The sequence below is a fragment of the Candidatus Pelagibacter sp. RS40 genome, assembly GCF_002101295.1.
Classification (GTDB): Bacteria; Pseudomonadota; Alphaproteobacteria; order Pelagibacterales; family Pelagibacteraceae; genus Pelagibacter.
The window spans coordinates 1,188,700-1,246,370 of sequence record NZ_CP020778.1 but is presented as its reverse complement, the minus strand read 5'-3'; the positions used below and the strand labels follow the sequence as shown (position 1 = coordinate 1,246,370).

57 protein-coding genes and 5 tRNA genes (2 of these 62 only partly in view) are annotated in these 57,671 nt (G+C 29.8%); 24 read left to right on the top strand and 38 right to left on the bottom strand.

Going from position 1 to position 57,671, the window contains the following annotated elements; translation table 11 throughout:
• The 6 genes from nusG to B8063_RS06330 form a co-directional block, all read right to left on the bottom strand.
• A protein-coding gene (gene nusG, locus B8063_RS06355) for a transcription termination/antitermination protein NusG (RefSeq protein ID WP_085070563.1) crosses the window boundary here: on the bottom strand, window positions 1-88 show its start. It extends 443 nt beyond the left edge of the window; 88 of the gene's 531 nt are visible here — the first part of the coding sequence; it begins with the start codon at window positions 86-88; its stop codon lies beyond the left edge, outside the window.
• Window positions 88-279 (bottom strand): preprotein translocase subunit SecE, encoded by a 192-nt coding sequence (secE, locus tag B8063_RS06350; RefSeq protein ID WP_075521867.1) that lies wholly within the window; start codon window positions 277-279, stop codon window positions 88-90. Before secE ends, nusG begins: the two co-directional genes overlap by 1 nt.
• A 16-nt stretch (window positions 280-295) precedes the next feature.
• Window positions 296-371: transfer RNA gene (locus tag B8063_RS06345), tRNA-Trp, on the bottom strand.
• Window positions 372-378: 7 nt separating this feature from the next.
• Window positions 379-1,569: an elongation factor Tu gene (gene tuf, locus B8063_RS06340; protein WP_085070560.1), complete on the bottom strand. Its 1,191-nt coding sequence runs from the start codon at window positions 1,567-1,569 to the stop codon at window positions 379-381.
• Between the two features lie 44 nt (window positions 1,570-1,613).
• Window positions 1,614-1,687: transfer RNA gene (locus B8063_RS06335), tRNA-Gly, on the bottom strand.
• A gap of 41 nt (window positions 1,688-1,728) precedes the next feature.
• A tRNA-Tyr gene (locus tag B8063_RS06330) sits at window positions 1,729-1,814 on the bottom strand.
• A 135-nt stretch (window positions 1,815-1,949) separates the two neighbouring features.
• On the opposite strand from B8063_RS06330, the gene rlmB reads away from it, so the two are divergent.
• On the top strand, window positions 1,950-2,693 hold the full coding sequence (rlmB, locus tag B8063_RS06325; RefSeq protein WP_085070558.1) for a 23S rRNA (guanosine(2251)-2'-O)-methyltransferase RlmB: 744 nt from the start codon (window positions 1,950-1,952) through the stop codon (window positions 2,691-2,693).
• Window positions 2,694-2,726: 33 nt separating this feature from the next.
• Window positions 2,727-2,802, top strand: a tRNA-Thr gene (locus B8063_RS06320).
• 37 nt (window positions 2,803-2,839) lie between these two features.
• On the opposite strand, the gene B8063_RS06315 is transcribed toward B8063_RS06320, so the two are convergent.
• From B8063_RS06315 to B8063_RS06295, 5 genes are all read right to left on the bottom strand, one after another.
• Complete coding sequence (locus B8063_RS06315; protein ID WP_157101725.1) at window positions 2,840-3,343, bottom strand: hypothetical protein; 504 nt, start codon at window positions 3,341-3,343, stop codon at window positions 2,840-2,842.
• Window positions 3,344-3,494: 151 nt separating this feature from the next.
• Complete coding sequence (locus B8063_RS06310; RefSeq protein ID WP_085070554.1) at window positions 3,495-3,956, bottom strand: hypothetical protein; 462 nt, start codon at window positions 3,954-3,956, stop codon at window positions 3,495-3,497.
• Entirely contained in the window at window positions 3,957-4,730 is a 774-nt protein-coding gene (locus B8063_RS06305) for an NAD kinase (RefSeq protein WP_085070552.1), read from the bottom strand.
• A gap of 4 nt (window positions 4,731-4,734) precedes the next feature.
• Window positions 4,735-4,820 (bottom strand) — tRNA-Leu (locus B8063_RS06300).
• Window positions 4,821-4,924: 104 nt separating this feature from the next.
• Window positions 4,925-7,477, bottom strand: coding sequence for a triple tyrosine motif-containing protein (locus B8063_RS06295; protein ID WP_085070550.1), 2,553 nt, complete (start codon window positions 7,475-7,477; stop codon window positions 4,925-4,927).
• Here B8063_RS06295 and B8063_RS06290 point away from each other — a divergent pair.
• The 5 genes from B8063_RS06290 to B8063_RS06270 all read left to right on the top strand — a co-directional run bounded on the left by B8063_RS06290 (window position 7,476) and on the right by B8063_RS06270 (window position 13,348).
• Window positions 7,476-7,718, top strand: coding sequence for a superinfection immunity protein (locus B8063_RS06290; RefSeq protein WP_157101724.1), 243 nt, complete (start codon window positions 7,476-7,478; stop codon window positions 7,716-7,718). The genes B8063_RS06295 and B8063_RS06290 overlap by 2 nt on opposite strands.
• A gap of 135 nt (window positions 7,719-7,853) precedes the next feature.
• The gene (locus tag B8063_RS06285; RefSeq protein WP_085070546.1) at window positions 7,854-8,663 is read left to right on the top strand and encodes an HAD-IIB family hydrolase; all 810 of its coding nucleotides are present in this window, start codon (window positions 7,854-7,856) and stop codon (window positions 8,661-8,663) included.
• A gap of 8 nt (window positions 8,664-8,671) precedes the next feature.
• Window positions 8,672-9,892, top strand: coding sequence for a glycosyl transferase (locus B8063_RS06280; protein ID WP_085070544.1), 1,221 nt, complete (start codon window positions 8,672-8,674; stop codon window positions 9,890-9,892).
• Window positions 9,892-11,613 carry an alpha-amylase family glycosyl hydrolase gene (locus B8063_RS06275; RefSeq protein WP_085070542.1) on the top strand — a complete coding sequence of 574 codons (1,722 nt, stop codon included), beginning with the start codon at window positions 9,892-9,894 and terminating at the stop codon, window positions 11,611-11,613. Before B8063_RS06280 ends, B8063_RS06275 begins: the two co-directional genes overlap by 1 nt.
• 34 nt (window positions 11,614-11,647) lie before the next feature.
• Window positions 11,648-13,348, top strand: coding sequence for a glycosyltransferase family 9 protein (locus B8063_RS06270; RefSeq protein ID WP_085070540.1), 1,701 nt, complete (start codon window positions 11,648-11,650; stop codon window positions 13,346-13,348).
• Here B8063_RS06270 and B8063_RS06265 read toward each other — a convergent pair.
• The 5 genes from B8063_RS06265 to B8063_RS06245 are packed head-to-tail and all read right to left on the bottom strand — an operon-like array spanning window position 13,340 to window position 16,801.
• On the bottom strand, window positions 13,340-14,632 hold the full coding sequence (locus B8063_RS06265) for an NAD(P)H-dependent oxidoreductase (protein WP_085070909.1): 1,293 nt from the start codon (window positions 14,630-14,632) through the stop codon (window positions 13,340-13,342). The two genes, B8063_RS06270 and B8063_RS06265, sit on opposite strands and share 9 nt — an antisense overlap.
• Before the next feature lie 2 nt (window positions 14,633-14,634).
• Window positions 14,635-14,949 carry an AzlD domain-containing protein gene (locus B8063_RS06260; protein ID WP_085070538.1) on the bottom strand — a complete coding sequence of 105 codons (315 nt, stop codon included), beginning with the start codon at window positions 14,947-14,949 and terminating at the stop codon, window positions 14,635-14,637.
• Entirely contained in the window at window positions 14,946-15,638 is a 693-nt protein-coding gene (locus B8063_RS06255; RefSeq protein WP_085070536.1) for an AzlC family ABC transporter permease, read from the bottom strand. Before B8063_RS06255 ends, B8063_RS06260 begins: the two co-directional genes overlap by 4 nt.
• Before the next feature lie 3 nt (window positions 15,639-15,641).
• Window positions 15,642-16,049, bottom strand: coding sequence for a gamma-glutamylcyclotransferase family protein (locus B8063_RS06250; protein ID WP_085070534.1), 408 nt, complete (start codon window positions 16,047-16,049; stop codon window positions 15,642-15,644).
• A complete protein-coding gene (locus tag B8063_RS06245) occupies window positions 16,049-16,801 on the bottom strand; it encodes a competence/damage-inducible protein A (protein WP_085070532.1) in 753 nt (250 codons plus the stop codon). The genes B8063_RS06250 and B8063_RS06245 overlap by 1 nt, the downstream gene beginning before the upstream one ends.
• A gap of 21 nt (window positions 16,802-16,822) precedes the next feature.
• Between B8063_RS06245 and sfsA the strand changes: the two genes are divergently transcribed.
• Genes sfsA through grxD form a run of 9 tightly spaced genes read left to right on the top strand, consistent with a single transcriptional unit; the run spans window position 16,823 to window position 24,042 of the window.
• Window positions 16,823-17,512 carry a DNA/RNA nuclease SfsA gene (gene sfsA / locus B8063_RS06240; RefSeq protein ID WP_085070530.1) on the top strand — a complete coding sequence of 230 codons (690 nt, stop codon included), beginning with the start codon at window positions 16,823-16,825 and terminating at the stop codon, window positions 17,510-17,512.
• Window positions 17,502-18,278, top strand: a complete 777-nt coding sequence (gene map / locus B8063_RS06235) for a type I methionyl aminopeptidase (RefSeq protein WP_085070528.1) — start codon at window positions 17,502-17,504, stop codon at window positions 18,276-18,278. The genes sfsA and map overlap by 11 nt, the downstream gene beginning before the upstream one ends.
• Window positions 18,278-19,570, top strand: coding sequence for an adenylosuccinate lyase (gene purB / locus B8063_RS06230; protein ID WP_085070526.1), 1,293 nt, complete (start codon window positions 18,278-18,280; stop codon window positions 19,568-19,570). Before map ends, purB begins: the two co-directional genes overlap by 1 nt.
• Complete coding sequence (gene purC, locus B8063_RS06225) at window positions 19,570-20,355, top strand: phosphoribosylaminoimidazolesuccinocarboxamide synthase (RefSeq protein ID WP_075521878.1); 786 nt, start codon at window positions 19,570-19,572, stop codon at window positions 20,353-20,355. The genes purB and purC overlap by 1 nt, the downstream gene beginning before the upstream one ends.
• Window positions 20,355-20,588 carry a phosphoribosylformylglycinamidine synthase subunit PurS gene (purS, locus tag B8063_RS06220; protein WP_085070524.1) on the top strand — a complete coding sequence of 78 codons (234 nt, stop codon included), beginning with the start codon at window positions 20,355-20,357 and terminating at the stop codon, window positions 20,586-20,588. The genes purC and purS overlap by 1 nt, the downstream gene beginning before the upstream one ends.
• 6 nt (window positions 20,589-20,594) lie before the next feature.
• Window positions 20,595-21,278 (top strand): phosphoribosylformylglycinamidine synthase I, encoded by a 684-nt coding sequence (purQ, locus tag B8063_RS06215; protein WP_085070522.1) that lies wholly within the window; start codon window positions 20,595-20,597, stop codon window positions 21,276-21,278.
• Window positions 21,278-23,470 (top strand): phosphoribosylformylglycinamidine synthase subunit PurL, encoded by a 2,193-nt coding sequence (gene purL, locus B8063_RS06210; protein ID WP_085070520.1) that lies wholly within the window; start codon window positions 21,278-21,280, stop codon window positions 23,468-23,470. The genes purQ and purL overlap by 1 nt, the downstream gene beginning before the upstream one ends.
• Before the next feature lies 1 nt (window position 23,471).
• Complete coding sequence (locus tag B8063_RS06205) at window positions 23,472-23,702, top strand: BolA/IbaG family iron-sulfur metabolism protein (protein WP_085070518.1); 231 nt, start codon at window positions 23,472-23,474, stop codon at window positions 23,700-23,702.
• Between the two features lies 1 nt (window position 23,703).
• Window positions 23,704-24,042: a Grx4 family monothiol glutaredoxin gene (gene grxD, locus B8063_RS06200; protein ID WP_085070516.1), complete on the top strand. Its 339-nt coding sequence runs from the start codon at window positions 23,704-23,706 to the stop codon at window positions 24,040-24,042.
• Here grxD and rpsD read toward each other — a convergent pair whose 3' ends face one another.
• From rpsD to B8063_RS06160, 8 genes are read right to left on the bottom strand one after another with little or no spacing between them, the layout of a single operon-like run.
• Window positions 24,043-24,660, bottom strand: coding sequence for a 30S ribosomal protein S4 (gene rpsD / locus B8063_RS06195; RefSeq protein ID WP_085070514.1), 618 nt, complete (start codon window positions 24,658-24,660; stop codon window positions 24,043-24,045).
• Between the two features lie 41 nt (window positions 24,661-24,701).
• Window positions 24,702-25,415: an RNA methyltransferase gene (locus B8063_RS06190; protein ID WP_085070512.1), complete on the bottom strand. Its 714-nt coding sequence runs from the start codon at window positions 25,413-25,415 to the stop codon at window positions 24,702-24,704.
• A complete protein-coding gene (gene cimA / locus B8063_RS06185; protein WP_085070907.1) occupies window positions 25,415-27,016 on the bottom strand; it encodes a citramalate synthase in 1,602 nt (533 codons plus the stop codon). The genes B8063_RS06190 and cimA overlap by 1 nt, the downstream gene beginning before the upstream one ends.
• The gene (cysS, locus tag B8063_RS06180; RefSeq protein WP_085070510.1) at window positions 27,013-28,374 is read right to left on the bottom strand and encodes a cysteine--tRNA ligase; all 1,362 of its coding nucleotides are present in this window, start codon (window positions 28,372-28,374) and stop codon (window positions 27,013-27,015) included. The genes cimA and cysS overlap by 4 nt, the downstream gene beginning before the upstream one ends.
• Window positions 28,375-28,419: 45 nt before the next feature.
• The gene (nadE, locus tag B8063_RS06175; RefSeq protein ID WP_075521888.1) at window positions 28,420-29,157 is read right to left on the bottom strand and encodes an NAD(+) synthase; all 738 of its coding nucleotides are present in this window, start codon (window positions 29,155-29,157) and stop codon (window positions 28,420-28,422) included.
• Window positions 29,158-29,194: 37 nt separating this feature from the next.
• On the bottom strand, window positions 29,195-30,574 hold the full coding sequence (locus B8063_RS06170) for a class II 3-deoxy-7-phosphoheptulonate synthase (RefSeq protein ID WP_085070508.1): 1,380 nt from the start codon (window positions 30,572-30,574) through the stop codon (window positions 29,195-29,197).
• A 34-nt stretch (window positions 30,575-30,608) separates the two neighbouring features.
• Window positions 30,609-32,429, bottom strand: coding sequence for a glutamine--fructose-6-phosphate transaminase (isomerizing) (gene glmS, locus B8063_RS06165; RefSeq protein ID WP_085070506.1), 1,821 nt, complete (start codon window positions 32,427-32,429; stop codon window positions 30,609-30,611).
• Window positions 32,430-33,050 (bottom strand): DapH/DapD/GlmU-related protein, encoded by a 621-nt coding sequence (locus tag B8063_RS06160; RefSeq protein ID WP_085070504.1) that lies wholly within the window; start codon window positions 33,048-33,050, stop codon window positions 32,430-32,432.
• Between the two features lie 69 nt (window positions 33,051-33,119).
• Here B8063_RS06160 and B8063_RS06155 point away from each other — a divergent pair, with 69 nt between their 5' ends.
• The 4 genes from B8063_RS06155 to B8063_RS06140 are packed head-to-tail and all read left to right on the top strand — an operon-like array spanning window position 33,120 to window position 37,371.
• Window positions 33,120-33,806 carry an HAD-IA family hydrolase gene (locus B8063_RS06155; RefSeq protein ID WP_085070502.1) on the top strand — a complete coding sequence of 229 codons (687 nt, stop codon included), beginning with the start codon at window positions 33,120-33,122 and terminating at the stop codon, window positions 33,804-33,806.
• Between the two features lie 42 nt (window positions 33,807-33,848).
• Window positions 33,849-35,351, top strand: a complete 1,503-nt coding sequence (locus tag B8063_RS06150) for an MmgE/PrpD family protein (RefSeq protein WP_085070500.1) — start codon at window positions 33,849-33,851, stop codon at window positions 35,349-35,351.
• Window positions 35,351-36,247 (top strand): methylisocitrate lyase, encoded by an 897-nt coding sequence (gene prpB / locus B8063_RS06145; protein WP_085070498.1) that lies wholly within the window; start codon window positions 35,351-35,353, stop codon window positions 36,245-36,247. The genes B8063_RS06150 and prpB overlap by 1 nt, the downstream gene beginning before the upstream one ends.
• Window positions 36,247-37,371, top strand: coding sequence for a bifunctional 2-methylcitrate synthase/citrate synthase (locus B8063_RS06140; protein ID WP_085070496.1), 1,125 nt, complete (start codon window positions 36,247-36,249; stop codon window positions 37,369-37,371). The genes prpB and B8063_RS06140 overlap by 1 nt, the downstream gene beginning before the upstream one ends.
• A 1-nt stretch (window position 37,372) precedes the next feature.
• Here the strand turns inward: B8063_RS06140 and B8063_RS06135 are convergent, their stop codons facing one another.
• Together B8063_RS06135 and B8063_RS06130 are read right to left on the bottom strand one after the other, a co-directional pair.
• Window positions 37,373-38,386 (bottom strand): ribonucleotide-diphosphate reductase subunit beta, encoded by a 1,014-nt coding sequence (locus tag B8063_RS06135; RefSeq protein WP_085070494.1) that lies wholly within the window; start codon window positions 38,384-38,386, stop codon window positions 37,373-37,375.
• Window positions 38,377-40,314 carry a ribonucleoside-diphosphate reductase subunit alpha gene (locus tag B8063_RS06130; protein WP_085070492.1) on the bottom strand — a complete coding sequence of 646 codons (1,938 nt, stop codon included), beginning with the start codon at window positions 40,312-40,314 and terminating at the stop codon, window positions 38,377-38,379. Before B8063_RS06130 ends, B8063_RS06135 begins: the two co-directional genes overlap by 10 nt.
• Window positions 40,315-40,472: 158 nt before the next feature.
• Here B8063_RS06130 and B8063_RS06125 point away from each other — a divergent pair, with 158 nt between their 5' ends.
• Entirely contained in the window at window positions 40,473-41,927 is a 1,455-nt protein-coding gene (locus B8063_RS06125) for a phosphomannomutase/phosphoglucomutase (RefSeq protein ID WP_085070490.1), read from the top strand.
• A 106-nt stretch (window positions 41,928-42,033) separates the two neighbouring features.
• On the opposite strand, the gene B8063_RS06120 is transcribed toward B8063_RS06125, so the two are convergent.
• Entirely contained in the window at window positions 42,034-43,206 is a 1,173-nt protein-coding gene (locus B8063_RS06120) for a pyridoxal-phosphate-dependent aminotransferase family protein (protein ID WP_085070488.1), read from the bottom strand.
• 45 nt (window positions 43,207-43,251) lie between these two features.
• Here B8063_RS06120 and B8063_RS06115 point away from each other — a divergent pair, with 45 nt between their 5' ends.
• Together B8063_RS06115 and B8063_RS06110 are read left to right on the top strand one after the other, a co-directional pair.
• On the top strand, window positions 43,252-44,406 hold the full coding sequence (locus tag B8063_RS06115; protein WP_085070486.1) for a mandelate racemase/muconate lactonizing enzyme family protein: 1,155 nt from the start codon (window positions 43,252-43,254) through the stop codon (window positions 44,404-44,406).
• Window positions 44,407-44,423: 17 nt separating this feature from the next.
• A complete protein-coding gene (locus B8063_RS06110; protein ID WP_085070484.1) occupies window positions 44,424-47,327 on the top strand; it encodes an FAD-binding and (Fe-S)-binding domain-containing protein in 2,904 nt (967 codons plus the stop codon).
• Here B8063_RS06110 and B8063_RS06105 read toward each other — a convergent pair.
• Genes B8063_RS06105 through B8063_RS06085 form a run of 5 tightly spaced genes read right to left on the bottom strand, consistent with a single transcriptional unit; the run spans window position 47,324 to window position 52,122 of the window.
• Window positions 47,324-48,517: a CaiB/BaiF CoA transferase family protein gene (locus B8063_RS06105; protein ID WP_085070482.1), complete on the bottom strand. Its 1,194-nt coding sequence runs from the start codon at window positions 48,515-48,517 to the stop codon at window positions 47,324-47,326. The genes B8063_RS06110 and B8063_RS06105 overlap by 4 nt on opposite strands.
• A 3-nt stretch (window positions 48,518-48,520) precedes the next feature.
• Window positions 48,521-49,303 (bottom strand): enoyl-CoA hydratase/isomerase family protein, encoded by a 783-nt coding sequence (locus tag B8063_RS06100; RefSeq protein ID WP_085070480.1) that lies wholly within the window; start codon window positions 49,301-49,303, stop codon window positions 48,521-48,523.
• Entirely contained in the window at window positions 49,304-50,587 is a 1,284-nt protein-coding gene (locus B8063_RS06095) for a TRAP transporter large permease (protein WP_085070478.1), read from the bottom strand. It lies immediately after the preceding gene.
• Window positions 50,587-51,096 carry a TRAP transporter small permease gene (locus B8063_RS06090; protein ID WP_085070475.1) on the bottom strand — a complete coding sequence of 170 codons (510 nt, stop codon included), beginning with the start codon at window positions 51,094-51,096 and terminating at the stop codon, window positions 50,587-50,589. Before B8063_RS06090 ends, B8063_RS06095 begins: the two co-directional genes overlap by 1 nt.
• A gap of 51 nt (window positions 51,097-51,147) precedes the next feature.
• On the bottom strand, window positions 51,148-52,122 hold the full coding sequence (locus tag B8063_RS06085) for a TRAP transporter substrate-binding protein (RefSeq protein WP_085070473.1): 975 nt from the start codon (window positions 52,120-52,122) through the stop codon (window positions 51,148-51,150).
• A 94-nt stretch (window positions 52,123-52,216) separates the two neighbouring features.
• On the opposite strand from B8063_RS06085, the gene B8063_RS06080 reads away from it, so the two are divergent.
• Window positions 52,217-52,417, top strand: coding sequence for a DUF2061 domain-containing protein (locus B8063_RS06080; protein WP_085070471.1), 201 nt, complete (start codon window positions 52,217-52,219; stop codon window positions 52,415-52,417).
• 2 nt (window positions 52,418-52,419) lie between these two features.
• Here B8063_RS06080 and B8063_RS06075 read toward each other — a convergent pair whose 3' ends face one another.
• The 6 genes in view from B8063_RS06075 to dctP are tightly spaced (at most 50 nt apart) and all read right to left on the bottom strand, a layout consistent with a single transcriptional unit that may run on beyond the window.
• Window positions 52,420-53,727: a malonyl-CoA decarboxylase domain-containing protein gene (locus B8063_RS06075; RefSeq protein WP_085070469.1), complete on the bottom strand. Its 1,308-nt coding sequence runs from the start codon at window positions 53,725-53,727 to the stop codon at window positions 52,420-52,422.
• A 21-nt stretch (window positions 53,728-53,748) separates the two neighbouring features.
• Complete coding sequence (locus B8063_RS06070) at window positions 53,749-54,585, bottom strand: sulfite exporter TauE/SafE family protein (protein WP_085070467.1); 837 nt, start codon at window positions 54,583-54,585, stop codon at window positions 53,749-53,751.
• Window positions 54,585-55,541, bottom strand: a complete 957-nt coding sequence (gene dusA / locus B8063_RS06065) for a tRNA dihydrouridine(20/20a) synthase DusA (RefSeq protein ID WP_232311425.1) — start codon at window positions 55,539-55,541, stop codon at window positions 54,585-54,587. Before dusA ends, B8063_RS06070 begins: the two co-directional genes overlap by 1 nt.
• Before the next feature lie 37 nt (window positions 55,542-55,578).
• A complete protein-coding gene (locus B8063_RS06060) occupies window positions 55,579-56,910 on the bottom strand; it encodes a TRAP transporter large permease (RefSeq protein ID WP_075521188.1) in 1,332 nt (443 codons plus the stop codon).
• Complete coding sequence (locus B8063_RS06055; protein WP_085070465.1) at window positions 56,910-57,404, bottom strand: TRAP transporter small permease subunit; 495 nt, start codon at window positions 57,402-57,404, stop codon at window positions 56,910-56,912. Before B8063_RS06055 ends, B8063_RS06060 begins: the two co-directional genes overlap by 1 nt.
• Window positions 57,405-57,454: 50 nt before the next feature.
• A protein-coding gene (gene dctP, locus B8063_RS06050; RefSeq protein WP_075521190.1) for a TRAP transporter substrate-binding protein DctP crosses the window boundary here: on the bottom strand, window positions 57,455-57,671 show its 3' end. Its footprint extends 794 nt past the window's final position; only the last 217 of its 1,011 coding nucleotides appear in the window; the start codon falls outside the window, past its right edge — the gene reads right to left on this strand; the stop codon is at window positions 57,455-57,457.

Genomic DNA, 57,671 nt, shown 5'->3' with positions numbered 1-57,671 from the left:
CTTTTGCTTTTTCAGCCTCCTCTTTAATTAAACCAGCAACTTTGTTTTCAAAACTAGAATGAGATTGAACTATATACCAATTTTTCATTATAAACTTACCTTAAGAATTAATTCTAAAAAGAACTTCAAAACTTGATCCAATAATAAAAAGAATAAAGATGCAATTATAGCCATTGCAACAACCATAAGAGCTCCTTGCAATGTTTCTTTCCCTGTTGGCCAAGTGACTTTAAAAGCCTCTTGCTTTACATCTTGAATAAATTTTAAAGGGTTTTTCATAATACTGTAACCTTTTTGGCAGGAGCGGAGGGAATCGAACCCCCAACCTCCGGTTTTGGAGACCGGCGCTCTACCAATTGAGCTACACTCCTATGGAGTTTACTCTATAATTTTAGTTACTACTCCAGCTCCTACTGTTCTACCACCTTCTCTTATTGCAAAGTTTAATTTCTCGTTCATCGCAATTGGTGTAATAAGTTTAACTGTAAATTTAGCATCATCACCAGGCATAACCATTTCAGTTCCAGCAGGTAACTCAACTTCACCAGTAACATCTGTTGTTCTAAAATAAAACTGAGGTCTGTATTTTGTAAAGAAAGGAGTATGTCTTCCACCCTCTTCTTTTTTCAACACATAAGCCTGAGCCTCAAATTTTGTATGTGGAGTAATTGATCCTGGTTTACAAAGAACTTGTCCTCTTTCAACATCAGTTCTTTCAACACCTCTTAAAAGAGCTCCAATGTTATCTCCAGCTTCTCCTGAATCTAAAAGTTTTCTAAACATTTCAACTCCAGTACAAACTGTTTTCTTTGTTTCTCTAATACCTACTATTTCAATTTCATCACCAGTCTTAATAATACCAGACTCTACTCTACCTGTTACTACAGTTCCTCTTCCAGAAATTGAGAAAACGTCCTCAACAGGCATCAAGAAATCTTTATCTTTTGGTCTATCTGGTTGTGGGATAAATTCATCTACAGCTTTCATTAAATCCATAATAGAATTTTTTCCAATTTCATCATCTCTACCTTCAACGGCTGCAAGTGCAGAACCTTTAACGATTGGTGTCTTGTCACCTGGGAATTTATATGATGTTAACAAATCTTTAATTTCCTCTTCAACAAGATCGATCATTTCTTTGTCATCAACTTGATCAACTTTGTTTAAGTAAACAACTATAGCAGGTACACCTACTTGCCTTGCTAAAAGAATGTGCTCCCTAGTTTGAGGCATTGGACCATCTGCAGCATTAACAACTAAAATTGCTCCATCCATTTGAGCTGCACCTGTAATCATATTTTTTACATAGTCAGCGTGACCTGGACAATCTACGTGCGCATAGTGTCTGTTTGCAGTTTCATATTCAACGTGAGCTGTTGAAATTGTAATTCCTCTTTCTTTTTCTTCAGGAGCTTTATCAATTTGATCATAAGCAGTAAATTGCGCACCGCCTGATTCAGCTAAAACTTTTGTGATCGCAGCTGTTAACGTAGTTTTACCGTGATCGACATGACCGATTGTACCGATGTTACAGTGCGGTTTATTTCTTACGAACTTTTCTTTTGACATTACTTGTTTACCTCTTTTTCCTTTACATTTTATTTTTAAATTTTTGGAGCGGGTAAAGGGAATCGAACCCTTACATCCAGCTTGGAAGGCTAGCGTTCTACCATTGAACTACACCCGCATCACCCAAGTATACTCCTAGTTATTTAAAATTATATTGAATGGTGGAGGGGGAAGGATTCGAACCTTCGAAGACCGAAGTCAACGGGTTTACAGCCCGCCCCATTTGACCGCTTTGGTACCCCTCCTAAATCGTTGGGGAAGCGTCCCCTTGTTCAATAAAGCTTTAAACAACACGCGTTTTATATATTTTTATTGTACAAAAGCAATAGGTGAAATATTGGTAAAATAGTTAAAAAAGCTTATAAAAATCAATAATTATCATGAACAAATCATCTTTTTTTATTGTAGGTAAACACGCTGTTTTTGAGGCTTTAAAAAATAAAAAAAGGAAGATTTTAAAAGTATTTTTAACTGAAGAGAGTAAAAAAAATATTCACAGATTAAGTCCAAAAAAAAATTTATTAAAGGATGTCAAAATATATTTTAAAACCAAGAAAGAATTAGACAAATATTCTAAAAATGAAGGCATACTTCATCAAGGCTATGTTGCAGAAATAGAACATTTAGAAAAAATTGAGTTAAAAGAATTTATATCAGATAAAAATAATTTAACTTTTGTATGTTTAGATGAAGTTACTGATCCAAGAAATATAGGCTCATTAATTAGAAGTGCTGCATCTTTTAATATAGATGGATTAATTGTTAAGGAAAGACATTTTCCAAAAGAAAGTAAATTAATGTACAAATCTGCTAGTGGCTGTGTTGAGCATCTTAATATATTTGAAGTGTCAAATATAAATACAACTCTCAAATTTCTAAGAGATAAAAATTTTTGGGTTTATGGGTTTGACTCGAAAAGCAATAAAGATTTTATGGATGTTAAATGGGAAGGAAATAATATTTTACTATTTGGTTCGGAGGGATCTGGAATTAAGCATCATACAAATAAATATACAGATTTTTCAGTTAAAATTAATATTAATGAAAATGTAGAAAGTTTAAATATTTCTAACAGTGCAGCCATAGTTTTTCATCATATAAATCAACATAAAAAAATATCTTGATAATAAAAAAAATGATATTACAAAACTCCAAATGCCCTTGTAGCTCAGTTGGTAGAGCAATTGATTTGTAATCAATAGGTCCGCGGTTCGAATCCGTGCGGGGGCACCATTTCTTTAGTAAAATCAAGTGGTCATTTGATATGCTATTAAGGTTTTAGCCATTCTTTATATTTTTTTTTTGCTTCTTTGCCTTTTAATACTTTATCTCCATCAACAGGTCCAACACAAAATTTACTTTCAAAATCATAATCATAAATATCAGATTTATGTTTTATGTATTCGGAGCCAATGAAACTTAAACCAGTTCCATCTTGTTTATTAAATTTATTCCTAGATTTAAGTTGAATAGTTTTAACCCATTTTGAACCACTGATAGGTTTATCAAATATAATTTCAACATTATTTGTTCCAACGAAGTCAATTTTTTTGATTCCAATTTTATTTAATCCATTAATGTATTCATGGATTGTTATTTTTGATTTTTTTTTGTCTAATTTAAAATACATTAATCCTAAATCTTCACCTTTTTCAAAAGGCATAGTTTCAGCTCTGTCCAATCCCATTTTTAAAACACACTTATAATAAATTACTTCAGCAACTGCATTTGTCGAAAAACATACAAGCATTAGGATTATTGAAAATCTTTTCATAAACCAAATTCTACCATTGAGATCATAGCGCAGTCAATTTTAAAATAGATTTCTAAAAATGTTGAGAAATAATTTTAAATTAGAAATTGATTCTCGATTTGTAATCAATAGGTCCGCGGTTCGAATCCGTGCGGGGGCACCACTAAAATCTTCAAACGTTTTTATTAATTTCTTTACAATTATAAAAGGTAATATCTTTTTCAGATGCTTCGCTATTAATATCTCTGGTAATTTCGTGCACAAGCTCTCCTGATTTTCTATTAATTATTCCAGACTCTGAATAATTTTTGGTTTTATCAAAACCTTTGAACAAAACTACTTCAGTATTTACAATTTTAACTTCTAAATTTTCAGAATAACTTAAGAAAGATGATAACCCATTAATAGTTAAATCTTTTGGTATTTTTGAGACAATTTCAAAATTATCTAAATTCTCATTATCAATTTCGTCTGAAGTAAAAACCTTATAATTGTATTCAGCATTTTTAATTATAATTTTTTCAAATTTACATTGAAAAGAAGTATTTATTTCATGATCAATTTTTATATTTGAAGCAATTGCGTTTATGGAAATGAAATTACTAATAATTATGTATAAAAGAAATTTTCTCATTTAATTTGTTTCATTTCTAATTTGTTCAATTTTAATTTTCTTTTGAAGACTTCTATTTGAGTCATATAACAGGCTAAATTTAATTTTTTTATTAATTTTTATTGAAATATTAATTGCGTTTCTTACTTCAACATTATCAGCAACTGCGCTCACTGGTCTTTTTAAGGGATTAATATTTTTAATAATTATTTTTGATTTATCTCCAACTATCTTTCCTCTCCATCTTCTTGGTCTAAACGGACTTATGGGACTAATAGCAAGTTTTTTTGAATCAATTCCTAATATCGGTCCATGAACGGACAAGTTATATGCTGTACTACCTGCTGGAGTAGATACCAAAACTCCATCTGAAACTAGGTTTTTAATAATAGTTTTTGAATTACTAGAAATTGACAATGATGCTGCTTGTTTACTTTGTCTTAAAATTGAAACCTCATTAATTGCAATAGATCTCTTAGTTAAATTTGATTTAGTTTTAACAATCATTTCCAATGGAGAAATTGTTACAACTCTAAATGATTTAGATAAATTATTCAAAGTATGTTTGGTTGAAAATTTATTCATTAAGAAACCGTAATTTCCAGAATTAATACCGTAAAACTTTTTATTGTATTTGTAATATCTTTTAAGTGATCCCAACATAAAACCATCGCCACCAATGACTACTATTAAATCTGAATTTGCTATTGTGTAATGACCTAATTTTTTTTTAACAAAATTCTTAATCTTTATTGAAAGATTGTTGTTATCAAAAAGTATGTGAGGTTTAATCACTTAGTGGTGCCCTCGGCCAGACTCGAACTGGCACTCCCAAAAGGGCAAGGATTTTAAGTCCTTTGTGTCTACCAATTTCACCACGAGGGCTCCTAGAGTTTGCATTGTTATATCTATCTTTTGTTTTAACACAACGCATTTATCTTGTTCAAGAATTATCGGTGACTAACCTATTTCAAAAAAAAGGTGCTTTATTAATTAACTTTAATTTTTTTTGCCATTTTGTCTAATATTGAATTAATTAATCGTTCTAAAGGTAATAGAATTAATCCTAACAAAACTTTTGAAAAAATACTAAATACAGGAACACCATTTGACAAATCTAAAATTAGTGGGTCTAAAACAAAATTAATATATTCAAAAAATGCAAGAATCATCATAAATGATATTGATGTAGCTAATGCAGCAGCTTTTCCAGTCTGTTTTAAAAATAATGTTGTAATTAATAATATTGAGAAAATTATAAATTCTACTATGTAGAATATTTTTGATTGCCACCAAGGATAATCAATATAAAAGGAATAATTGTTTATTTCAGATAAAACACCGTTAGAATTTAAACCTTGTATTTTAAAGTCATATTTTCCAGGTTTAAGGTTTGTATATGTAATATTGTGTGAGTAAGTAAAATCAGAGAATTTTTCGTCAAATCCAACTAATTGATATCTATATTTATTCTTATTTTCATAGAAATAATCAGTTAATGAAATTGTAAATGATATTTTATTTTGATTAAATTTAAAATCTTGTTTTATCTTAAACGTGTTATTTACTAAATCTTTATTTGGAGCGCCAAAAAAAACTTTTTGATCGTTGTTTACAATTTTTGAAATAATTGCACTACCCGTTTGATTATTATTAAAATCCTTATCATTAATTATTACAATACCTTCATTGCTGCTCATTAGAGTTAGGTTATTAAAGAAAAAAAACTCAGTATCTAAATGATGAGATATATTTTCAAATGGTAGTTTTAATATTTTTCCATCTGAGTCAATTTCATAGAATTCTTGAACTCTTTTTCCTTCAATTCTTTCAGTAAAAGTTACCCAATAACTATTGATATTGGTTTTTTTTAAATCAAGAATTTCTTTATTTTTAATATTTATAATTTTTGAAAATAAATCACTTTGCTTAAATCTTTCTTTTAAAAAATCATATTCTAGATAGTTTTTATTTGCGTAAATAATTAAATTATTATTTATATAAAATAATTTTACTTTACCTTCCGTAAATATTTTTTCGTCAAACTTTGTTTTATTTATATTGTTGTTTTCTATCTTAAATCTAAAAATTCCTTTTTTACTGACCCTAAACCAAATTTCATCTCTTTCCTCTAATTCATTTAAGTAACCAACACCAGAACCTTTATAAATTTTTCTATAATCTTTTAAATTAAATTTATTAATTAAGAATATTCCTTTTTTTGACCTAACTAATAGGTAATCTTTAAATATTTTACTTTCAATTATTTCAAAAACTATCCCTATATCCTTTTTATTTATTGCTAATTCATAATTTTCTGAATTATCAATAACACCTAAACCAGCATTAGAGCCTATTAAAAGTTTGTCATTAGAAATAAAAGTTTCCCAAACTTGAGTGTTTAATTTTTCTTTTCCAATTTGAATAAAGCTTTCTTTCAATTTACCGTTATTATCTAAAACAAGTTTTTTTAAATCTACATTTGTTCCAACATATAAATGATCTTGGTAAACATTTAGAGATCTCACACGGCTATTAAGATTTGATGATTTTAGATCATAAAATTTAAATTTAGAGTTTTCGTTTATTTTGCTTATGCCATCATCTAAACCAGCCCAAATAATTCCATTTTGATCTTGATATATTGATCTGATGTTATCTACTCTCAATCCACTATTTGAATTATAATGAGCAATTGGTTTCAAAGAATTATCCAAAATAAACAATCCTTCATAAGTAGCTAGACCAATTTTGTTATTTACCAAACCAAAAGTTCTGTAAATTACACCAATATTATTTATTATTTCATTATTAATTTTTAGGAAACCATCGTCTGTTTGCTTATAGACACCATTTTTTCTTGTAAAAACGACTAGTTCATTTGTTTTGGATTTATGAAATCCAGTAACTGTCTTATCTTTAAAAATTTCAGAATTTTTTATTTTTATAATTTTGTGATCATTAATAGTTGCTATACTATCTCCAATTAAAGCAATAAATATTTCATCATTTAAAAGTCTAGATACACCAAATTTCCTCTTATTAACTTTTTTAATTACTTTAATCTTTTTGTCTTTATAAAAAAAAAGATTATTTAAAGATCTAAAAAATATTTGTCCATCAGCTAGAGAAAATGTTTCATAAATAATATCTCTATTTTTATAATTTTTATCATCCAAATATTTATTTAAAGACTTATAAATAGGATCTCCACTTCCATTATTAGATATGAAACCAAAATTTCCTCTGCTACCAACAATTATATTACCTAATTTGTCTGTTGCGATAGATCTTGCAGGATCGTTATTGTCTAAAATGATATTGCTCCATGTTTTTCCATCATAAACTAACACCCCATAATTATTTGCAAAATATAACTTCCCATCAAGTCCTTCGGTTATACCCCAATTACTTGTAAAGCCACCATTAACTTCAGGGGGATAATTAGTAATTTCTGGAATTGGATAATTGACAACTTGTTTAGCTTTTGAAATTGTAATTATTAAACTAAATAATAATATATTAATAAAAAATTTAAACATGGATGCTATACTAACATTACTTGTTTTTACTATTCTACTTTGTATTTATTATATTCCATTTTTGGTTGCTGAAGTAAGGAAAATTAAGAATAAAAATTCAGTTTTTTGGCTGAATACTTTTTTTGGATGGTCGGTTATAGGTTGGCTTGTATTACTTTTTTATTCAAGCCTTATAAATAAAGCTGATACTATTACAGTCGTTGAGTATGTAAAAAAAAAAGGTTCAAAAAAAAACAAATAAAGAGAATTTTTTTAAGTCCTTTGTGTCTACCAATTTCACCACGAGGGCATCTGTAATTTTCATGAGTATTAATGCTAATATATATAATTGAACAAGATAAATAAGTAAATTTTTTTGTATTTATAAAATGAATTTATGACAATAAAAAAAAATAAAATAGTTATATTTACTGATCTTGATGGATCTATCCTTCATAGAGATACATTTAAATTTGACCAAATTAAAGATTACATAAAAAAACTAATAAATTCAGGAGTACATATAATTCCAAATTCCAGCAAAACAGAAAGCGAGATAATTGAATTTAACCAAGATCTAGGGGAAAATTTAGCTTATATTTCAGAAAATGGTTCAGTTATTAATAATCTCAATTTATTAAATTCAAATTTTCCAAACAAAATAATTCTAAGTAGAGAAAAAGAAAAGCTTGTAGAAATTTTTAAAAATAATGTATCAGAAAATTTACAGAGTAAATGTAAATTTATCACAAATCTAAATAAAAAAGATCAAATTAATATTTTTGGTTTGAGTGAAACAAAACTAAAAAATGCTTTAAATCGTAAATACACTGAACCTTTTTTGTTTGAGGGCAGTAAAAATGAAAAAAAAGATTTAACAAAAATACTGAAAAAAAACTCTTTAACCATTCAGGAAGGAGGTCGTGTGATAAACCTTTGTGATAATGTTAATAAAGTCAAATCTATGAACAAAGTATTAAAAATTTACAAAAAAATAGAGAGTAATATTAAAGTGATAGCTGTTGGAGACAATTATAATGATTTAGACATGCTAAAAAATAGTGATCTGCCGTGCCTTGTGTTTAATGATCAATTTAAAGAAGATCAAATAAATATAGATAATTTAATAATTTCTAACAAGCCATCTCCTGAGGGCTGGGCTGATGTGATTAAAATGGCGCTAGTTAAATTGGATTTTAATGTCTAGAATTTTGTATGAGTGATTTTTCTCAAAATGGAATAATTTCAACCTTACATGATTTTGGTACTAAAACTACTTCAGAAATCGAAAAAGAACTACTTTCATTTTCAAAACAAAGAAAAATGGAATTAATTCTTCCATGTCTTTATTCTGAATTAGAAGGAAATGCATTACCTAAAATTGTTAAAGAAATTAGTAAAACAAATTACTTAGATCATATAATTGTAGGTTTAGATAAAGCAAATTCCAAACAAGCGAAGAAAGCATGGAAGTTTTTTAAAAAATTAAATATGCCCTTCTCTATTCTTTGGAATGATGGTCCAGCTTTAAAAAAACTTGATCAAGAATTAAAGAAAAAAGATTTAGCTCCAAATGAACTCGGTAAAGGTAGAAATGTTTGGTACTGTCTTGGGATGTGTATAGCAAGAGATAGTGCACGTTCTGTTGCATTGCATGATTGTGATATCAAAACATACGATAGAAGAATGCTTGCAAAACTTTTTTATCCTGTAGTAAATCCAACTTTTAATTTTGAATTTTGCAAAGGATATTATCCAAGAATTGCTGAAAACAAGATGAATGGACGAGTTGCAAGATTATTAGTTTTTCCACTTTTAACAGCTTTAGAAAAAACTATTGGTAAAAGCGATTATTTAGAATTTATGAAATCATTTAAATACCCTCTAGCAGGAGAATTTTCATTTAGAAGAAATGTTTTACCTGAACTAAGAATATCATCTGATTGGGGTATTGAAGTTGGGATACTATCAGAGATGCAAAGAAGTTTTTCTCCACAAAATATTTGTCAGGTTGATCTTGCGGATAAATATGATCATAAACATCAAATATTATCAATTGATGATGAAACAAAAGGTTTATCAAGAATGTCGATTGATATAATAAAAACTTTTATTAAAAAATTAGCAACACAAGGAAATACATTTAGTAGAGAAAAATTTAGATCATTAAAGGCAACATATTACAGATCTGCTTTAGATTTAATTGATATATACAGAAGTGATGCTGAAATGAATGGTTTAAAATTAGATACACATACTGAGGAAAAGACAGTTGAGTTATTTGCAAGAAATATTATGAAAGCAGGTGAAGCCTTTATATTAAATCCTATGGATACACCTTTCATACCAACATGGAGTAGAGTTAAAAGTGCTATTCCAGATTTTTTAAAAAGATTAAAAGAAGTAGTAAATGAAGATAATAAAAAATATAGTTAATGTTATCTCAGATAAACAAAAGAAAAATTAGTTTTAAATTAAATCAAATATACAATTTTTTACCCAAAAATGAGATTGATCTTATTGCGGAGGAAATCTCACAAATAATCAATCATTTTAATAGAAATAATAAAAAGAAAAATTGGTTTGTCTCAGAAAAAACAACGATGGTGATTTGTTATGGCGATAGTATTTATTCAAAAAATAAGAAACATTTAAAAACCTTTCAGGCATTTTTTAATAAAAAATTAAATAAGTTTATTGATACAATACATTTCCTTCCATTTTATCCATCTAGCAGTGACAGTGGTTTTGCAGTTAAAGATCATTATAAAATAGATAGTAAATTTGGTAATTGGTTAAATATAAAAAACTTTTCTTCAAAAGCACATATTATGGCGGACATGGTTATAAATCACGCATCAGCTAGAGGTTTATGGTTTAAAAATTTTTTAAAGGAAAAAAAACCTGGCAAAGATTACTTTTTATTAATTAATTCAAAATTCAATGCTTCAAAAGTTGTAAGACCAAGAGATCATAAGTTACTGAAGGAAATCAATATATTTAAAAAAAAGGAATATCTTTGGAGAACCTTTAGTGATGATCAAATAGATCTTAATTTTTATAATCCAAAGGTTTTATTAAGATTTATTAAAATAATGCTTAATTTAATAAAAAATGGAGTAACAATTTTCAGGTTAGATGCAATTGCATATCTTTGGAAAAAAAGTGGTACAAAATGTATAAATTTAAAACAAACACACGAAATTGTAAAAGTCTTAAGGATTGTCTCTGACTCTTTAAGTATAAAAAGTATTATTGTTACTGAAACAAACCTGCCTGAAAAAGAAAACTTAAGCTATTTTGGAAATAATGATGAGTCTAATTGGATTTATAATTTTACTCTGCCACCTCTCTTAATATATTCTTTATTATTCGAAAATGGTACGTACCTAAATGCTTGGTGTAAAAAATTACCACAAACAAAAAAAGGAAATTCTTATTTAAATTTTATTGCTTCTCACGATGGCATAGGAATGAGACCGCTTGAAGGTATAATTAATAATCAATCAATCAAAAAATTATTATTGAGATTAAAAAAAAATGGATCAAAATTTTCCTATAGAAAAGTAAATAACAATAAAAAGAAAGTTTATGAGTCAAATATTACAGTTTTTGATGCATTAAAAGTCTCAGATAAAGATAAAAAGGGTTTATACAATTTTCAAAGGTATATAGCTGCACATGCAATTATGTTTTCCTTTGAGGGTGTTCCAGCCATATATTTTAACTCATTATTTGGTAAGTCAAACGATGAAGCAAGATATGTAATTACTGGAAATAATAGAGATGTTAATAGATTTAAATGGAACGAATTAAATATTTTAAAAAAAATTAAAAGCAATTCTTCAAAAGAGTATTACATATTTGAAACTTTAAAATACCTTCTAAAAATAAGAAAAAACCAAAAAGCGTTTCACCCTAATGCCTACAGAGCTAATATTAATCTAGGTAACAATTTTTTTTGTATTAAAAGAGTTAGTTTAGATAAAAAACAAACTATTTTATGTATAACTAATCTAACTTCAAAATTACAAAATGCTAAAATAAATAAAAAATACAACAAATTTAAAAATTTAATTGATTCAAATGTCAAACCTGAAATTTTAAATTCTATTAATCTAAAACCTTTTGAAACAATTTGGCTTTCAAATAAATAAACATTATTGTTAAATAATATTAAATTCTATTTATATGAATCAATTAGAGCTCATAGCTGAAAATATTAAAAACAAAAATTTAGATAAAGCATTAGAGCTTTGCAAATTAAATGAAAATTCAAATGATAAGTCAATAATTTATAATTTTTTAGGTGTTATTCATTTTATGAAAAAAAATTTAGCGGAGGCTGAGAAATTTTTTTTAAAAGTAATCGAAATCGATGATAAATTTCAAGATCCAATAAGAAACCTTTGCGTTATTTATACTATTAGTAAAAAATTTAAAGAATTACTGAATTATTCTACTAAATTATATTATTTAGATAACAAAAACCCATTAAATATTTTTCAAATTGGATCTGCCAATGAATTGAATAAAAATTATGATGAAGCAATTAAATATTACGAAATATATATTAATACAGACGGTAGTGATAAAAAAAGAGGCTTTAATAATATTGGCAATATATATCTAAGAAAAGGTAAACCAAAAACTTCGGTAAAATATTTTTCTAAAGCTTTAGAACTAGATAGTAATAATAAAATTTTAATTAATAATATTTTACTTTGCTATTTATCTCTTAGAGATGAAAGTAAAGCTGAAGAATTCTTTAAAAAAGCAGAAACTATAGATAGTAATTATACCGAATTCTTACATAATAAAGCAGAATTTTTAATTCTTAAAAATCAATTACAAGAAGCTGAGAAAATATTAGAAAATAATAAAGGTATCACTAAATTTTTAATAACATTAATAAGACTTTATTTTAATTCTGGTCAGAGCGATAAAGGAAATGAATTATTAAACCAATCAAGAGAAATACTTAAAAATAATTCAGATTTTTACAACTATCTTGGTCTTAGATATTTATACGAAGGAAATTTTGACGAAGGATGGAAATATTATGAGTTTAGAAAATCTAAATTATCTAATTATTTTAAGGATATGAGTGAATGGGATGGAACAAATATTAAAGATAAATCAATAGTAGTTTATAATGAGCAGGGTTTAGGAGATTCAATTCAATTTTCAAAATATTTGATACCATTATCAAAAGTCTCAAATAAAATAACTTTTGTTGTTCAAGAAAATATTAAAAATCTATTTAAAGATCTTAAAAACATTAATATTAAAACATACGACGAGTGTAAAAATCAAACATTTGATTTTAAAATATCTTTAGGTTCTCTCATTAAATTCTTTTATAAAGAAGAAATTAACCTTGAGGAAAGTCTTATAGAGTTTAATCATAAAAAAAAAATAGAATTAGAAAATAAAATTGATTTTTCAAAGAAAAATATTGGTTTAGTATGGTCAGGTTCATTTTTAGGACCTAATGAGCCTTATAGATCAATACCACTCAATAATTTTAGAAAAATTCTTTGTTTAAACGCAAATTTTTATGCCTTACAAAACGAAGTATGGGAAAGAGATTTAGAATATTTTAAATCTTCAAACCTTATTGATTGTGGTAATTATAAGTTAGATGAACTTTCTTCTCTAATATCGAAGTTAGATCTTGTAATTACTTGTGATACATCCCTTCTTCATTTGGCATCATCATTAAATATAGAAACTTGGGGAATTTTATGTTTGTATCCAGATTGGAGATGGGGGGAGTTTAATAAGTTTAATCCTTATAATAAATTAAAACTTTTTAATCAAAAACAATTTTGTAATTGGGATTTTATAAACGATGAAGTTTATGAACTTTTAGAAAAAAAATTAAATTAAATTGTATTGATATTCCCTAGCCTCTAAAACTTCTTTTGGTAAATCAATATCAACATCAGTAAGTCTAATTAATTCATCTCTTTTAATATTTCTTTTAACAATTGCGTTATCTGTTAAGCCAAGTGGAAGGATGCCATCTTCTTTAGATTTTTGAGAACTAATTAATTTACCTCGTGAACAAAATCCACCTTCTCCATCGAGCTTTTCACCTGCTTTTAAATCTTTTTTTGCAACTGCTCCAACATCAGAATTATAATTTTTTGTAAATCCAGTCGGTTTTAAATCTAGAGATATAGAATAAATTGATTGAGCTAATTCAAGTCCTATATAATGATATGGTCTCCATATGGCTGAATAATTTCCTGATGAGTCTGTTACCATTCCATAATCTTTAAAACAATTTTTAACGTATTCATTTTGTGCCTTAATAACAATGTAGACACCCCAGCGTAAATCATTCTCAATTTCATTTTTATCAAGGTCAATACTAGAAATAACTTCTACTTGGCCACTATGATCAATTAAACCACCTTCATCTTTTGGAATAAGTTTTTTTGCAATATCATAAACACCTACTGGTGGGAATGTTAAACCGTCTTTTGGACATTTCAAGTCTGCAGCATTACTAACAGCACACATTTCAATAGCTGATTTGTCTCCACACAAAAAACTGTTGAACATTTTAGGGTTCATTCCAGATTCTTTTTCAGCTCTTTCTTTTGTTAGTCCATAATGATCCCAGACAGTTTCAGGTGTAGAATATTCAAATGTAGGATGATATTTAGTCCCTTTGCCAGCACAAATGACTTGAAATCCATTAAGTCTAGCCCATTCAATTTGTTCCATAATTAAAGATGGTTGATCACCATAAGCCATTGAACAAACAACATTATTTTTATTTGCTAAATCTGATAAAAATTTTCCACATGTAACATCCGCTTCAACATTTACTAAAATTATATGTTTTTTATTATTAATTATTTTTGTTGCATGCACAGTACCGATAATTGGATTACCTGTTGCCTCAATATAAATTTCAATATCTCTTTCAAGAGTATTATCTAATGAATTTGTAAAATTTATATTACTTATTGTTTTTTCATTTAGACCGCTATTAAGACAATTTTTTTTTGCTTTTTCAATATTTACATCAACAATTGTATCTATTTGAATTTTTTCTAATTGATTGTACTGAGCTAAAAACATTGAAACAAATTTACCACATCCTATAAATCCAATTCTAATAGGCTTAGATCTGTTTTGAAGTTTTGAGTATAAATACATATTTAAAATAAAAATATAACTATCCAATAAGATATTAGTCCAGCTATAATTGTTAAAATAATATTTTTACTTATATACCCAATTACAATAGCAACAAAAAAACCAATAATTTTTGGATCATTAATTTGCACAACTGTATTTGTTTCATTTAAAAAAACTGCTGGAAATATTATTGCAGGGAATACTGCAGATGGCACATATCCTAATATTTTTTTTGCACTTTCGCTTAATCTTTCAGGTTTAATTAATAAAACAGATCCTAATCTAGTTAAGTAATTTATAATTCCTGCTATCACTACAGATATCCAAATAGTCATATTTTTTTCTGAAATTTGTTTATTAAAAAAATGATAAATAATGAGACTACACAAGATAATATAATGTAAGATTTTAATGGAGCATCATAAAATAAAATAGAAGACAGTCCTGAAAGAAAAATTACAATTAGATGATCTATTTTTCTAAAATAATTTATAAGTAAAGCTAAAAAAGTTAATGGTATAGTAAATGATAAACCTAATTCTTCTGGCACAATAGAACCAAGTAAAATTCCAATAACTGTTGTCAATTGCCATACTATCCACAGAGTTAATCCAGCACCAAGTAAATGATAATGTTTATATTCATCATTTGAATTTTTTTTAAAAAACTCTTGCGAAACGGCAAAAGCTTGATCGGTTAATAGATATGATAAAAATATCTTCCATATTAAAGATAATTTTGACAAATATTGCGCAACTACTGCCCCGTATAATAGATGTCTAGTACTAACGACTGAGGATGATGTTATAGCAATTAACGAGGATGCGCCATTTGATAGAAGTTGAAAAAAAACTATCTGACTAGCCCCACTAAAAATTATTATAGATGTAGCGTAAGTTATGTACGGCCCAAAACCTAATTCTATACCAATTGCTCCAAAAATTATGCCAAAAGGAACCACAGGTAACAGTAAGGGAGAAACATCATAAAAACCCTTTAATAGATTCTCCTTTTTTTTTGACATAATTTATTTTTGTGGATTGAGAGCTTTAACTAAATAAGATTTATCTAATTTACAGTCTTTATATCCTCGCTTTATAACATTTAGATACCTTTCTGTTGGATATCTAAATTCTGACTTTATTGGCATAATGTAAGTCATCACTTTTTTATTGTAATATTTAAAATACATTTTTTTATATAGAATGGGGAAATCCTCATATAGATCTAATTTTTTTTCGTCACTTTTAGATATTTCATACAAAGCACCAGGTACTAAATAATTATTTTTTTTCTCTATATCAGCAGCTCTGTATTTGCTTCTAAAATTTAATCTAAAACCTTTGAGCTCATATTTTTTAAGAAAAATACTATCTTTGCATCTTCTTTTCATTTGAAAGTGGTTAAGGTTACTTCCGTATGCAAAGTAAAGCATCAATCTTTCTCGACAATTTCAATTTTTTTTTCTCTAACAAAGTTTATTATTTGATCATTACATTGATTAATTTTATTTTGATCTGTACATCTTAGTACAATTGAAACACCAAGTTTTCCTGCCTTAAAAAAAGGATAACTTCCAATATCAACATCTTTATTGTTATCTTGTACTTTACTTAATGACTTTGCGATTTCACTTTCGACTGTTCTTAAATTAATAGTAGAACTTAATATTGGATCTCCTCCAATTAAAACATTTTCTAATCCTCCCAACATGGATTGCATTATCGAGGGAACTCCTGGTAAACAAAATACATTCTCCATATAAAATCCAGGTGCACCACTTGATGGATTTAAAATTAATTTTGATGTTATTGGCATCTTAGCCATTTTCTGTCGTCCTTCTGTGAATTCGCCTGGTTTATAATAGCTCTCTAATATTTTAAAAGCTTCTGGGTGAAAATTATATTCAACATTAAAAAGCTTCGATATAGATTCTGATGTTATGTCATCATGTGTAGGACCTATACCTCCGGTTGTGAATACATAGGTATATTTTTTTCTTAATTCGTTTACGGTATTGATAATTGTTTCCTGATCATCAGGAATAACTCTTACCTCATTTACCTTAATGCCTAATGAATTTAACCATATTGCAAGGGTGCTAGTATTAACATCTTTAGTACGTCCAGATAAGACCTCATTTCCAATAATTAAAATCCCAGCATTTATTTCTTTTTTATTAGTCATTTACAAATATAAATAAAATTAATGAATTTTACCAATACACTTATTAAAGGCAAATTAGTAAAAAGATATAAAAGATTTTTTGCTGATATAGAAGTAAATAATAAAATTGTAACAGCTCATTGTCCAAATACAGGTTCTATGAAAGGTCTTTTAGATGAAGGAAATGAGGTATGGATTTCACCACAAAATGATCCTTCAAGAAAACTTAAATATACACTTGAATTAATAAAAGTTAAAAAAAAATTAGTTGGTGTAAATACGCACAGAGCAAACAGAATTGTCCAACATGGTTTAGAAAATAAATTAATATCTGAATTTAAAAATACTAAAAGCATTAGGCCAGAATTTAAATATTCATCAGACACAAGATTTGATTTTTTGTGCGATAAAAGTTTATTAGAGGTCAAAAATGTTACATTGATAACTGATGATGTGGTTGCTGAATTTCCTGATGCGATTACTGAAAGAGGTTTAAAACATTTAAAAATGTTAATTAATTCAATCAAAAAAGGTTATAAACCATATGTCTTATTTTTAACTCAAATTCAGGGTATAAATAATTTTAGAATAGCAAAAGAAATTGATCCTAAGTATTTTGAGGGTTATATCGAAGCGAAAAAAGCTGGTGTAAAATTTTTAGCATATAGGTGCACTTTAAATTCTAAACAAATTAAAATTGAGAAAAAAATTAAAATAATTGATGACAAATAATTATTCAGAAAAGTTTGAGAAAATGAGGATTGCAGGAAATCTTGCAGCAAAAACTTTAGACATGCTAACAAATGAAATAAAGGAAGGTGTATCAACTGATAAAATTGATACTTTAGGTTATGAATTCATTAAGGATAACGGTGGTTATTCTGCTCCACAATTTTATAGAGGTTTTAAAAAATCATTATGTACATCATTAAATCATGTCGTTTGTCATGGAATTCCTTCAGATAGAATTTTAAAAGAAGGCGATGCAATCAATGTTGATGTTACTGCAATAGTAAATGAATACTATGGTGACACCAGTAGAATGTTTGTAATTGGAGATGTATCTATAAAAGCAACTAATTTAATCAATACAACATACGAATCTATGATGCGAGGAATTGAAATATTAAAACCTGGTAAGAGATTGGGCGATATTGGTTATGAAATACAATCTTATGTTGAAGAAAAAGGATATTCAGTTGTTAGAGATTTTTGTGGTCACGGAATAAGTAATATTTTTCATGAACCTCCTAACATTCTGCATTATGGAAAAAAAAATACAGGGGTTGAACTCAGACCTGGAATGACATTTACAATTGAACCGATGATTAATGATGGGAAATATGATGTTAAAGTTTTAAATGATGGTTGGACAGCTGTAACAAAAGATAAGTCACTATCAGCACAGTTTGAACATACTATAGGAATTACAGAGGATTCTTATGAAATTTTTACAGAATCTGTTAAAGGTTATAAAGGACCCCCATATAAAATTTAATGATATCTAGATATTCAAGAAAAGAATTAGTCAATATTTGGTCAGAGGAGAATAAATACAAAATTTGGCTTAATGTTGAAATTGCAGCTGCTGAAGCAATGGAAAAATACAAAATAATTCCAAGAGGAGTAGCCTCAATTGTTAAGAAAAAAGGCAAAATTAAAGTAAAAAGAATTCATGATATTGAATCAAAAGTAAAACATGACGTTATTGCTTTTTTAACATCAATTACTGAGCAAGCTGGAATTAAAGCTAGATACCTTCATCAAGGAATGACCTCATCCGATGTTTTGGATACAAGTTTTAATATACAATTAGTTCAATCAGGAAATATCTTATTAAAAGATATAGATAAAATTTTATCTGTTTTAAAAAAACAGGCTAAGAAATATAAAATGACTCCTTGTATTGGAAGAAGTCACGGTATTCATGCGGAACCAATAACCTTTGGTCTTAAACTGGTATCTTTTTATGAGGAGTTTAAACGTAATAAAAAAAGACTTAAAGATGCAATTGAGGAAGTTTCAACTTGCGCTATTTCAGGTGCCGTTGGAACATTTGCAAATATAGATCCAAAAATAGAAGTTTATGTATCAAAAAGATTAAAACTCAAACCAGAGCCTGTATCAACACAAATTATTCCAAGAGATCGACATGCACATTATTTTGCAATTTTAGGTATCATTGCAGGTTCAGTTGAAAGAGTTGCAACAGAAATACGCCACCTTCAAAGATCAGAGGTTTATGAATTACAGGAATTTTTTTCTAAAGATCAAAAAGGATCTTCCGCAATGCCTCATAAAAAAAATCCAATATTAAGTGAAAATTTAACTGGTCTTGCAAGAATGGTTAGAAGTTATGTAGTGCCTGCTTTAGAAAATATAGCTCTGTGGCATGAAAGAGATATTTCGCACTCAAGCGTAGAAAGAAATATTGGACCTGATGCAAACATAACACTTGATTTTGCACTTGTCAGATTGGCAGGTATTTTGGATAAAATGATAGTTTATCCAAAAAAAATGTTAGAAAATTTAAACTTTACTAAGGGATTGGTATTTTCTCAAGAATTAATGTTAGAATTGACTAAATCGGGAATGCAAAGAGAGAAAGCATATAGATTAGTTCAAGATCACGCTAAATCTAGTTTTTCAAAAAATATAAATTTAATAGACCTTGTAAAAAATGACAAAAAAATTACTGAGAGAATTTCTGATAATAAAATTAAAAAAATATTTACGTATTCTAAACACTTTAAAAATATTAATTATATATTTAAGAGAGTGTTAAAATAATGAAAAAAGGAAAAAAAATATACGAAGGTAAAGCAAAAATAGTTTTTGCAACAAGTGATAAAAATTTAGTTATACAACATTTTAAAGATGATGCCACAGCCTTTAACAACCAGAAAAAAGATGTCATTGATGGTAAAGGAATTTTAAATAATAGAATTTCAGAGCATATTCTAACAAATTTAAATCAGGTTGGTATTAAAAATCATTTAATAAAACGTCTTAATATGAGAGAACAACTAGTTCAACATGTTGAGATTATACCTATTGAATTTATAGTAAGAAATATTGCAACAGGTTCTTTAACTAAAAGATTAGGCATAGAAGATGGAACAGTTCTTGAATATCCACTAGTTGAATATTGTTTAAAAAACGATGAACTCGGTGATCCACTTATCAGCAAAGAACATATCTTAGCTTTTAAGTGGATGGATGATTTTGAAATAGATTTTGTGAACAATGAATTAGCTAGAATAAATGATTTTCTTCAAGGGATGTTTAGGGGTGTTGGAATCAAATTAGTTGATTTCAAAGTTGAATTCGGAAGATTAGAAAAAAATGGAAAAAAAGATATTATTTTAGCAGATGAAATTAGCCCTGACACCTGTAGATTGTGGGATGCAACCACTGATAAGAAATTAGATAAAGATAGATTTAGAAAAGACTTGGGAAATTTAGTTGAAGGTTATCAAGAAGTTGCTAGAAGATTAGATATACTCCATGAACAATCTAACATAAGACCATTAAAATATAGCAAACCAAAAGCAGTAAAGTTTAAAAAAAAATAATGATTATTAAAGTTATAGTTACTCTTAAAAATGGAGTACTTGATCCTCAAGGTAAAGCTATACAGCAAACTTTAAATGGTATGAATTTTAGTAGTGTTAATGATGTGAGGCAAGGAAAATTTTTTGAAATTAATGTAAATGAAAATGATGAAACTAAGGCAAAGTTACAAGTGGAAGATATGTGTAAAAAACTTTTAGCTAATCTTGTTATTGAGGACTATAAAATACTTTAATTATAAATGAAGTCCTCAGTCATAATTTTCCCAGGATCAAATTGTGATAGAGACATGGATGTGGCTCTTAAAAAGTTTGGTTTTAAAAATCAAATGATTTGGCATAATGATAATTCAATACCAAAAAGTGATTTAATTGTTTTACCTGGGGGTTTTTCTTATGGTGACTATTTAAGGTGTGGAAGTATAGCTTCAAAATCAAAAATAATTAAATCTGTTATAGATTTTGCAAACTCAGGTGGTTTAGTTTTAGGTGTGTGCAATGGTTTTCAAATTTTAACCGAGACAGGTTTATTACCTGGAATTCTTCAACAAAATAAATATCTGAATTTTATTTGTAAAAATGTATTTGTAAAAGTTAGAGATAAACAAAATAAATACTTTAAAGATATTAAAAAGGATATACTCAAACTTCATATAGCTCATAATGAAGGTAATTATTTTTGCTCCAATGATGAAATGAAATCATTGGAAGATAATAATCAAATTGCTGTTACATATTGCAATGAAAATGGGGATGAAAGTGATGAAAATAACCCTAACGGGGCAATCAAAAATATAGCTGGAATATTTAATAATAAAAAGAATGTTTTAGGTATGATGCCTCACCCTGAAAGAATGATTGATAAATATCTATCTGGTGAAGATGGATCATTATTTTTTGAAAATTTATTGCGAAATTTAAATTAATGGAAGTCACTGAAAAAATTGCAGTTGAGCATGGATTAAAAAAAGATGAGTATAAAAAAATCTGTGATTTACTAAAAAGAGTTCCAAATATTACTGAGCTTGCAATATTTTCTGCAATGTGGAATGAGCATTGCTCATATAAATCATCAAGAAAACATCTAAAAAAACTTCATACAAAAGGAAAACAAGTCATACAAGGACCTGGTGAGAACGCTGGTGTTATAGATATAGGAGATGATGATGCAATTGTGTTTAAAATAGAAAGTCATAACCACCCATCATTTATTGAACCATATCAAGGTGCTGCAACAGGAGTTGGTGGAATAATGAGGGATGTTTTTACGATGGGAGCAAGACCTATTGCTAATTTAAATTCAATACATTTTGGATCGCCACAACACAGAAAAACCAAAAACTTATTAAGAGGAGTAGTTAAAGGAATTGGTGGGTATGGAAATTGCATTGGTGTTCCAACAGTTGCTGGGCAAACATCTTTTGATGAGAGTTATAATGGTAATATTTTAGTAAATGCAATGACTTTAGGATTGGTAAATAAAAATAAAATTTTTTATTCAAAAGCTGCAGGTGTTGATAAACCTGTAATTTATGTGGGATCAAAAACCGGTAGAGATGGAATACACGGAGCCAGTATGGCTTCAGCTACATTTGATGATGAAATAGAGGAAAAAAAACCAACTGTTCAAGTAGGAGATCCGTTTACTGAAAAACTATTATTGGAGGCTTGCCTTGAACTAATGGCTGGTAACTCAATAATAGCAATCCAAGATATGGGTGCTGCAGGGTTAACATCATCGAGTGTCGAAATGGCATCAAAAGGTAAATTAGGAATTGAACTAAATTTAAACAAAGTTCCTTGCAGAGAAGAAAAGATGACACCTTATGAAATCATGCTTTCTGAAAGTCAAGAAAGGATGTTGATAGTTTTAGAAAGTGGAAAAGAGGAACATGCAAAAAAAATTTTTGATAAATGGAATTTAGATTTTGCTGTTATAGGAAAAACAACAAATACAAAGAAAATAGATTTATTGTTCGATAATAAAAATGTTGCATCAATACCAATTGATTTTCTTGCAGAAGATGCACCTGTCTATGATAGAAAATGGAAAAAAACAAAATTACCTCAAAAATTAAAATTTGATAAACAACAATTTAAATCTTTAAATTTATCAGATTGTTTAAATAAAATATTATCAAGTCCAAATGTTTCAGATAAAAAATGGATTTGGGACCAATATGATCATACAGTAATGGGTGATACTATTCAAAAACCAGGAGGAGATGCTGGTGTAGTAAGAATTCATGGTACAACAAAAGCAGTTGCTGCATCTGTAGATGCGTCTGCAACATACTGCTTTTCACATCCTTTAACAGGTGGAAAACAAATTGTATGTGAAAGTTGGAGAAATCTAATTTCTGTTGGTGCAAAACCAATAGCAATTACAAATTGTTTGAACTTTGGAAACCCAGAAAAAGAGAAAAATATGGGTGAGTTTGTTGAATGCGTAGAGGGTATAACTGAAGCTAGTAAGTATTTAGACTTTCCTGTCGTATCTGGAAATGTCTCCTTTTATAATGAAACAAAAGATAAGGGTATAAAACCAACACCAGCAATAGGTGGTGTAGGTTTAATAAAAGATTATCAAAAGATGATTACTATGGATTTTAAAAAATCTGGGAATATTGTTTATGTTATAGGTAAAACAGAAGGACACTTAGATCAAAGTATATTTGCAAGATATATATTACTGGAAAAAAAAGGTCCACCTCCAAGCATAAACTTATTTAATGAAAAAAATATTGGAGAAACAATATTACATCTTATTGATAAAAATTTAATTCAAACCTGTCATGACGTTTCAACTGGTGGAATTTTAACTGCAGTTTCTAAAATGTGTATCAAGGGACAGAAAGGACTTAAAATTAATCCCTTTAAAGAGTTAGTAAATAAACATGAATATTTCTTTGGTGAGGATCAGGGCAGATATATAATAGAAATTGAAAAAACTAATATCAAAAAGGTTAATGATTTGTTAAAGAAAAATTCAGTTCATTTTGATGATTTAGGTGTAATTGAGGATAAAAATTTAAGTTTCAATGGAGAGATGAATTTACCTATTGAAGAATTAACAAAGACACATAAATATTGGCTAAGGAATTATATGGAAAATTAACATGGCGATGGATTTAAAAGAAATAGAGAGTTTAATTAAAGAAGCAATGCCAGATGCTAGTATTGAAATACAAGATCTAGCAGGTGATGGAAATCATTATTCAGCTACAGTTACATCCTCAGAATTTTCAGGAAAAAGTAAAATAGAACAACACAAAATGGTTTATAACTCACTTAAAGGTAAAATGGGTAATGAGCTTCACGCATTAGCAATTAAAACTAAGGAGAATTAAAATGGACCAACAAACAAATGATATGATCAAAAATGAGATAGAAAGTAATGAAGTATGTTTATTTATGAAAGGTACCCCAGATGCACCCCAGTGTGGTTTTTCAATGGCGGTAACTAATATTTTAAAAATTTTAGAGGTAAATTTTAAAAGTGTTGATGTTTTAGCAAATCAAAATGTTAGAGAAGGAATTAAGGTTTACAGTGATTGGCCAACCATACCACAACTTTACGTTAAAAACGAATTTGTTGGTGGTTGTGATATAATTAAAGAAATGTATGAGAACGGCGAATTAACTAAGCTGTTTGAATCAAAAGGTATAAACTTTAAAGCTAAGAATTAATTATCTAGAGTAATATTCAATAACAAGATTTGGTTCCATAACTACTGGATATGGAACTTCTTCAAAAGCTGGTACTCTTACAAATTTAACTTTTTTGTTTTTTTCATCCAGTTGAAGATATTCTGGTACTTCTCTTTCTTTGTTAGCAAGAGCAATATCAATTAAAGCTAATGATTTTGATTTATCTCTTATTTCAATAGTGTCTTCTTCTTTTACTTGATAGCTTGCGATGTTTACTTTTTTTCCATTAACTCTAACGTGACCATGGTTTATTAATTGCCTAGATGAAAATATCGTATTTGAAAGTTTTGATCTGTAAATAACTGCATCCAATCTTCTCTCAAGTAAACCAATTAAATTTTCAGCTGTATCACCTTTTTTCATGATTGCTTTTTTATACATATTTCTGAACTGTCTTTCGTTCATATTGCCATAATAAGATTTCAATTTTTGTTTTGCCTGAAGTTGAATTCCATAATCGGATGGTTTTGCTGACTTTGTTTGTCCATGTTGTCCTGGAGGGTAAGCTCTTGTATTAAATGGGCTCTTTGGTCTTCCCCAAAGGTTTACTTTTAACCTTCTATCGACTTTATGTTTGGAGTTTAATCTTTTTGTCATTGAATAAAGGGCTTTATAAGCAGATGTTAGGTTTTGTCAATCTACCTTTTTTTAGTCAAACCAGCAAATACACTCGATAAAATGCGAGTTTCTTTTTCTGATAGGTTCATTTTATAAAAAATACTTCTTAAATTTTCTAACATAATTGGTTTTTTTTCTGGAGGATTAAAAAAATTTCTTTGTTCTAAATTATTTATACATAAAGAAAGCATACTCTGAATATCTTTTTTTGATGCAGTTTTAATTTTTTTTGATTTTTCAAACTTGTATTTTTTATTAGAGATTAGACTATTTATAATTTGTGCAACTATTATTAAGCTATGTGATAAATTTAAAGATCTAAAATTTTTATTACTTGGAATTTGCAAAGTATAATCCGCATAACTTACCTCTTCATTTGATAAACCTGAAGCTTCAGAACCAAATAAAAAACCAACTTTTTTTGAGTAATCGATTTTATTTAAATCTGAAATAGATATATGTTTGATATTTTTATTCCTAAATCTTGCTGATGTAGCAACTAAAATATCAATTTTTTTAAGCGAATTTTCTAAATGATCAAATACTTTAGCGCCTTTTATTATATCTTTCGCACCAACAGAGGTTGCAATAATTTTATCATTTGGAAAAATTGGTTTTGGATCAACTAATAATAATTTTTGAAAATTAAAGTTTTTAAGAGCTCTAGCACATGCACCTATATTTTCAGATAATTGTGGTTTATGTAGAATAAAAGAAATATTTTTGAATGACATTAAGTGCTAGCTGGAGCATTATCTTTAAATAATTTGTAATCTAAGCTATCGACTAAAGCTTTGAAAGAAGCATCAATAATGTTTGGAGAAACTCCAATTGTAAACCAATTTCCATGTTTTGAGTCTGCACTTTCTATTGAAACTCTAGTAACTGCACCAGTACCAGTATTTAAAATTCTAACTTTATAATCAACTAATTTTAAATCCTTTAGATATTCTGAATATTTTTCTAGTTTATTTACATTTTTTCTAATGGCGTTATCCAGTGCATTAACAGGACCGTTTCCTTCACCTTCACAAAGTATTTCATGTCCATCAACTTCAAGTTTAGCTTTTGCAAATGAAATTACTTCTCCAGTTGAGTCTTTTTTGACTGACACATCGTATTCATTAATTGAAATATATCTTGGAATATCTCCCATCAATCTACGTGCTAGTAATTCAAATGATGCATCAGCACCGTCATAACTATATCCAATAAACTCTCTATCTTTTACCTCGTGTAAAAGTTTTTTAATTTTTGGATCATCCTTTTTAATATCAATACCAATTGCGTTTAATCTAGACATAATATTAGATTGTCCAGATTGATCAGAAACAACAATGTTTCTTACATTCCCTACATTTTCAGGGTTAATATGTTCATAAGTTTTTGGATCTTTTTGAACAGCAGATACATGCATTCCACCTTTGTGTGAAAATGCAGATGCACCTACATAAGGTAAATGTTTGTTTGGTTTTCTATTCAATATTTCATCTAATAATCTTGAACACTGAGTTAAATTTTTAATATTTTCTGGTTTAATACTTATTTCGTAGTTATTTGAAAAATCCTTCTTAAAGAAAAAAGTTGGGATTAAAGACATAAGGTTTGCATTCCCACATCTCTCCCCTAACCCATTTATTGTGCCTTGTACTTGTCTTACACCTGCTTGAACAGCTACTAAACTATTTGCAACTGCATTTTCAGTATCATTATGTGCATGAATACCTAAATTTTTTCCTGGTATATGTTTTGTAACATCTTCAACAATTTTAGATATTTCATGAGGTAAAGTTCCACCGTTTGTATCGCAAAGAACAATCCATCTTGCACCATTATCATATGCAGACTTTAAGCATGATAAAGCATATTCAGAATTTGATTTATAACCGTCGAAAAAGTGCTCTGCATCAAACATAAATTCTTTACCAGAGCTCACAATATGCTTTGCGCTTTCACTAATGTTTTCTAAATTCTGCTCATTTGAAATACCTAAAGCGACATCAACATGAAAATCCCATGCCTTGCCAAACAAACAAACTGATGAACTTTTAGAATTTATTAATGACGATAACATTGGGTCGTTATTTGCACTATGCTCTGATTTTTTAGTCATGCCAAATGCAGTAAGATTTGCATTTTTAAAATTTTGGTCTTTATTAAAAAATTCTGTATCAGTTGGGTTGGCTCCTGGCCATCCCCCTTCAATATAATCCACTCCTAAATGATCTAAAGATTTTGCAATCTTTTCCTTCTCATTTAATGAAAAGTCTACTCCTTGGGTTTGGGCTCCATCTCTTAATGTAGTATCAAATATATAGATTTTTTCCTTACTCATTTTAATTTCCACGAGGTTGTATCATCTTTATCTTCAATTAAAATACCCTTATCTAAAAGATCCTGTCTAATTTTATCAGCCAATTCATAATTTTTGTCAGATCTTGCTTTATTTCTTTCCTCAATTTTAGATCTAATTTCATCCTCAGATATATTTATCGAATTTTTTTTGTAACTCATCCATTCCTCTTTAGTATCTGTTAAAAGACCAATAAAATTACAAGCTTGTACAAAAATGTTTTTGTCCTCGTCTGTTCCAGAAGACGCTTTAGAGTATAAAGAGTGTAAATTTGCAATATAACCCGGTGTGTTTAAGTCGTCATATAAAGGAGATAAGATATCGTCAGGGACTATAATTTTTTCCTTAACTACAATATATGCAGAGTACCATTTTGTTAAAATCTTTTCACACTCTGATATTAACTTGTCATTCCAATCAAGCCCTTGTCTGTAATGACTAGTAATTAATGCTAATCTTAAAACTTGACCATTGTATTTTGTTTTAAAGTCTTTTATTTTCAAAATATTACCCTGAGATTTAGCCATTTTTTCATTTGATAAAGTAATAAATCCATTATGAACCCAATAATTTGCGAACGATTTAGTTCCATTTGCACATCTAGATTGTGCTATTTCATTTTCATGGTGTGGAAATATTAAATCTCTGCCACCCCCATGAATATCAAATTCATCACCTAAGTATCTTTTTGACATTGCTGAACACTCTAAATGCCAGCCAGGTCTACCTTTTCCCCAAGGGGATTCCCATGATGGTTCATCAGCTGTAGATGGTTTCCATAATACAAAATCTTCAGGATTTTTCTTGAATTCAGACACCTCAACTCTTGAACCTGCAATTAATTCATCTAATTTTTTGTTTGAAAGTTTTCCATAATCCTCAAATTTATTTACTTCAAAGTATACATGATTGTTATTTGAATAAGCATAACCTTGATTTTCTAAATCAGATATCATATCGACCATTTGATTTATATTATCAGTTGCTTTAGGTTCTTTAGTTGGCTCTTCACACTTTAAATATTTGCAGTCATCGTGAAAATTTTCTGTAATTTTTAAAGTTAAATCTTTAATAGAAATTTTTTGATCATTTGATGCTTTAATAATTTTATCATCTATATCTGTGATGTTTCTAATGTAGTTAACTGAACTAGATCCATATTTTTTTTTTAAAATTTTAAATAGAATATCAAAAACAACTAAAGGTCTTGCATTACCTATATGTGGATCATCATAAACTGTTGGTCCACAAACATACATACCTACCGATTTTTCATTTTTGGGTATAAATTTATTCTTCTTATTATCGAGACTATTAGTTAAAAATATATCTTTACCCATACAACTAGGAATATACTTAAATTTTAGATTTGTGAATCTATTTGATTAATTTGGAATTTTGCATACCGGAATTGGTTCCATTTTATGCAAATTTGATCTTCTAATTGAATTATATTTCTCTCTATTTTTAGAGTTTTCATTTTCCATTGCTTCTTCAAGCTCTTTGTAACTTAATCCAAGCTGACCCTCATCTGTACGTCCATCATCCCACAAACCATCTGTTGGAGGGGCATCGATAATTTCTTTTAATATCCCAAGTTCTTTTCCAAGTTCCCATACTTCTGTTTTGTTACAATCTGCTATTGGAGAAATATCAACTCCACCATCACCATATTTTGTATAAAAACCTACACCAAAATCCTCGACTTTATTTCCTGTTCCAACAACTATTCCACCATTCGCAGCAGCAACTTGATATAGTGTTGTCATTCTCAATCTTGCCCTAGAATTTGCCATTCCATGTTCACTGCCAAAATTATTTAAAGTTCCCTCAAATGTTTTAAACAAACTATCGAGCTCTAATGTATGACCTTCTACATTGCTAAAATTTTTTTTTAGCCACTCTTGATGAGCTAAACTTAAATCGTGTTGTGCTGATTTCTGTTTTATTGGCATTGATAAAACTATTGTTTTTAAACCTGTCATTGCACTTAATGTGCTTGATACTGAGGAGTCTATTCCACCGGAAATACCAATTACCAGAGATTTGGCTTTTTTTGGCATAGAATTTACATAATTTAAAATCCAATTCTTGATGTGACTTACTTTGTCTTTAGGTGTCATGATATAAATATAGAAATTAAATTTTATTTTTAAACGGTTAAGATGCCGCTTTAATTGCAGATTTGGAATACAAACTATTCTTTTTTATCTCATCTGAAATTAAAAAAGCTAATTCAATAGCTTGATCCGAGTTCAATCTTGGATCACAATGGGTATGATACCTACTTGATAAGTCAGCATCAGATATTTTTTTTGCTCCTCCTGTACACTCTGTCACATCTTGGCCAGTCATTTCAACATGCAACCCACCAGCGTATGAGCCCTCTGCTTGATGAACTGCAAAAACATTTTTAACTTCCTTAACTACGTCATTAAACGGTCTTGTTTTAAATCCAGTTGACGCTTTAATTGTATTTCCATGACAAGGATCACACGACCAAAGTACATTTAATCCCTCTTTCTTAATTCCTCTTATTAATTTTGGTAAAAATTTCTCTACATTTTGATGACCAAATCTAGAAATTAAAGTTATTTTTCCTTTTTCGTTTTTTGGATTAATTGCTTCACAAATTCTAGCGATTTCATCTGGTTTTGATGTTGGTCCACATTTAATACCAATTGGGTTTTCAATCCCTCTACAAAACTCAACGTGTCCACCATCTAATTGTCTTGTTCTATCCCCAATCCATACAAAGTGAGCAGAGGTATCATGATACTCACCAGTTGTAGAGTCTACTCTTGTCATGCTTTCTTCAAATGGTAAATGTAAAGCCTCATGAGAAGTCCAGAAGTTTACAGTATATAATCTATTATTAAAATCAGATGTAATTCCACATGCTTCCATAAAAGCTAATGCATCAGCAATTTTATCTTCTAGTTCTTTAAATTTTTTAGATTGTGGGCTCTTCTTAATATAATCTAAATTCCATAGGTGAACTTTGTTTAAATCTGCAAATCCACCTTTTGAAAAAGCACGCAAAAGATTTAATGTTGATGCTGATTGAGAATATGCTTTAAATAATCTCTTTGGATCAGGTCTTCTAGCTTTCTCATTAAAATCAATAGCATTGATGTTGTCACCTAAATAGCTCGGTAATTCTTTATCACCCTGTTTTTCAATAGGAGCACTTCTGGGTTTTGAAAACTGCCCAGCAATTCTACCAAGTTTCACTACCGGTAATGATGCAGAATAAGTTAAAACTAAAGACATCTGAAGAATGACTTTAAACGTATCTCTAATATTATCTGGATGAAATTCCGCAAAACTCTCTGCACAATCTCCTCCTTGTAAAAGAAAAGCTTTACCATCAACAACTTCCGATAATTGATTTTTTAAATGTCGAGTTTCACCTGCAAAAACTAAAGGTGGAAAAGTTTTTAACTTGTTTAGAACAACGTCTAATTCCTTTTCATCATCATATATAGGTTGATGTTTTACAGGATATTTTCTCCAGCTATTTATTTTCCAATTTTTCATTTCAACTTGAAATTGTTTTAACAGACTTTACTAATTATTCAACAGTGACTGATTTAGCAAGATTTCTAGGTTTATCAATATCAAAACCTTTATCTAAAGCAGAGTAATAGGCTAATTTTTGTAAAGGGATTGTAGTTAAAAAAGGAAGTAGTTCGTTAGATATATTTTCAACTTCAATTTGCTCCCAAATATTTTCAGAAAAAATTTCATCAGTGCTCTTATTGGTTATAAGTAATACCTTGGCACCTCTTGATATAACTTCTTGCATGTTTGAAATAGTTTTTTTGTAATGTTCATCTCTTGGTGCAATTACGACGACTGGCATACCTTCCTCTATAAGTGCTAGCGGGCCATGTTTCATTTCACCAGCTGGATACCCTTCGGCGTGTACGTAAGCAAGTTCTTTTAGTTTTAGAGCGCCTTCAAGAGCAATTGGATAAGAATAGCCTCTACCTAAAAACATTGATCCTTTTGAATTAGCAAAATCTTTTCCCAAATTGTGGATTTTGTTATCTGTATTTAATGTTTCTTTTGCGCATTTAGAAAGCAGTAACAGATCTTTTATTTTATTTTGATAAGTTTTGTTTGAAATTGTTTTTTGTTCGTAAGAAATCTTTGTACAAAGCAAGTATAGCACAAGCATTTGACCTAAAAAGGCTTTAGTGGAGGCAACACCAATTTCTGGTCCACAATGAATTGGCAAGACTAAATCTGCATCTCTTGCAATTGAACTTTCAACAACATTTACAATCGCGCAGGTTTTAACCTCGTTTTTCTTGCACAAATCAAGTGCTGCAAATGTATCTGCTGTCTCTCCGGATTGAGAGACAAATATATACAGAGCGTTTTGTTTAAACTTTATTTTTCTGTATCTAAATTCAGATGCGATATCCACAGAAACATCCATATTTGTATTCTGTTCAAACCAATATTTTGCAACTAAGCAAGAATGATAAGCGGTACCACATCCTATTAGTACAACTGAAGAGATATCAGTTATTTTCCACGGAAAATTATAAATATTTATTTCATTATTATGTTTATCTATATACTCATTTATACAATTTTTAATTGTTACAGGTTGTTCGTCTATTTCTTTTGCCATAAAATATTTGTATTGATCTTTTTCATAGTTTTGCTCATCTTTTGATAGGTTTAAAACTTCTTTATTTGTTTTAATTCCATCTGAATCAAAAAATTCAACCTGATCTTTTTTTAAAATACAAAACTCACCATCATTTAAATATGAAATTTTATTTGTCATTGATTTAAGAGCGTAAGAATCTGATCCTAAATAATGTTCATCAGGACCGTAGCCTACAGCTAAAGGGGACCCTCTTCTTGCACCAATAATTAAATCTGGTTGATCTTTAAAAATGATACCTAATGCAAAACTTCCATGTAATTTCTTAAGAACCTTAATAATTGTATCTTTGAGATTATTTTTTTTTAAATAATCAGTTACTAAGTGAACTATTACCTCAGTATCTGTTTGCGATTTAAATTTATAACCTTTTTTTTCTAATATTTTTTTAAGAATAGTGGAATTTTCAATAATACCATTATGTACGACTGAAACATTTTCAGAGGAATGAGGATGAGCATTAATTGTACTTGGTTTTCCATGAGTTGCCCATCTGACGTGACCAATGCCTATTGTGCCTGATAATTTTATTTGATTTACATTTTTTTCTAATTCATTTACCCTTCCTTCACACTTTACTTCATTAATATTATTTTCAGATATTGTTGCTATGCCTGCAGAATCATACCCTCTATATTCAAGTTTTTTCAATGATCCTATAATTCTAGAGGTGACCTCTTTAGAGCTTGTTATACCTACTATCCCACACATTTATTTTTTTCTTTTATAATTTTTAATTGTTATTTGATTTGATCTAGTTAAAGCAAGACTTTTTGGCAATACATCTTTTGTTATAACTGAACTTGCACCAACAATACTGCTTTTATTAATTGTGACTGGGGCAACTAATGAAGAATTAGAACCGATAAATACTCCATCTTTGATATTTGTTTTACTTTTCTTAACCCCATCATAATTACATGTAATCGTACCAGCTCCGATATTAACATTTTTACCAATAGTTGTGTCTCCTATATATGAAAGATGATTTACTTTGGAATTTTTACCTATATTGCTTTTTTTAATTTCAACAAAGTTTCCAATTTTTGAACCTTTTTGAATTCTTACTTCTGGTCTAATTCTTGCATATGGTCCAATTTCGACATTATTCTCAACAATAACACCTTCAAGATGGGAAAATGATTTTACTATAACATTGTTTCCAATTTTAACTTTTTTAGAAAATACAACATAAGGTTCAATTGTTACATTTTTACCAATAACAGTTTCTTTAGAAAAAAAAATTGTTTCAGGAGCTATCATTTTAATACCTTTGTTTAAAAACTTTTCTCTAAGTTTATTTTGATCAATTTGTAAATTTTTCTTAGGCATATAAACATTGTATATATTTGAGAATTGTTTTAATTAATTCACAATATATTTCTTAAAAAAACTTAATTTATGCAAAAACTTACAATTCTTTTTGATTTAGACGGAACTCTTGTTGACTCAGCTCCAGATTTAATGAACGCACACAATCATGTGATGAGAAAATTTGGATTTGAAACAAAAACTGCTGAAGATATTAGAAATCTTGCTGGCAAGGGAGCATCGGTAATGATTGGTAGGTCTATTTGGGGACAAGCAAAAAAAGAATTTAGTAAGGTTATTGATGAAAAAATAAAAAAACAAATGGTCAAAGAGTTTATTGATTATTATGGAAAAAATATTGCTATAGAAAGTAAATTAATAAAAGGTGCAAAAGAGTTTTTAGACTGGTCGAAAAAGAATAATATTCAAATGGGTATATGCACTAACAAACAAGAACATTTGGCTATTAATTTATTAAAGGAGATTAAAATATACGATTACTTTGAGTATGTTGCTGGAAGTAACACATTTGATTACTGTAAACCTGATCCAAGACACCTTACAAATGTAATAGAAATTATGCAGGGTGATATAAAAAAAAGTATTATGATTGGAGATAGTGAAACTGATGCTGAGTCTGCAAAAGCTGCTAAAATACCATTTATACTTCTAGAGGATGGCTACACTGATAAGAAAGTTTCTGATATTCATCATGATTATTTAATCAAGAATTTTGACGGAATCGAGGAAATCATTAAGAAATATCTTATAGATTAATATTGATTAAAAAATGTGTTAAGGGTATTTAGTTTTCCCTATATGATCAGACACTTAGTAAAAGTTTACCCGTCAAAAATTAAACTAAATAAAAAAAATCAACTTGCATGGAAAATTGCAGAAATAGCAAGTGATAATGCAAAATTAGATAATCATGCAATTGATATGGTCATTAATAGAATTATTGATAATGCATCAGTTGCAATAGCGTCTTTAAATAGGCCGCCTGTAATTTCTGCTCGAGAGATGGCGTTAGCACATAAAAGAAAAAATGGTGCAACTCTTTTTGGAGTGAACTCAAAAGTAAAATTTGATTGTGAATGGGCTGCATGGGCTAACGGAACAGCAGTCAGAGAATTAGATTTTCATGACACTTTCTTAGCTGCTGATTACAGTCATCCTGGTGACAATATCCCACCTTTGATTGCTGTAGCACAACAATTAAAAAAAAATGGTAGGGATTTATTAAAAGGAATAATTACTGCCTATGAAGTGCAAGTTAATTTAGTTAAAGCAATTTGCTTACACAAGCATAAAGTAGATCATATAGCTCATCTTGGACCAAGTGTGGCTGCAGGAATTGGTTCAATGCTTAATTTGAAGACTGAAACAATTTATCAAGCTGTACAGCAAGCACTTCATGTAACAATTTCAACAAGACAATCAAGGAAAGGAGAAATTTCAAGTTGGAAAGCTTATGCACCAGCACATGCAGGTAAACTTGGTATAGAAGCAGTAGATAGAACAATGAGAGGTGAAGGTGCTCCAAGTCCAATTTTCGAAGGAGAAGATAGTGTTATTGCTAGAATATTAGATGGCAAAAATGCAAAATATTTTGTGCCTCTTCCAAAAAAAAATGAGATAAAAAAAGCTATACTTGAAACATATACCAAAGAGTATTCAGCAGAATATCAAGCTCAAGCTTTGATAGATATTGCAAAAAAATTTAATAATAGGATTACAGATTTAAGAAATATAAATAAGATTGATATATATACAAGTCACCATACACATTATGTTATTGGAACAGGCGCAAACGACCCACAAAAAATGGATCCAAATGCAAGTAGAGAAACTTTAGATCACTCGATTATGTATATTTTTGCTGTCGCATTAGAAGATGGTAATTGGCATCACGTAAAGTCTTATGCGAAAGCAAGAGCTAAGAAAAAAAGCACAATAAAAATCTGGAAATCAATTAAAACTCACGAAGATAAAAAATGGACAAGAAAATATCACGATCCAGATCCCAAAAAAAAATCATTCGGAGCTAAAGTAATAATCACCATGAAAAATGGTAAAAAATATACAGAGGAATTAGATAGAGCTGATGCTCATCCATACGGTGCTAGACCATTTAAAAGAGAAAATTACATAAATAAGTTTCATATTTTAACAGACAAAGTAATTTCAAAGAAAGAGTCTGAAAGGTTTTTAAAAGATGTTCAAAACTGTAAAAATTTGAAAAATGGTCAACTCGATAAACTGAATATTGAGATAAGTAAAAAATTTCTTAAAAGGAATAATAAAGCAGGAATTTTTTAATGCATTTTATTGAAAAAAAAGCTGAGCAAAAAAGAATTGATTTTGACAATAAACTTAAATCAAAAAAAATATTAAGAATACCAGGAGCTTACAATCCTCTTACTGCAAAATTAATTGAAGAGATAGGATATGATGGAGTTTATGTCTCTGGAGGAGTAATGTCGAATGATTTAGGATATCCTGATATTGGTCTTACCACCTTAAATGATGTAAGCAAACGTTCAGAGCAAATAGCAAGAGTAACTAATTTACCCACAGTTGTTGATATAGATACTGGTTTTAATTCTTGTAAGGAAACAATTGAAACGTTCGAGAGCTCTGGAATTACAAGTGTTCATATAGAAGATCAGATTGAGAGAAAAAGATGTGGACATCTTGACAATAAAGAACTTATCTCAAGTGAGCAAATGATAAAAAAAATAAAAGAATGTGTTTCCTCAAAGAAAGATAAAAACTTTAAAATTATTGCAAGATCCGATGCAAAAAATGTTGAAGGATTAGATAAAATGATTGATAGATGTAAATCTTATATTGATGCTGGTGCCGAAATTATTTTCCCTGAGGCGCTTAGAGATGAAAGTGAATTTGAAAAAGTACGAAAATCTTTGGATTGTTATTTACTAGCAAATATGACTGAATTTGGTAAATCAAAACTACTTAGCTTCAAAGAATTAGAAAATATAGGATACAATATTGTGATCTATCCTGTTACTACTCAAAGATTGGCTATGAAAAATGTGGAGGATGGTTTACGTGCTATTTTTAACGATGGACACCAAAATAATATAATTGATAGAATGCAAACTAGAAAAAGATTATATGAGCTAGTTGAGTATGAAAAATATAACTCACTTGATGAAAAAATATATAATTTTAGTACAGAGGGACACGAATAATGAGTGATGAGATAAAAAAAGGTTTGCTAGGTATTGTAGTTGATGAAACTGAGGTATCAAAAGTAATGCCTGAAATAAATTCACTTACATACAGGGGTTATGCCGCTCAAGACTTATGTGCTAAATGCAAATTTGAGGAAGTTGCATATTTAATATTAAATGGTGAGTTGCCTAGCAAAAAACAGCTAACAGCTTTTGAAAAGATGGAGAGAAAAAACAGGAAATTGTCTAAAACTTTATTAGATGATTTAAAAAAGATACCAAAAAAAGCTCACCCTATGGATGTTGCTAGAACTGCTGTTAGCATAATGGGATTGGAAGATAAAGAAACTAGAGATAACTCATCAAAAGCAAATATGAGAAAAGCAATGAGAATTTTCTCAAAAACTCCAGTAGCTTTAGCTGCATTTTATAGGGCTAGAAAAGGTAAAAAAATTATTCCTCCTAAAAAAAACTTATCTTTTTCGGAAAATTTTTTTCACATGTGTTTTGGCAAGGTACCAAATAAAGATATTGTAAAAGCATTTGATGTATCTTTAATTTTATACGCTGAACATAGTTTTAATGTTTCAACTTTTACTGCAAGAACAATTACAAGCAGTTTATCAGATATTCATGGAGCAATAACAGGTGCAATAGCTAGCTTAAAGGGGCCTTTACATGGTGGCGCCAATGAAGAGGTAATGCACATGATGAATAAAATCAAAAAACCTGAAAAAGCACATAAATGGATAAATAAAGCATTAGATAATAAAGATGTAATCATGGGTTTTGGTCATAGAGTTTATAAAAGCGGCGATTCAAGAGTTCCAACCATGAGAGAATACTTTGGTAAAGTTGCAAAGATCAAGAAAGACAAAAAGTTTGAAAGAATTTATGACATTGTGGAAAAAGTAATGATAGAAAGGAAGAACATACATCCTAATGTTGATTACCCTACTGGACCCACATATCATTTAATGGGATTTGACACTGACTTTTTTACCCCTATTTTTGTAATCTCAAGAATTACTGGTTGGTCTGCACATATTATGGAGCAACATGCTGCAAATAAATTGATCAGACCACTTGCAAGCTACAAGGGTAGCAAGTATCGAAAAGTTGTTCAGTTAAACCAAAGATAAATTAAGCAAAAGCTTCGGTCCAAGATCCTTGGGTTGATGCTTTTGAGTATTCCGTAGCTCTTCCCTCAAAGAAGTTCATATGCTCTACTGCATTTAACATAGTATCAAGCCAGGTTAATGGATTTTTCTGAACATCATAAATAGGTTCGAGACCTAATTGAGCTAATCTTCTATTTCCAATGAAACGTATGTAGTCTTTTACCTCTTGAGCAGTTAATCCATTCATCGGTCCCATTTCAAAAGCAAGATCAATAAATGCATCTTCGTGATGTACAATAGTCCTGCAAGCTTCATATAATTCTTTCTTTAGTTGTGGTGTCCAAATGTGGGGATTTTCATTAATGAACTCCTTAAATAATCTTATCATTGAATTACAGTGCAAAGTTTCATCCCTTACAGACCAAGTTACAATTTGACCCATACCTTTCATTTTATTAAATCTTGGGAAATTTAACAAAATAGCAAAACTTGCAAATAACTGAAGCCCTTCAGTGAACGCACTGAAAACTGCAACTGTTTTTGCAATATCTTCTTTTGATTCTACGTTAAAATTTTGCATGTAATCATATTTATCTTTCATCTCTTTATATTTCATGAAAGCTGAATACTCAGACTCTGGCATACCAATTGTATCAAGTAAATGAGAGTAGGCTGCAATATGAACTGTTTCCATAGAGGCAAAAGCGGTCATCATCATTAAAACCTCTGTTGGTTTAAATACAGTTGTGTAATGTCTTAGGTAACAATTATTCACCTCTACATCAGCTTGAGTAAAAAATCTGAATATCTGAGTTAAAAGATTCTTCTCTGATTGAGTAAGATTTTTTTGCCAATCTCTTACATCGTCACCTAGTGGCACTTCTTCTGGTAACCAATGAATTCTTTGCTGTGTAAGCCAAGCATCATAGCACCATGGATATCTAAATGGTTTATAAACAGGATTTTCAACTAACAAACCCATATCTTTTGGTTTTATTATTGGTGATTTTAAATTTTTCATACTTTCTACTGACATGATAGACACTCCTCGTATTCTGGTTGATCTGATTGTTGTTTTTTTGATTTGTATACATTTGCTTTAACATCTGTTGAGCTGGCATCGTTAACATTCTCAGCTCTTTGAATTGATTTTGATCTACAATAATAAAGGCTTTTCAAACCTTTTTTCCATGCTTGGAAGTGAATTTGATGAAGATCCTTTTTATGGATATCTGCAGGAATAAAAATGTTAATTGACTGAGCTTGAGATATATGAGGTGTTCTATCTGCTCCCAAATCAACAATCCATCTTTGATCTAGCTCAAAAGCTGTTTTGAAAACATCTTTTTCATTTTGAGAAAGAAAGTCTAAGTGAGAAACTGAACCTTGATTGGTGGTAATACTCGACCAAGTTTCTTCATCATTTTTACCATATTTTTCCAAGACCTCAGTTAGATATTTATTTCTAACATTAAAAGATCCAGAAAGTGTTTTATGAGTGTAGCTATTCGCTGCAATTGGCTCTACTCCTGGAGATGTTCCTCCACAAATAATAGAAATTGATGCTGTTGGAGCAATTGCTGTTTTGTTTGAAAATCTCTCATTAATTCCATAATCAGCAGCATCAGGACATGGGCCTCTTTCATCGGCTAAATCTTTTGATGCTTGGTCAACTTGCTTTTGTATATTTGAAAATATTTTTTTATTCCAAACTTTACTCATTACAGACTCGAATGGTATTTTCTTTTGTTGAAAATAAGAGTGTAAACCCATTACACCTAAACCTACACTTCTTTCTTTTAAAGCAGAGTAAGTTGCATCACTAAATGACTCTGGTGCCTTTTCTATAAAGTCTGTTAATACATTATCTAACATTCTCATTAAATCTGGGATAAAGTTATTATCATCTTTCCATTCATCATATTTTTCTAAATTTAAAGATGATAAACAACATACTGCGGTTCTATCTCTCCCCTCTTTATCAATACCTGTTGGTAAAGTTATCTCGCTACATAAATTAGATGTTTTTACTGTCAATCCAGCTAGCTTATGGTGTTGAGGTATCATTCTATTAACAGTGTCAATGAAAACGATGTAAGGTTCACCAGTTTCAATTCTTGCAGTTAGCAATCTGATCCATAAATTTCTTGCAGAAACTGTTGCTTGAACTGACTGGTCTTTAGGACTTTTAAGCGCCCACTGTTCATCTAATTCAACTGCTCTCATAAATGCATCTGAAACCAAAACACCGTGATGAAGATTGAGCGATCTTCTATTTGGATCACCGCCTGTTGGTCTTCTCATTTCAATAAATTCCTCAATCTCTGGATGATCAATTGGTAAATAACAAGCAGCAGAACCTCTTCTTAAAGAGCCTTGGCTGATAGCCATAGTCAAAGAGTCCATGACTTTAATGAAAGGAATTATTCCAGATGTCTTGCCAACCCTTCCAATTTTTTCACCTATCGATCTTAAATTTCCCCAATAACTTCCGATACCTCCACCTTTAGCTGCAAGCCAAACATTCTCGCTCCATAAATCAAGTATTCCTGTTAAGCTATCTCCTGCTTCATTCAAGAAACAAGAAATTGGCAATCCCCTTTTTGTACCACCATTTGATAAAACTGGTGTTGCAGGCATAAACCATAAGTTACTAATATAATTATAAAGTCTTTGAGCGTGTAAGTTGTCATCTGCATAATGACTTGCTACTCTTGCAAAAAGATCTTGATATGACTCGTTAAAACCTAGGTATCTATCACTTAAAGTTGCTTTGCCAAATTCAGTTAAGTTACTATCTCTTGATCTGTCTATTTTGATAGTAATACCTTTTGAGTTTTGAAATAATTCTGTATCATTATTTAATGAGAATAAATCTGGTCTTTTTTCGTTGTTTTCAGGATTAATGTTAGGTTTAAAATCAGAGACAGCTTTTCTGATGGCTTGTGACAATATTTTGTTCATATAAACCTCTTATTAATGTTACTCTTTTGTGTAAAAACAACTAGATGTTGTGTGTTGAATGACTAAATATACTATATAAATAGTAATTCAAGAGAACATTTATAGAACTTAAAAAATAATTATCAATAATTAATTTAAGAAAATATAGATATATCCACATGAAAAATTCCAAAAAAATAGACCCTTATGGATTTAGAGAATATGACGCAAGATGGATTTACGAAAAAGATATCAGCATTGAGGGAATCGAAGAGCTTGGAAAAGGATTAGGAACTCAAATTAAAATACACACAAATAAGGAAAATCCAAGAGTAGTAGTTGGTCATGATTATAGATCTTATAGTGAAGAGATAAAATCATCATTAAAAAAAGGTTTAATTTTTACAGGATGTTATGTTGAAGACATAGGTCTATCATTATCTCCTATGGTTTATTTTGCACAATTTAATTTAAATACAGATGCAGTTGCAATGGTTACAGCTAGTCATAATGAAAATGGTTGGACAGGTGTTAAAATGGGTATCAAAAAAGGTTTAACTCATGCACCAGAAGAAATGAAAGAATTAAAAGAAATCACTCTTAATCAAAAATTTAAGAAAGGGAATGGTAATGAAAAATATATAGATGATTTTCAACAAATATATAAAAATGACTTAATTAATAAAAATAAAATTACAAAAAAAATAAAAGCAGTTGTAGCATGTGGAAATGGTACAGCTGGAATATTTGCTCCAGATATATTGAGAGGAATAGGATGTGAGGTCATTGAGCTTGATTGTAATTTAGACTGGACTTTTCCAAAATATAATCCAAATCCAGAAGATCTTGAAATGTTACATGAAATTGCAAAAGTTGTTAAAGAAAATGAGGCGGATATAGGATTTGGCTTTGATGGAGATGGAGATAGAGTTGGTGTTATAGATGAACAAGGAAATGAAATATTTTCTGATAAAATTGGATTATTGATTGCAAGAAATTTATCAGAAAAACATAATGGTGCAAAATTTATTGTAGATGTAAAATCAACAGGTCTTTATTCTACAGATAAAATTTTAGCAAAAAATAATTGCAATACATTATATTGGAAAACTGGACATTCTCATATCAAAAGGAAAGTAAATATCGAAAATGCATTAGCAGGTTTTGAAAAAAGTGGGCACTTTTTTTTTAATGAACCTTTGGGATATGGGTACGATGATGGTATTAACTCTGCTATACAGGTCTGTCATTTATTAGATAATCAAAATAAAAAAATGAGCGAAATTACAAATGAGTTACCTAATACTTTTCAAACTCCTACAATGGCTCCGTTTTGTAAAGATGAGGAAAAATATAATATTGTTGATGATTTAGTAAAAGAGATTAAACAGATAAAAAATAATAAAACCTTGATTGATGGTCAAGAAATTAAGGATATTTTAACAGTAAATGGTGTAAGATTTTCATTTGATGATGGTTCTTGGGGGTTAATTAGAGCGTCTTCAAACAAACCTTCTTTAGTTATCGTAACCGAAAGTCCTACATCTGATGAAAGAAAAAAAAGAATATTTGATTTTATTGATAATTTACTCCAAAAAACTGGTAAAATTGGTGAATACGATCAAAAAATTTGATATTTAAGAAATATTTTTCAACTAATAAGTGATCACATCATTCCAGAGAATCATTTATTATTAACATTGAGGTGATGGAGGGAGACTGAAGTCACCTCCTTTTTTTTCAACACAAATATTCCAGAGCTTTAAGTATTCCACCTTTTTTATATGGTATATTTGATTTCATTAATCCCATCTCTACTCCAGCTAAAGTTCCTGCTAACATTAATTCATTAAAATCACCTAAATGACCAATTCTAAAAATTTTACCTGCAACTTTTGCAAGTCCTGTTCCTAATGACATGTTATAGTGATCTAAAATAGTTTTTCTTAAAAAATCAGCATCATGACCATCTGGAACCATTACTGCCGTCAATGAATCTGAATATTCATCTGGATTTTTACAAAGTATTTCTAATCCCCACGATTTAACTGCAACTCTTGTAGCTTCTGCAAATCTTTTGTGCCTTTTGAAAACATTATCTAAACCTTCTTCTGTAAGCATATTGATTGCTTCATCCAAGCCATAAAATAAGTTTGTGGCTGGTGTGTAAGGAAAGTAACCTTTTTTATTGTTTTCTAACATTGGTCCCCAATCCCAATACGATTTTGGTAATTCAGATGTTTTGTATGCTTCTAAAGCTTTGGAACTTATTGCATTAAAAGAAAGTCCTGGAGGTAATAACAATCCTTTTTGAGAACCTCCAACAGTTACATCAACTTTCCACTCTTCATGTCTATAATCAATAGAACCTAATGATGATATCGTATCAACAAAAAATAAAGCTGGATGTTCCGCGTTATCCATAGCTTTTCTAATTTCTCCAATTCTACTTGTAACACCAGTAGAAGTTTCATTATGTACAGCACAAACTGCTTTAATTTTTTTATCTTTGTCTTCTTTTAGTTTTTGTTCAACAATATTTGGATCAACACCTGTTCTCCAATCACCTTCAACAAAGTCTACTTCAATTCTGAATTTTTGAGCAATATCCCACCAAAGTGTTGAGAAGTGTCCTGTTTCAAACATCAAGATTTTATCACCAGCACTTAAAGTGTTTACAAGTGCAGCCTCCCAAGCACCCGTTCCTGAAGCTGGAAAAATTATTACTGGCTCTGAAGTTTTAAATATTAATTTTATTCGATCTAAAACTCTTAATCCTAATTCAGCAAAGTCTGGACCTCTGTGATCTATAGTTGGATAATCCATAGCTCTTAAAACTCTATCTGGAACGTTTGTTGGTCCAGGAATTTGTAAAAAATGTCGACCAGGTCTTATATTATTTGAAATTGCCATAACGGTGTATATGCTAAAGAATATATATAATCAATTTTATAATGTATGACAAATAGTAGTAATTTAATTGATAGCCTAGAAGTTTATGTTCTTAATAATCCAGATGAAGTAAAACCACATTGGGTTAGTCACTTTATAGTGCCAACCGCTAATGAACTCTTAATTAAAATTAAAACTAAAGATGGTCATTCTGGATTTGGTTTAGCAACAAGTTATACTGACATTGCTCCTATCATCAAACCATTTTCAAATGGGTTACAAGATTTAATAATTGGAGAAGATCCATTTTGCCCTGAAAAAATTTATGAAAAAATTTTTAAATTAACTGATACACGACTTAGTAGCGAAAAAGGTTGGAGTAGAGAAGCATTAATTAGAATTTCAGCAGCTTTAGATATTGCCTGTTGGGATTTGATAGGAAAAGCTTCAAATATCCCATTGTATAAATTGTTTGGAGGATACAGAAATAATATTCCTGTTTATGTTACATGTGCTTATTACAGAGATGGTAAAGATGAAAAAGAACTAAGAGATGAAATACAAAAATTAGTAAATATTGGTCATCAAAGTTTTAAAGTTAAAGTTGGAGGACTTTCTATCAAAGAAGATGTCAAGAGATTAGAAATTATTAGAGATGAAATTGGAGATCAAAAAGGTTTAATGATTGATGTCAATAGAGCGTGGGATCTAAAAACCGCAATTGAAGGTGTAAAAGAGTTTGAAAAATTTAAACCTACATGGATAGAAGAGCCAGTTAGATGGGAAGATGATAGAAGGACTTTAAAACTTTTATCAAAACAAACTAAAATTCCATTATCAGGTGGTGAAAGTGAAGTAACTATTTATGGATGTAGATCCATGATAGAAGAAGATGCAATTCAAATTTTACAATTTGATTGCACAATGTTTGGTGGTTTTACTAATGGAAAAAAACTTTCTGCATTGTGTGAATTAAATCATATAGATGTAGCTCCACATCATGATTGCTATATCCATGCGCCATTAGTAGCATCAACTCCAGCTGGGAGAATAGTTGAGTCATTTGATGATGAGAGAGATCCTCTTCAAGCACAATTATTTGAAAATCCACATAAAATGAGTGAAGGATGGATTCATTTAAATAAAAAACCTGGTTTAGGTTTAGAGATTTCAGATACCGCGTTAAAAAAGTTCGGTAAACTAGTTTACAAAAATAAATAAACCTTTAATTAAGTTTTATGGGGTTTAATTCAGCTCAGATACAAAAAATTGGTAAAGAAATTAGAGATAAAGTTAATGGAAAGACTTTATTCGATGAATTCTCACGTGGTAGATACAGTACAGATGCCTCTGTATATCAAATTAAACCACTTGGTGTAGTTCTTCCAAAAGATACCAATGATGTTTTAAATTTAATGGAATATTCACAAAAGAATTCTGTACCTCTATTAGCTAGAGGTGGAGGAAGTTCTCAATGTGGTCAAACTGTTGGGGAAAGTGTTGTGCTAGATTACTCTAAACATCAAAATAAAATTTTAGAACTTAATGTTGAAGAAAAATATGTATGGGTACAGCCAGGTGTCGTATTAGATCATCTTAATGATTATTTGAAGCCTCACGGTCTTTGGTTTCCTGTAGACGTTTCAACAAGTAGCAGAGCAACTATTGGAGGGATGTCAGCAAATAATTCTTGTGGATCTAGATCATTATATTATGGCAACATGGTTCATAACGTATTAGCTATTGAAGCAATATTAGACGATGGTTCTATATTTCAATTTGATCAAATAAATAAGAATTATTTAGCCACAAAGAACAATCAAGATAGACTATATAAAATTATAGATAAATTTATCGATGTAAGACAAAAAGTTGGAAGCGAAATTGATGCTAATTGGCCAACGACACAAAGAAGGGTTGGAGGATATAACATTGATTTAATTGATCCTGAAGGCTTCAACTCATCAAATCTTCTTGTTGGATCTGAAGGAACTTTATCTTTATTTAACAAAATAAAATTAAAATTATCAGAGATACCAAAGAATAAAATTTTAGGTGTCTGCTACTTTGATAATTTCCATCAAGCAATGGAATTATCAAAAGAGATTGTAAAATTAAAACCAACTTGTGTTGAATTAATGGACCAAAATTTATTAAATTTGGCAAAAGAAATCCCAATGTATGCTGGAGGTATTAAAAAATATATCAAAGGAAATCCTGAAGCTGTTTTGATGGTAGAATTTATTGATAAAGAGAAAAGTGTATATGAAAAGAAAATAAAAGATCTAGAATATTTGGTTTTAAACCAAAACAAAAAAAACGAATTTTCTTTTTATTCAGATTTGTCAGAACAAAAAGAAGTTTTTGAAATAAGAAAAGCTGGATTAAATATTTTGATGTCAATGAAGGGTGATAAAAAACCGGTTGCCTTCATTGAAGATTGTGCAGTTTCTCTAGAACACCTAGCTGACTACACTGCAAGATTAAAAGAAATATTTAAAAAATACGGAACAAGTGGAATGTTTTATGCTCATGCTTCTGTTGGAACACTTCACGTAAGACCGGTTTTAAATATGAAATCTGACAAAGATATAGAAAATATGAGATCTATATCTGAGGAAGCTTTTGAAATGGTCAAAGATTACAAAGGCTCTCATTCTGGTGAGCATGGTGATGGAATTGTTAGATCAGAATTTCATGAAATGATGTTTGGTAAAAAAATCATCAATGCTTTTGAAGAAATAAAAGATACATTCGATAGCAAAAACCTTCTAAATCCTGGAAAAATTGTTCGACCGTTTAAATCAAACGAAAGATCTTTAATGAGATACAAATCAGGTTATCAGACAGAAAATATAGATACACATTATGATTGGTCTAATTGGGGTCAATTTTCTGATGCTGTTGAGATGTGTAATAATAATGGAGCTTGTAGAAAATTAGATTCTGGTGTGATGTGTCCATCATACAGAGTAACTAAAGAAGAAAAAGATTTAGTCAGGGGAAGAGCAAATACTTTAAGGTTAGCTTTATCTAACCAACTTCCAAAAGGTTCATTTGCATCTAAAGAAATGTACGAAACTATGGAGTTATGTGTAAGCTGTAAAGCTTGTCAAAGAGAATGTCCAATGTCGGTTGATATGGCTAAGATGAAATCTGAATTTCTTTCTCATTACTATAAAAAATTTAGTATGCGAATTAAAGATAGATTTATCTCAGATATACCAAGACTTATTTGGTTATTAAAGTTTGTTGCTCCTATATTCAATAAGATAAAAAACATACCACTAATCTCAACAATTGTTGAAAAGTTTGGTTTTGCAACTGCAAGAACTATGCCTGAAGTTCAAAACCAGAATGCTTTAAGAGAGATTTATGACAGTCAGACGGTATCAGAAAATAAAGTAATTTTGTTTGCAGATACTTTTAATATTAATTTTGAAAATGAAAATTTAGTTTATGCAATTAAAGTACTAAATAAATTCGGTTATCAGGCAGTTATACCAAGTTTTGGTAAAGATAAATTAAAGAGACCACTTTGCTGTGGAAGAACATATATATCTTACGGCCAATTGGACAAAGCCTCTGAAGAGCTAAATAGATTTAATGATTACGTTATACAAAATAATTACATTAATTTACCGGTTGTAGGTATTGAGCCATCATGTTTATTAACATTTAACGATGAGTATCAGACTTTAAAAAATGTAAATAATAGAGAAAAAATTAAAAATAAATTTTATCTACTTGAAGAATTTATTTTAGAACAAATAAGAAATAACAATAATATCAAAGCTAATAGGTTTGATCAAAATGTATTAATTCATGGACACTGTCATCAAAAATCACAAGATAGAATGAGGGGTCTGACTAATCTTTTATCAGAATTAAATATTAATAATAAAATGATAGAGACTAGCTGTTGTGGAATGGCTGGTTCATTTGGTTATGAAAGTAAAAATTATGAATTATCAAAAAAAATGGCTAATCTTTCTTTAATACCTGCAATCAATAATAGTAATGAAAAAGATTTTATAGTTGCAAATGGTACGAGCTGTAGACATCAAATATCTGATTTATCTAAAAAAAAAGGTAAGCATGTCTCAGAATTATTATTTAAGATTTTTGAAACTGTTAATTAAAGAATTACTTTTCTATTATAAAAATCTTCAATCTGGTCATCTTTGTAACCAAAAATTTGCATAACTTCTTTTGTATGTTCTCCTAAGTTTGGAGCACCCTTTGATTTTTCAGTTTTACTTTTTGAAAATTTAATCGGCATACCAATAGCTTTGCTTTTACCCGCTTTTTTATTTTCTACTTCTATAACCATTTGTCTTTCAATTGCTTGGGGATCTTTAAACATATCTGTTATCGAGTTAATAGGTCCACATGGCAATCCATTATCATCAAAGATTTTTAACCATTCACTAGAAGTTCTTTTAATTAGTTCTTTATTAAGAATATCAACTAATTCTTTTAAATTTTGTTTTCTATTTAAATTAGATGAAAACTTTTCATTTTCTTGCAAATCTTCACGACCAATTGCTTTAAGTAACATAAGCCAAGTGTTTTGGTTTGAAGCACCTACCGTAATCCATTTATCTTTTGTTTTAAATGCTTGATAAGGAGCTGTTAAAGGATGTGCTGATCCAAGAGGACCAGGTGACTTTCCAGTAGCACCTGCAATAGCAGACTGCCAGTATGTATGAACTATTCCGGCTTCATACAAAGATGTATCAACTTTTTGTCCTTCTCCTGTTTTTTCTCTATGAACTAATGCAGCTAAAATTCCACTAGCTGCAAGTAAACCTGCTGTTATATCTGTTATAGGTGCACCAACTTTCATCGGTGGCTTATCTGCACTTTCCCCTGTAATACTCATTAATCCACTCATACCTTGTGCTACTAAATCAAATCCACCCTTATCGGCATAAGGACCAGTTCTACCATATCCAGATATTTCACATAAAATGATTTTAGGATTAATTTCTGATAAAATATTATATCCAACACCTAATTTTTCTAAGGTTCCTTTTCTAAAATTTTCTAAAACTACGTCTGAATTCTTGACCATAGTTTTAAATATCTCTATTCCATCTTTATCTTTCAAATTTAATGCAATACCTTTCTTATTTCTATTCATCATCATAAAAGCTGCTGACTCCCCATTGATTTCTGGTGGAAGAAAGTTTCTAGTATCATCTCCACTTGGGGTTTTCTCTATTTTTATAACCTCGGCACCTAAATCAGCTAATAATAATCCGCAAGTTGGACCTGCCATTATTTGAGCCAGCTCAAGAACTCGAATGCCTTTTAACGATGCAGACATTAATTATTTATTTTTAAATTTTGGTTTTGTTTTATTTAAGAAAGATTGATATCCAATTTTAAAATCTTGGGTATCATAACATTTATAACCAAGATTATTTATTTTTTCTGTAACTTTTCCATTTTTTAAAATGTTTCTTGCAAATTGTTTGTGCCACCTAGCAACCTTTGGAGCTCCTTCGCATATTAATTCAGCTGATTTATAAGCTTCTTTTTCAACATCTTTATCATTGACCACTCTATTAACTAGTCTCTTCTCTAATGCTTCGTCAGCTCCAAATACTCTTCCTTCAAATAATATTTCCATCGCTGTTGTATAATTAGTTACTTTTAAAAGCACCTCAAGTTCTTTTGCAGCCATTGTTAAACCTAATCTTTTAATTGGAACTCCAAACCTTGAACTTTTGCCACAAATTCTAATGTCACAACATCCTGCTATTTCCAATCCACCTCCAACACATATTCCTTCAATCAATGCAATTGTTGGTATTGGGCAATCAAAAATTGCTCCAAGTGTACCATGTAAAAATTTACCGTAAGATTTTGCTAATTTTGATGAAGATCTTTGTTTTTTAAATTCACCAATATCATTTCCTGGTGAAAAAGATTTACCACCCTCACCTCTTATAATTATACATCTTAAGTTTTTATTTTTAGAAAGCTTTTTGAAGATTTTACCTAGCTCAATCCACATAGGCTTAGTCATTGCATTTAACTTTTCTGGTCTATTTATAACAACTTCAACTAAATGAATATTTTTTTTGTTTAGTTTAATTAACTTCCTCATCTAGCTCCTATAAAAAAATTCAACTAATGTCATCGGTATAGCTGGAACATATGTTACTAACATTAACAATACTAACAAAACACAAATAAAAGATATATTTGATCTTGTAACATCCCAAATATCAGCTTTAGCAACAGAACATGCTGTAACCAGAACACTTGCTACTGGTGGGGTTTGTTGACCAATTGCTAAATTTAAAGTCACTATGATTCCAAAATGCACAGGGTCAATGCCTACAGCATTAACTAAAGGCATTACAATTGGAACTGTTAAAATTATTGCGGCAACCGAATGTAAAAAGAAACCAATTACTAATAGAAATACGTTTAAAATTCCCAAAACTGCATATTTATTATTTGTAAAATCTATGATCGACTCAGCAACTTTTTGTGGAATTTGCTCAATTGTTAAAAATTCACCTAATAATACAGATGCTGCTACCAATAACATAACTGAAGCTGTTTGAATTGCACCTTCACACGCGGACTCGTACAATCTTTTAAAATCTATTTCTTTATAAATAAAACCAATTACCAAAGACGCTACAACTGCTAAACCTGCGCCTTCTGTTGCAGTTACAACTCCGCCAAAAATTCCACCTAATATAATAATAGGTAATAAAAATGCTAATGCTGCATCTTTTGCAGTTTTCTTTACATTTGGAATATTAAATGTTTCTTCAACAGGAAAGTTTTTTCGTCTTGCAGTGATATATGCAGCCAACATTAGGAAAAAACCACCTATTACACCAGGAACTATTCCAGCTACAAATAATTGCACTACGGAACTTTGGGCCATTACAGCATAAACAATCATTGGTATTGATGGTGGAATAATAATTGCTAGAGATGCTGAAGAAGAAGTGACTGCTGCAGCAAAAGGACCTGGATAACCTTTTTTCTTCATTGCAGGAATTAAAATAGATCCAAGGGCAGCAACATCAGCAACTGCTGATCCCGAAATTTCAGCAAAAAACATTGAAGTTGCAATGTTGATCATGCTTAAACCGCCTTTGATAAATCCAACAAGAGCTGAGGCAAAGGCTATTAGTCTTCTAGATATGCCAGCACTATTCATAATTGATCCTGCCAGGATAAATAATGGGATAGCAATTAATGGAAATTTCATTGATCCATCAAACATAACGATTGCAGTATCAATTAAAAAACTTGTTCCTGTCTTCAATACCATTGCGATAATTGTTGTTACAGCAAGGCCTATAGCGATAGGTACATTTATAGATAATAAAAGTAAAAGGACAGCAAACATTGTAAGAATTATCATTAAATATCTCCTGTCTGCTCGTCACCTGTTGTTTGGAGAACTAAATTTCTGTAGTCCTCTGGAATTCTTAAAGTTTCAGATAAAATAAATAAACATGATGCAATTGGAATGACAGATTGGACAAATGGTTGTGGAACCCATTCTAATGTTACCAAGGTTTCACCAGTAATAAGAGTTAATACTAAATATCCGTAGTATGCTAGTAATAGTAAGAAACCATAAACAACTATTTTAGAGACTACGAAGAAAATTTTTCTAAGTGCTAATGGAAATGCCTTAAATATACTCGGAACACTTATATGAGAACCTTTTAATGCAGCGTAGGCTGAACCATAATAGGTAATCCATGCAAGTTGTACTGCAGCAACTTCATCGTACCAAACTAGTGCACTACCTGCAAAACGAAAAGTAACTCCAAGTAAAACTGTTACTGCCAATGCCACCATCATTATAAACAGTATTAGTTTTAGTATTTTTTCGTACGTCTTAATAAAGTTCTGTAATTTCATATTATGTACAGGCCCTCTGAATGAGGGCCTGATAAGATAAATTAAATTAAATTAATTTGCTAAAGCTGATACTTTATCGACTAATGCGCCACCTGTAGGAACTTCTGATCCAAACTGATCATAGATCCCTTTACTAGCTGCAATAAAAGCACCTTTGTCCGCTTCATTGACTTGGACGCCAGCATCTTTAATTACTTTTAATAAAGATTTTTCAAGTTTAGCAGCTTCAGCATAAACAAACTTTTGTGTATCTTGAGCAGCCTTTTCTAAAATATCTTGTACATCTGAAGGTAACTTGCTCCAGTGATCCTTATGAACAGTTACATAAGCAGGTGTATAAACGTGACCTGTAATTGATAAATATTTTTGAACTTCTTGAAACTTAGCACTAGCTATTTGTGCATATGGGTTTTCCTGTCCATCCATTGTTCCAGTTTTTAAAGCAGTGAATACTTCAGAAAATGACATCGGAGTTGGGTTTGCACCATATGATTGGAACATTTTAACTCTCCATTTTGACTTGGGTGTTCTTAATTTAATTCCTTTTAAATCATTTGGAGTATTAATTGGTCTAGTGTTATTTGTTATATGTCTAAATCCATTTTCCCAAACAGCTATTACTTTATATCCTGTTTTCTCCTCGAGATTTTTAAACATTCCAGGTAGAACATTTTTTTCAACTTTAGCCATATGTTTTCTATCTTTAATAATAAAAGGCATATCAAATACACCAAACTCATCATGAATAGATGCCATCACTGATGATGGTAACCACATATTAACCGTTCCTAGCTTTAGTTTTTGCATTCCTTGTTTATCTTTACCAAGTTGTGAAGAACCAAATACAGAAACTTTGCCTTTGCTTCCTAATCTTTCGTTAGCAAGTTTTGCAAAGTGATCTACTGAAGCAGAAAAAAGTGAACCAGGTTTACCTACGTGTCCAAATTTTACTTCGACTGAATTAGCCGCGAAACTCAAGAAGAATGATGAGAATACAACGACAATTATTTTTAAAAATTTATTCATATTATGTCCTTAGTTAGTTTTTTTATAAAATTAGGGTATATAAAATAAACAAAGAGATCTAGTCTCTAAATTGTACAAATTAAAAAGGAGAGTTATGGCAGATAAAAAAATGAGATCGGTTGCCAAGACATTTTCATGGAGGTTAATTATATTTATTTATTGGGTGATTTTTGGATATATATATACTGGGACATTTAGTGGTGCTGGTATTTTGGGTATTGGTTCTATCATTCCCCTACTATTCTATTATTTTCATGAAAGAGTGTGGAATAAAGTAAAATGGGGATTAGATTAAGGTTATTGAATTAATTTTTTTACCTTGTTTGATATTATTGTTGTCTTGTTATTGATATATTCCTCGTGATTTTTTTCAATATTTTTTAGTTCATATAAATAGTTTACCATTACACCAAAAGATCTATTAAAACCTACTTCTGATATATTTGCATTAATTACTATATCATCGATTATTGCGCCATTTCCTAGATGAAATCTACAAACATCATTTATAGGCAATTGTTTTAAATTTTTTTCATTCATTAAATAGTGAGCAACCAATTTATATATAGCATTCTTATTTGATATTATTCTCGTGTCGCCTATTTTTAAACTAGAAGATTTTAAAAAAGATATATTTTCTAAAGGAATATTTCCCAAAATATTTTTTACCAATTTTTCATCCAAGTTAACAAACCAATCTCTAAAACCTGGTATTGGTGATAATGTTCCAAAATTCTTAATATTTGGAAGTTCTTCTTGTATTTCAAAGACAACTCTTTTAATTAAAAAATTTCCTAAAGTTACTCTTGATAATCCATCTTGGCAATTACTTATCGAGTAAAATGTTGCAGTATCATAATTTTTATCACCATCAGTTCTAGGTTTTGTTATTTCCTGAATTGATTTTCCTAATCCATTAGTTAAAGCAACTTGAACAAAAATAATCGGTTCATCTTCTAGAGCCGGATGGAAATATGCAAAAAATCTTCTGTCTTCTCCTAATCTTCGTTTTAGTTCATCCATATCTTTAATCTCATGAACTCTTTCATATTTCATTATTTTTTCTAATACCGCAGCTTTTGTATCCCAGGTAATTTTTTCAAGTTTTAAAAACCCTGGATTAAACCATGACTTAAATAATTCTCTCAAATCATCATCTAAAGGAATTAGATCTTTATTTTTGTCTATAATTTTCAACAAATCTTCTCTTAAAGAAACAATTGTTGATATTCCATTTGGAGACATATTTATTCTTTTAAATAGTTCTCTTCTCTGTCCCTCGGATGTAATAGATAAGTTATATAAATTTTTGTCATTTTGCGTTCTTTGATATTCTTCAATTGCTTTGGAAACTTCTGTGTGGCTGGGTTTATACTTTTCATTTATCTTTTTAAAAAATAGAAGTTTGTTTTCATTTGAAAGACTGGAATATAAGTCTGTGATATCTCTTGCTACTGTGATACCAAATGCAGCACCCTTTGTAGACAATAAATCACCACAAAGTGAAAGGATTGTATCAAGATCATTTTTTTTAAGCTCTTTTTTTTTAAATAATTTTTGGCCAACATCAGCTATTGACGAAATTATTTCCTTTAAATTAAACATATTTAAATGATTTACTATTTTTTAACTTATTTTTAAATATTCAATAAAAGATCTTATAGATACAATAATTAGAAAAGATCCAAAAATTTTACTTAATAACTTCTTGTCTATTTTATATACTGCTTTTGCTCCTATTCTTGCCATTAACATCGTCACAGGCACAAAAACAATAAATCCAAATAAATTTATGTAACCAATAGTATAAGGTGTGCTTATATTATTGATAATTTCTCCTCCTGTTATCATTGTAATTGTCCCGCTAATTGCAATCAAAATACCAATTGCTGAAGCTGTTCCAATTGATTTTCGAATATCGTATCCAAAAGTTCTCATAAATGGAACCATTAGGGATCCACCACCAATACCCAGCAAGACTGAAATAAAACCAACTGCCACTCCTGAAATATTTTTAATTGAGTCTTTTATTTTTTTTGGATTTTCTAAAAATTTATCTCTGAAAAATATAAAAAATAATCCAACTATAAATGCCATTATAGAGAAAAATAAAATAAAATCGGATGTTCTTAAATTAATTGCTAAAAAAGTTCCTCCAATTACACCGAGAACTATAAAAATTCCAAAAGACTTTACTAAATTTACGTCAACAGCTTTGTGTTCCATGTGGGTTTTGGCTGATATTATTGAAGTAGGAACTATTATAGCTAGAGATGTTCCAACAGAAATATGCATTCTGGTTGCAATATCAAAGTCTAAGACAGTAAATGCATAATATAAAGCAGGCACCATTATTATGCCACCACCAACCCCTAATAAACCTGCCATAAAGCCTGCAACAGATGCGGCTATAGATAGTACCAGTAATAAATTTACAATTTCACCAAAATTTAAAACATCCATTATGAGTTAGCTTGAATTGCTTTTTCATTATTTTGAACAATGCTCATAATATGCTTTGCTTTTTGAAAATCAGAGTCGCGAGCCATCATATTATCACTCAAATATCTTTTCCAGTTTTTAGATCCAGCTTGGCCATGATATAAACCAACTGTATGCCTCATTATATGATTTACTTTAGTTCCTAACTTTACCTCCTTATCAACATAATCTAAAAGTTTCTCTACAACTTGTTCTCTTGTTGGAATAATTTCTGTATTGAATATGTTTTTTTCTATATCAACCAATGAATAAGGATTTTGATAAATTGATCTTCCAATCATAACTCCATCACATTTAGAAATATGGTTTTTGATTTCTTCAATTTTAGAAATACCACCATTAATTATAATTTCTAAATTTGGATTTTCTTTTTTTATTTCATAAACCATGTTGTAATTGAGTTTAGGTATATTTAAATTTTGTTTTGGTGATAAGCCAGTAAGCATCGCCTTTCTTGCATGCAAAATAAATGTTTTTGTCCCTGCTTTGTGTATTTTATTAATAAAATTGTTCAAATATTCAAAACTTTCAACATCATCAAAACCAATTCTAGTTTTAGCAGTTACAGGTATTTTGCATGAATTAACCATCGAATTTATGCATTCTGCAACGAGTTCAGGTTCTTTCATTAAACAAGCTCCAAATTTATTTTTTTGAACCTTTTTGCTTGGGCAACCTAAGTTTATATTAATTTCGTCATAACCCATATCTTCAGCTATTTTTGCAACTTCTGATAATTCCTCTTTATTTGAACCTCCAACCTGTAACGCAAGTGGTTTCTCCTCCGGACTAAATGATAAAATTTTTTTTCTGTCTCCATGAATTGCAGATTTAGTTGCAACCATTTCACTGTAGAGCATCACATTCTTGCTCATTAATCTCAAAAAGAAGCGATCATGCCGATCAGTGCAATCCATCATTGGTGCAACAGAAATTTTTCGATTTATTTTATTTCTAGTATCCAAGAGGTTTACCCATTATTTTATCAGGTAGCCATGTCACGATTTCGGGAAAAATACACAAAATTAATATGGCTAAAGCCATTATAATCATAAACGGTATAGAGCCTTTTAAAATTTCTGATAAACTCACGTCTGGGGTAATTCCTTTTATTATATAAAGATTTAATCCAACGGGTGGGGTTATTAATCCTATTTCCATGTTTATTGTAAATACAATTGCAAACCAATAAGGATCAAAACCTAATGTAGTAATTACTGGTAATAATATAGCAGAAGTCATTACGATAACAGCTACAGGTGGCAAGAAGAAACCAGCTATTAAAAGAAAAATATTAATTAATATAAATACTACCCATTTGTTTGAGCTAATATCTACCATGCTTTGTGCTAAAGACTGAGTTACGTACAATTGTGAAAGTGTAAATGCAAAAAGATATGAGGCTGCAATGATAAACATTATCATTACACTTTCTTTCATGGAAACTTTAACAATGTTCCATATTTTTTTCGGCTGATAAATTTTGTAAACTACTGCTATTAATACAAAAACTAAAAATGCCCCTACGCCTGACGCTTCGGATGGTGTAGCAACGCCACCATATAACACATAAAGAACGCCAGCTATAATTGCTAAAAATGGTAAGATCCTCGGTAATACTTCAAGCTTTTCTTTTAATGTAGGTCTTTTACGATTGCTTAAAGCTTTTGCTGAATCTTTATCTATAAAATAACTATGTATAAGCGCCCAGATAGCAAACATACCTGCCAGCATAAAACCAGGAACTAACCCACAAAGAAATAATCTTCCTATTGATGTTCCCGTTGCAATTCCATAAACAATTAAAACAATGCTTGGAGGAATTAAAACTCCAAGTGTCCCTCCAGCAGCAATTGTTCCAGTAGCAATTTGATCAGAATATCCCCTTTTTCTCATTTCTGGGATCCCCATAGTACCTATTGCGGCACACGTTGCTGGACTTGAACCGCTTAAAGCAGCAAAAATTGAGCAAGCACCAATATTTGAAATGACTAAGCCACCAGGTACTCGCCAAAGCCATCTGTCCAACCCTGTATATAAATCTTTTCCCGCTGGTGAATTGGCTACAGCCATTCCCATTAAAATAAACATTGGAATTGAAAGAAGCACAAAAGAATTCAAACCTGCATAAAAGGTCTCTGCAAATACATCTAACATTTGAAAACCTTCAAAAGCAACTAATAGAGCAATTGATACGAAGCTCAAACCAAAAGCAATAGGTATTCCAGAAAATAAAACTATAAGTGTAAAAACGGCAACTATTACTGCAATTAATAAAGGGTCCATTAATTACTATCCTGTTCGTCGTTAAGTTTGATTATTTCTGCAATATATTGCAAGATCATTAATGCAGCACCTATCATCATTGAAGAATAAGGAATCCAAAGAGGTGGATCCCATACAGTTCCTGTAGAATAATTTTTTGTAAAAGCTTCCTCTACCATTAAAAATCCAAAATAAAATAAAATTAAGAAAAATAATAAACTTACTAAAGATGTAAAAATTTTAAGTCTTAAAATATTTTTCTTTGATAAAAAATCATAAATCCATTCCATGCTCACATGCGCTTTTTCACTTAATACATAAGCACTTCCAATAAATGTAGATGCTACTAGAAGCATGGTAACCAACTCTGTTTGCCAAGTAATTGGTCTTTGGAAGAAATATCTTTCAAAAACTAGTTCTACAATAACAAGGATTGATAAAAGTAAAGCTAATACAGCAAAAGCTCCACAAGCTTTGGCAATATGATCACAGAATTTTAAGTATTTATTTTTCATAAAAAAACCCCTACTTATATTCAATAAATAGGGGTTCTTTATATACCAGTTTATTTAACTGCTAAAGCCATTTCCATTAACTTATCACCACCTGGAACTTTCTCAGCAAATGCTTTATGAGAAGATTGTTTCGCAATCTCTACCCATGCTGCATGATCTTTTTCATCCATATATACTAACTTAACACCCGCTGCCTTATAAGCATCCTCAAATTTTTTATCTAAATTTTCAACTTGTGCAGTCATATATTTTTCAGCAACTTTCCCA

Bases quoted from the DNA above. Each gene is read 5' to 3' on its own strand.
- secE (WP_075521867.1), bottom strand. From the start codon at position 279: ATGAAAAACCCTTTAAAATTTATTCAAGATGTAAAGCAAGAGGCTTTT.
- tuf (WP_085070560.1), bottom strand. From the start codon at position 1,569: ATGTCAAAAGAAAAGTTCGTAAGAAATAAACCGCACTGTAACATCGGT.
- rlmB (WP_085070558.1), top strand. From the start codon at position 1,950: ATGAACAAATCATCTTTTTTTATTGTAGGTAAACACGCTGTTTTTGAG.
- B8063_RS06315 (WP_157101725.1), bottom strand. From the start codon at position 3,343: ATGAAAAGATTTTCAATAATCCTAATGCTTGTATGTTTTTCGACAAAT.
- B8063_RS06310 (WP_085070554.1), bottom strand. From the start codon at position 3,956: ATGAGAAAATTTCTTTTATACATAATTATTAGTAATTTCATTTCCATA.
- B8063_RS06290 (WP_157101724.1), top strand. From the start codon at position 7,476: ATGGATGCTATACTAACATTACTTGTTTTTACTATTCTACTTTGTATT.
- B8063_RS06295 (WP_085070550.1), bottom strand. From the start codon at position 7,477: ATGTTTAAATTTTTTATTAATATATTATTATTTAGTTTAATAATTACA.
- B8063_RS06285 (WP_085070546.1), top strand. From the start codon at position 7,854: ATGACAATAAAAAAAAATAAAATAGTTATATTTACTGATCTTGATGGA.
- B8063_RS06280 (WP_085070544.1), top strand. From the start codon at position 8,672: ATGAGTGATTTTTCTCAAAATGGAATAATTTCAACCTTACATGATTTT.
- B8063_RS06275 (WP_085070542.1), top strand. From the start codon at position 9,892: ATGTTATCTCAGATAAACAAAAGAAAAATTAGTTTTAAATTAAATCAA.
- B8063_RS06270 (WP_085070540.1), top strand. From the start codon at position 11,648: ATGAATCAATTAGAGCTCATAGCTGAAAATATTAAAAACAAAAATTTA.
- B8063_RS06265 (WP_085070909.1), bottom strand. From the start codon at position 14,632: ATGTATTTATACTCAAAACTTCAAAACAGATCTAAGCCTATTAGAATT.
- B8063_RS06260 (WP_085070538.1), bottom strand. From the start codon at position 14,949: ATGACTATTTGGATATCTGTAGTGATAGCAGGAATTATAAATTACTTA.
- B8063_RS06255 (WP_085070536.1), bottom strand. From the start codon at position 15,638: ATGTCAAAAAAAAAGGAGAATCTATTAAAGGGTTTTTATGATGTTTCT.
- B8063_RS06250 (WP_085070534.1), bottom strand. From the start codon at position 16,049: ATGCTTTACTTTGCATACGGAAGTAACCTTAACCACTTTCAAATGAAA.
- B8063_RS06245 (WP_085070532.1), bottom strand. From the start codon at position 16,801: ATGACTAATAAAAAAGAAATAAATGCTGGGATTTTAATTATTGGAAAT.
- sfsA (WP_085070530.1), top strand. From the start codon at position 16,823: ATGAATTTTACCAATACACTTATTAAAGGCAAATTAGTAAAAAGATAT.
- map (WP_085070528.1), top strand. From the start codon at position 17,502: ATGACAAATAATTATTCAGAAAAGTTTGAGAAAATGAGGATTGCAGGA.
- purB (WP_085070526.1), top strand. From the start codon at position 18,278: ATGATATCTAGATATTCAAGAAAAGAATTAGTCAATATTTGGTCAGAG.
- purC (WP_075521878.1), top strand. From the start codon at position 19,570: ATGAAAAAAGGAAAAAAAATATACGAAGGTAAAGCAAAAATAGTTTTT.
- purS (WP_085070524.1), top strand. From the start codon at position 20,355: ATGATTATTAAAGTTATAGTTACTCTTAAAAATGGAGTACTTGATCCT.
- purQ (WP_085070522.1), top strand. From the start codon at position 20,595: ATGAAGTCCTCAGTCATAATTTTCCCAGGATCAAATTGTGATAGAGAC.
- purL (WP_085070520.1), top strand. From the start codon at position 21,278: ATGGAAGTCACTGAAAAAATTGCAGTTGAGCATGGATTAAAAAAAGAT.
- B8063_RS06205 (WP_085070518.1), top strand. From the start codon at position 23,472: ATGGCGATGGATTTAAAAGAAATAGAGAGTTTAATTAAAGAAGCAATG.
- grxD (WP_085070516.1), top strand. From the start codon at position 23,704: ATGGACCAACAAACAAATGATATGATCAAAAATGAGATAGAAAGTAAT.
- rpsD (WP_085070514.1), bottom strand. From the start codon at position 24,660: ATGACAAAAAGATTAAACTCCAAACATAAAGTCGATAGAAGGTTAAAA.
- B8063_RS06190 (WP_085070512.1), bottom strand. From the start codon at position 25,415: ATGTCATTCAAAAATATTTCTTTTATTCTACATAAACCACAATTATCT.
- cimA (WP_085070907.1), bottom strand. From the start codon at position 27,016: ATGAGTAAGGAAAAAATCTATATATTTGATACTACATTAAGAGATGGA.
- cysS (WP_085070510.1), bottom strand. From the start codon at position 28,374: ATGGGTAAAGATATATTTTTAACTAATAGTCTCGATAATAAGAAGAAT.
- nadE (WP_075521888.1), bottom strand. From the start codon at position 29,157: ATGACACCTAAAGACAAAGTAAGTCACATCAAGAATTGGATTTTAAAT.
- B8063_RS06170 (WP_085070508.1), bottom strand. From the start codon at position 30,574: ATGAAAAATTGGAAAATAAATAGCTGGAGAAAATATCCTGTAAAACAT.
- glmS (WP_085070506.1), bottom strand. From the start codon at position 32,429: ATGTGTGGGATAGTAGGTATAACAAGCTCTAAAGAGGTCACCTCTAGA.
- B8063_RS06160 (WP_085070504.1), bottom strand. From the start codon at position 33,050: ATGCCTAAGAAAAATTTACAAATTGATCAAAATAAACTTAGAGAAAAG.
- B8063_RS06155 (WP_085070502.1), top strand. From the start codon at position 33,120: ATGCAAAAACTTACAATTCTTTTTGATTTAGACGGAACTCTTGTTGAC.
- B8063_RS06150 (WP_085070500.1), top strand. From the start codon at position 33,849: ATGATCAGACACTTAGTAAAAGTTTACCCGTCAAAAATTAAACTAAAT.
- prpB (WP_085070498.1), top strand. From the start codon at position 35,351: ATGCATTTTATTGAAAAAAAAGCTGAGCAAAAAAGAATTGATTTTGAC.
- B8063_RS06140 (WP_085070496.1), top strand. From the start codon at position 36,247: ATGAGTGATGAGATAAAAAAAGGTTTGCTAGGTATTGTAGTTGATGAA.
- B8063_RS06135 (WP_085070494.1), bottom strand. From the start codon at position 38,386: ATGTCAGTAGAAAGTATGAAAAATTTAAAATCACCAATAATAAAACCA.
- B8063_RS06130 (WP_085070492.1), bottom strand. From the start codon at position 40,314: ATGAACAAAATATTGTCACAAGCCATCAGAAAAGCTGTCTCTGATTTT.
- B8063_RS06125 (WP_085070490.1), top strand. From the start codon at position 40,473: ATGAAAAATTCCAAAAAAATAGACCCTTATGGATTTAGAGAATATGAC.
- B8063_RS06120 (WP_085070488.1), bottom strand. From the start codon at position 43,206: ATGGCAATTTCAAATAATATAAGACCTGGTCGACATTTTTTACAAATT.
- B8063_RS06115 (WP_085070486.1), top strand. From the start codon at position 43,252: ATGACAAATAGTAGTAATTTAATTGATAGCCTAGAAGTTTATGTTCTT.
- B8063_RS06110 (WP_085070484.1), top strand. From the start codon at position 44,424: ATGGGGTTTAATTCAGCTCAGATACAAAAAATTGGTAAAGAAATTAGA.
- B8063_RS06105 (WP_085070482.1), bottom strand. From the start codon at position 48,517: ATGTCTGCATCGTTAAAAGGCATTCGAGTTCTTGAGCTGGCTCAAATA.
- B8063_RS06100 (WP_085070480.1), bottom strand. From the start codon at position 49,303: ATGAGGAAGTTAATTAAACTAAACAAAAAAAATATTCATTTAGTTGAA.
- B8063_RS06095 (WP_085070478.1), bottom strand. From the start codon at position 50,587: ATGATAATTCTTACAATGTTTGCTGTCCTTTTACTTTTATTATCTATA.
- B8063_RS06090 (WP_085070475.1), bottom strand. From the start codon at position 51,096: ATGAAATTACAGAACTTTATTAAGACGTACGAAAAAATACTAAAACTA.
- B8063_RS06085 (WP_085070473.1), bottom strand. From the start codon at position 52,122: ATGAATAAATTTTTAAAAATAATTGTCGTTGTATTCTCATCATTCTTC.
- B8063_RS06080 (WP_085070471.1), top strand. From the start codon at position 52,217: ATGGCAGATAAAAAAATGAGATCGGTTGCCAAGACATTTTCATGGAGG.
- B8063_RS06075 (WP_085070469.1), bottom strand. From the start codon at position 53,727: ATGTTTAATTTAAAGGAAATAATTTCGTCAATAGCTGATGTTGGCCAA.
- B8063_RS06070 (WP_085070467.1), bottom strand. From the start codon at position 54,585: ATGGATGTTTTAAATTTTGGTGAAATTGTAAATTTATTACTGGTACTA.
- dusA (WP_232311425.1), bottom strand. From the start codon at position 55,541: ATGGATTGCACTGATCGGCATGATCGCTTCTTTTTGAGATTAATGAGC.
- B8063_RS06060 (WP_075521188.1), bottom strand. From the start codon at position 56,910: ATGGACCCTTTATTAATTGCAGTAATAGTTGCCGTTTTTACACTTATA.
- B8063_RS06055 (WP_085070465.1), bottom strand. From the start codon at position 57,404: ATGAAAAATAAATACTTAAAATTCTGTGATCATATTGCCAAAGCTTGT.